At 62.7% G+C, this 54,723-nt stretch carries 60 protein-coding genes (1 of these 60 only partly in view); 42 read left to right on the top strand and 18 right to left on the bottom strand.

All coding sequences use genetic code 11. From position 1 onward, the window contains the following. Together FJ951_RS24510 and FJ951_RS24515 are read left to right on the top strand one after the other, a co-directional pair. A partial coding sequence (locus FJ951_RS24510; protein ID WP_140517793.1) for a porin occupies window positions 1–1,046 on the top strand: 1,046 nt, incomplete at its 5' end. Window positions 1,047–1,287: 241 nt separating this feature from the next. Further along, entirely contained in the window at window positions 1,288–2,355 is a 1,068-nt protein-coding gene (locus tag FJ951_RS24515; RefSeq protein WP_140517794.1) for a site-specific integrase, read from the top strand. Between the two features lie 134 nt (window positions 2,356–2,489). Here FJ951_RS24515 and FJ951_RS24520 read toward each other — a convergent pair whose 3' ends face one another. Together FJ951_RS24520 and FJ951_RS24525 are read right to left on the bottom strand one after the other, a co-directional pair. Next, window positions 2,490–3,386 (bottom strand): alpha/beta hydrolase, encoded by an 897-nt coding sequence (locus FJ951_RS24520; RefSeq protein WP_140517795.1) that lies wholly within the window; start codon window positions 3,384–3,386, stop codon window positions 2,490–2,492. A gap of 175 nt (window positions 3,387–3,561) precedes the next feature. Continuing rightward, window positions 3,562–5,607 (bottom strand): lytic transglycosylase domain-containing protein, encoded by a 2,046-nt coding sequence (locus tag FJ951_RS24525; RefSeq protein WP_140517796.1) that lies wholly within the window; start codon window positions 5,605–5,607, stop codon window positions 3,562–3,564. Window positions 5,608–5,910: 303 nt separating this feature from the next. On the opposite strand from FJ951_RS24525, the gene dapA reads away from it, so the two are divergent. The 3 genes from dapA (at window position 5,911) to FJ951_RS24540 (ending at window position 8,091) form a co-directional block, all read left to right on the top strand. Continuing rightward, window positions 5,911–6,792: a 4-hydroxy-tetrahydrodipicolinate synthase gene (dapA, locus tag FJ951_RS24530; protein ID WP_140517797.1), complete on the top strand. Its 882-nt coding sequence runs from the start codon at window positions 5,911–5,913 to the stop codon at window positions 6,790–6,792. Window positions 6,793–6,817: 25 nt separating this feature from the next. Next, on the top strand, window positions 6,818–7,297 hold the full coding sequence (gene smpB, locus FJ951_RS24535) for an SsrA-binding protein SmpB (protein WP_140517798.1): 480 nt from the start codon (window positions 6,818–6,820) through the stop codon (window positions 7,295–7,297). Between the two features lie 83 nt (window positions 7,298–7,380). Beyond that, the gene (locus FJ951_RS24540) at window positions 7,381–8,091 is read left to right on the top strand and encodes a GH25 family lysozyme (protein ID WP_140517799.1); all 711 of its coding nucleotides are present in this window, start codon (window positions 7,381–7,383) and stop codon (window positions 8,089–8,091) included. Between the two features lie 14 nt (window positions 8,092–8,105). On the opposite strand, the gene FJ951_RS24545 is transcribed toward FJ951_RS24540, so the two are convergent. Further along, complete coding sequence (locus FJ951_RS24545) at window positions 8,106–8,768, bottom strand: uracil-DNA glycosylase (RefSeq protein WP_246671776.1); 663 nt, start codon at window positions 8,766–8,768, stop codon at window positions 8,106–8,108. A gap of 11 nt (window positions 8,769–8,779) precedes the next feature. Further along, window positions 8,780–9,361, bottom strand: a complete 582-nt coding sequence (locus tag FJ951_RS24550; RefSeq protein ID WP_140494612.1) for an NYN domain-containing protein — start codon at window positions 9,359–9,361, stop codon at window positions 8,780–8,782. A gap of 331 nt (window positions 9,362–9,692) precedes the next feature. Here FJ951_RS24550 and rpoZ point away from each other — a divergent pair, with 331 nt between their 5' ends. The 4 genes from rpoZ (at window position 9,693) to FJ951_RS24570 (ending at window position 13,449) form a co-directional block, all read left to right on the top strand. Next, entirely contained in the window at window positions 9,693–10,094 is a 402-nt protein-coding gene (rpoZ, locus tag FJ951_RS24555) for a DNA-directed RNA polymerase subunit omega (protein WP_140494610.1), read from the top strand. Between the two features lie 128 nt (window positions 10,095–10,222). Then, window positions 10,223–12,451: a bifunctional (p)ppGpp synthetase/guanosine-3',5'-bis(diphosphate) 3'-pyrophosphohydrolase gene (locus FJ951_RS24560; RefSeq protein ID WP_140517800.1), complete on the top strand. Its 2,229-nt coding sequence runs from the start codon at window positions 10,223–10,225 to the stop codon at window positions 12,449–12,451. Between the two features lie 28 nt (window positions 12,452–12,479). After that, window positions 12,480–13,058 carry an orotate phosphoribosyltransferase gene (gene pyrE, locus FJ951_RS24565; protein WP_140517801.1) on the top strand — a complete coding sequence of 193 codons (579 nt, stop codon included), beginning with the start codon at window positions 12,480–12,482 and terminating at the stop codon, window positions 13,056–13,058. 10 nt (window positions 13,059–13,068) lie between these two features. After that, window positions 13,069–13,449: a VOC family protein gene (locus FJ951_RS24570; protein WP_140517802.1), complete on the top strand. Its 381-nt coding sequence runs from the start codon at window positions 13,069–13,071 to the stop codon at window positions 13,447–13,449. Window positions 13,450–13,455: 6 nt separating this feature from the next. On the opposite strand, the gene FJ951_RS24575 is transcribed toward FJ951_RS24570, so the two are convergent. Beyond that, window positions 13,456–13,977 (bottom strand): GNAT family N-acetyltransferase, encoded by a 522-nt coding sequence (locus tag FJ951_RS24575; protein WP_140517803.1) that lies wholly within the window; start codon window positions 13,975–13,977, stop codon window positions 13,456–13,458. 217 nt (window positions 13,978–14,194) lie between these two features. Between FJ951_RS24575 and FJ951_RS24580 the strand changes: the two genes are divergently transcribed. From FJ951_RS24580 to FJ951_RS24620, 9 genes are all read left to right on the top strand, one after another. After that, complete coding sequence (locus FJ951_RS24580; RefSeq protein WP_140517804.1) at window positions 14,195–14,794, top strand: DUF2062 domain-containing protein; 600 nt, start codon at window positions 14,195–14,197, stop codon at window positions 14,792–14,794. After that, on the top strand, window positions 14,791–15,204 hold the full coding sequence (gene acpS / locus FJ951_RS24585; protein ID WP_140494597.1) for a holo-ACP synthase: 414 nt from the start codon (window positions 14,791–14,793) through the stop codon (window positions 15,202–15,204). Before FJ951_RS24580 ends, acpS begins: the two co-directional genes overlap by 4 nt. 77 nt (window positions 15,205–15,281) lie before the next feature. Further along, a complete protein-coding gene (lepB, locus tag FJ951_RS24590) occupies window positions 15,282–16,031 on the top strand; it encodes a signal peptidase I (RefSeq protein ID WP_140517805.1) in 750 nt (249 codons plus the stop codon). A 4-nt stretch (window positions 16,032–16,035) separates the two neighbouring features. Then, window positions 16,036–16,761, top strand: coding sequence for a ribonuclease III (gene rnc, locus FJ951_RS24595; RefSeq protein ID WP_140494593.1), 726 nt, complete (start codon window positions 16,036–16,038; stop codon window positions 16,759–16,761). After that, window positions 16,758–17,690 (top strand): GTPase Era, encoded by a 933-nt coding sequence (era, locus tag FJ951_RS24600; protein WP_140517806.1) that lies wholly within the window; start codon window positions 16,758–16,760, stop codon window positions 17,688–17,690. The genes rnc and era overlap by 4 nt, the downstream gene beginning before the upstream one ends. A 5-nt stretch (window positions 17,691–17,695) precedes the next feature. Then, window positions 17,696–18,586, top strand: a complete 891-nt coding sequence (locus FJ951_RS24605) for an aminoglycoside phosphotransferase family protein (protein WP_140517807.1) — start codon at window positions 17,696–17,698, stop codon at window positions 18,584–18,586. A 581-nt stretch (window positions 18,587–19,167) separates the two neighbouring features. Next, window positions 19,168–20,304, top strand: a complete 1,137-nt coding sequence (locus FJ951_RS24610) for a porin (protein ID WP_140517808.1) — start codon at window positions 19,168–19,170, stop codon at window positions 20,302–20,304. A 132-nt stretch (window positions 20,305–20,436) separates the two neighbouring features. Beyond that, complete coding sequence (gene recO / locus FJ951_RS24615; protein WP_140494585.1) at window positions 20,437–21,207, top strand: DNA repair protein RecO; 771 nt, start codon at window positions 20,437–20,439, stop codon at window positions 21,205–21,207. Continuing rightward, entirely contained in the window at window positions 21,204–21,722 is a 519-nt protein-coding gene (locus tag FJ951_RS24620) for a PaaI family thioesterase (protein ID WP_140517809.1), read from the top strand. Before recO ends, FJ951_RS24620 begins: the two co-directional genes overlap by 4 nt. 45 nt (window positions 21,723–21,767) lie before the next feature. Here the strand turns inward: FJ951_RS24620 and FJ951_RS24625 are convergent, their stop codons facing one another. Next, window positions 21,768–22,232, bottom strand: a complete 465-nt coding sequence (locus FJ951_RS24625; protein WP_140517810.1) for an NUDIX domain-containing protein — start codon at window positions 22,230–22,232, stop codon at window positions 21,768–21,770. Between the two features lie 250 nt (window positions 22,233–22,482). Here FJ951_RS24625 and FJ951_RS24630 point away from each other — a divergent pair, with 250 nt between their 5' ends. The 8 genes from FJ951_RS24630 (at window position 22,483) to FJ951_RS24665 (ending at window position 30,463) form a co-directional block, all read left to right on the top strand. Beyond that, window positions 22,483–25,215, top strand: a complete 2,733-nt coding sequence (locus tag FJ951_RS24630) for a DUF2339 domain-containing protein (protein WP_140517811.1) — start codon at window positions 22,483–22,485, stop codon at window positions 25,213–25,215. A 61-nt stretch (window positions 25,216–25,276) separates the two neighbouring features. After that, window positions 25,277–25,519, top strand: a complete 243-nt coding sequence (locus tag FJ951_RS24635; RefSeq protein ID WP_140494579.1) for a type II toxin-antitoxin system VapB family antitoxin — start codon at window positions 25,277–25,279, stop codon at window positions 25,517–25,519. Beyond that, window positions 25,519–25,935: a type II toxin-antitoxin system VapC family toxin gene (locus FJ951_RS24640; RefSeq protein WP_140494577.1), complete on the top strand. Its 417-nt coding sequence runs from the start codon at window positions 25,519–25,521 to the stop codon at window positions 25,933–25,935. Before FJ951_RS24635 ends, FJ951_RS24640 begins: the two co-directional genes overlap by 1 nt. Window positions 25,936–26,092: 157 nt before the next feature. Continuing rightward, entirely contained in the window at window positions 26,093–26,605 is a 513-nt protein-coding gene (locus FJ951_RS24645) for an RNA polymerase sigma factor (RefSeq protein ID WP_140494575.1), read from the top strand. A 2-nt stretch (window positions 26,606–26,607) separates the two neighbouring features. Next, the gene (locus FJ951_RS24650) at window positions 26,608–27,399 is read left to right on the top strand and encodes an anti-sigma factor (RefSeq protein WP_140517812.1); all 792 of its coding nucleotides are present in this window, start codon (window positions 26,608–26,610) and stop codon (window positions 27,397–27,399) included. Window positions 27,400–27,604: 205 nt separating this feature from the next. Then, on the top strand, window positions 27,605–28,702 hold the full coding sequence (locus FJ951_RS24655) for a GNAT family N-acetyltransferase/peptidase C39 family protein (RefSeq protein WP_140494571.1): 1,098 nt from the start codon (window positions 27,605–27,607) through the stop codon (window positions 28,700–28,702). A gap of 5 nt (window positions 28,703–28,707) precedes the next feature. Continuing rightward, entirely contained in the window at window positions 28,708–30,171 is a 1,464-nt protein-coding gene (locus FJ951_RS24660; RefSeq protein WP_140494569.1) for a RimK family protein, read from the top strand. A gap of 19 nt (window positions 30,172–30,190) precedes the next feature. Next, window positions 30,191–30,463, top strand: a complete 273-nt coding sequence (locus FJ951_RS24665) for a DUF3303 family protein (protein WP_140517813.1) — start codon at window positions 30,191–30,193, stop codon at window positions 30,461–30,463. Window positions 30,464–30,481: 18 nt separating this feature from the next. Here FJ951_RS24665 and FJ951_RS24670 read toward each other — a convergent pair whose 3' ends face one another. Continuing rightward, entirely contained in the window at window positions 30,482–31,399 is a 918-nt protein-coding gene (locus tag FJ951_RS24670) for a LysR substrate-binding domain-containing protein (RefSeq protein ID WP_140517814.1), read from the bottom strand. 115 nt (window positions 31,400–31,514) lie between these two features. Here FJ951_RS24670 and FJ951_RS24675 point away from each other — a divergent pair, with 115 nt between their 5' ends. After that, a complete protein-coding gene (locus tag FJ951_RS24675; protein WP_140517815.1) occupies window positions 31,515–32,405 on the top strand; it encodes a fatty acid desaturase family protein in 891 nt (296 codons plus the stop codon). A 9-nt stretch (window positions 32,406–32,414) separates the two neighbouring features. Here the strand turns inward: FJ951_RS24675 and FJ951_RS24680 are convergent, their stop codons facing one another. The 3 genes from FJ951_RS24680 to FJ951_RS24690 all read right to left on the bottom strand — a co-directional run bounded on the left by FJ951_RS24680 (window position 32,415) and on the right by FJ951_RS24690 (window position 36,111). Then, window positions 32,415–34,553 carry an EAL domain-containing protein gene (locus FJ951_RS24680; protein WP_140517816.1) on the bottom strand — a complete coding sequence of 713 codons (2,139 nt, stop codon included), beginning with the start codon at window positions 34,551–34,553 and terminating at the stop codon, window positions 32,415–32,417. Between the two features lie 65 nt (window positions 34,554–34,618). Then, window positions 34,619–35,251, bottom strand: a complete 633-nt coding sequence (locus tag FJ951_RS24685) for an HD family hydrolase (protein WP_140517817.1) — start codon at window positions 35,249–35,251, stop codon at window positions 34,619–34,621. Next, on the bottom strand, window positions 35,251–36,111 hold the full coding sequence (locus FJ951_RS24690; RefSeq protein ID WP_140517818.1) for a folate-binding protein YgfZ: 861 nt from the start codon (window positions 36,109–36,111) through the stop codon (window positions 35,251–35,253). Before FJ951_RS24690 ends, FJ951_RS24685 begins: the two co-directional genes overlap by 1 nt. A gap of 82 nt (window positions 36,112–36,193) precedes the next feature. On the opposite strand from FJ951_RS24690, the gene FJ951_RS24695 reads away from it, so the two are divergent. After that, a complete protein-coding gene (locus tag FJ951_RS24695; protein ID WP_140517819.1) occupies window positions 36,194–37,525 on the top strand; it encodes a dihydroorotase in 1,332 nt (443 codons plus the stop codon). Between the two features lie 52 nt (window positions 37,526–37,577). After that, window positions 37,578–37,805 carry a hypothetical protein gene (locus FJ951_RS24700; protein ID WP_140494553.1) on the top strand — a complete coding sequence of 76 codons (228 nt, stop codon included), beginning with the start codon at window positions 37,578–37,580 and terminating at the stop codon, window positions 37,803–37,805. Between the two features lie 104 nt (window positions 37,806–37,909). Here the strand turns inward: FJ951_RS24700 and FJ951_RS24705 are convergent, their stop codons facing one another. The 4 genes from FJ951_RS24705 to FJ951_RS24720 all read right to left on the bottom strand — a co-directional run bounded on the left by FJ951_RS24705 (window position 37,910) and on the right by FJ951_RS24720 (window position 40,290). Then, entirely contained in the window at window positions 37,910–38,704 is a 795-nt protein-coding gene (locus FJ951_RS24705) for a hypothetical protein (protein WP_181168440.1), read from the bottom strand. A 69-nt stretch (window positions 38,705–38,773) separates the two neighbouring features. Then, entirely contained in the window at window positions 38,774–39,031 is a 258-nt protein-coding gene (locus tag FJ951_RS24710; RefSeq protein WP_008874920.1) for a hypothetical protein, read from the bottom strand. 387 nt (window positions 39,032–39,418) lie between these two features. Beyond that, on the bottom strand, window positions 39,419–39,793 hold the full coding sequence (locus tag FJ951_RS24715; protein ID WP_140494550.1) for a TIGR02301 family protein: 375 nt from the start codon (window positions 39,791–39,793) through the stop codon (window positions 39,419–39,421). Between the two features lie 62 nt (window positions 39,794–39,855). Continuing rightward, entirely contained in the window at window positions 39,856–40,290 is a 435-nt protein-coding gene (locus FJ951_RS24720; RefSeq protein ID WP_140494548.1) for an NUDIX domain-containing protein, read from the bottom strand. Window positions 40,291–40,413: 123 nt separating this feature from the next. Here FJ951_RS24720 and FJ951_RS24725 point away from each other — a divergent pair, with 123 nt between their 5' ends. Then, a complete protein-coding gene (locus FJ951_RS24725) occupies window positions 40,414–41,190 on the top strand; it encodes an SOS response-associated peptidase (protein WP_140517820.1) in 777 nt (258 codons plus the stop codon). Between the two features lie 65 nt (window positions 41,191–41,255). On the opposite strand, the gene FJ951_RS24730 is transcribed toward FJ951_RS24725, so the two are convergent. Beyond that, window positions 41,256–41,411, bottom strand: coding sequence for a hypothetical protein (locus FJ951_RS24730; RefSeq protein WP_140494544.1), 156 nt, complete (start codon window positions 41,409–41,411; stop codon window positions 41,256–41,258). Between the two features lie 416 nt (window positions 41,412–41,827). Here FJ951_RS24730 and cysS point away from each other — a divergent pair, with 416 nt between their 5' ends. The 8 genes from cysS to rarD all read left to right on the top strand — a co-directional run bounded on the left by cysS (window position 41,828) and on the right by rarD (window position 49,013). Beyond that, on the top strand, window positions 41,828–43,276 hold the full coding sequence (gene cysS, locus FJ951_RS24735) for a cysteine--tRNA ligase (protein ID WP_140517821.1): 1,449 nt from the start codon (window positions 41,828–41,830) through the stop codon (window positions 43,274–43,276). Between the two features lie 268 nt (window positions 43,277–43,544). Further along, entirely contained in the window at window positions 43,545–43,889 is a 345-nt protein-coding gene (locus FJ951_RS24745) for an endonuclease domain-containing protein (RefSeq protein ID WP_246671777.1), read from the top strand. Continuing rightward, window positions 43,886–44,272: a VOC family protein gene (locus FJ951_RS24750; RefSeq protein WP_140517822.1), complete on the top strand. Its 387-nt coding sequence runs from the start codon at window positions 43,886–43,888 to the stop codon at window positions 44,270–44,272. The genes FJ951_RS24745 and FJ951_RS24750 overlap by 4 nt, the downstream gene beginning before the upstream one ends. 6 nt (window positions 44,273–44,278) lie before the next feature. Next, window positions 44,279–44,770 (top strand): GFA family protein, encoded by a 492-nt coding sequence (locus FJ951_RS24755; RefSeq protein ID WP_140494536.1) that lies wholly within the window; start codon window positions 44,279–44,281, stop codon window positions 44,768–44,770. Further along, the gene (locus tag FJ951_RS24760; protein WP_140517823.1) at window positions 44,767–45,243 is read left to right on the top strand and encodes a GFA family protein; all 477 of its coding nucleotides are present in this window, start codon (window positions 44,767–44,769) and stop codon (window positions 45,241–45,243) included. The genes FJ951_RS24755 and FJ951_RS24760 overlap by 4 nt, the downstream gene beginning before the upstream one ends. Beyond that, window positions 45,240–46,199, top strand: coding sequence for a prolyl aminopeptidase (pip, locus tag FJ951_RS24765; protein ID WP_140517824.1), 960 nt, complete (start codon window positions 45,240–45,242; stop codon window positions 46,197–46,199). The genes FJ951_RS24760 and pip overlap by 4 nt, the downstream gene beginning before the upstream one ends. Before the next feature lie 187 nt (window positions 46,200–46,386). Beyond that, on the top strand, window positions 46,387–48,003 hold the full coding sequence (gene cimA, locus FJ951_RS24770; protein ID WP_140494530.1) for a citramalate synthase: 1,617 nt from the start codon (window positions 46,387–46,389) through the stop codon (window positions 48,001–48,003). Window positions 48,004–48,086: 83 nt separating this feature from the next. Continuing rightward, window positions 48,087–49,013 carry an EamA family transporter RarD gene (gene rarD, locus FJ951_RS24775; protein WP_140494526.1) on the top strand — a complete coding sequence of 309 codons (927 nt, stop codon included), beginning with the start codon at window positions 48,087–48,089 and terminating at the stop codon, window positions 49,011–49,013. Here rarD and FJ951_RS24780 read toward each other — a convergent pair. Both FJ951_RS24780 and FJ951_RS24785 read right to left on the bottom strand, forming a co-directional pair. Continuing rightward, window positions 48,991–49,989 carry a transporter gene (locus FJ951_RS24780; RefSeq protein WP_140494524.1) on the bottom strand — a complete coding sequence of 333 codons (999 nt, stop codon included), beginning with the start codon at window positions 49,987–49,989 and terminating at the stop codon, window positions 48,991–48,993. The two genes, rarD and FJ951_RS24780, sit on opposite strands and share 23 nt — an antisense overlap. A gap of 177 nt (window positions 49,990–50,166) precedes the next feature. After that, on the bottom strand, window positions 50,167–50,457 hold the full coding sequence (locus tag FJ951_RS24785; RefSeq protein WP_140517825.1) for a muconolactone Delta-isomerase family protein: 291 nt from the start codon (window positions 50,455–50,457) through the stop codon (window positions 50,167–50,169). A gap of 118 nt (window positions 50,458–50,575) precedes the next feature. Here FJ951_RS24785 and FJ951_RS24790 point away from each other — a divergent pair, with 118 nt between their 5' ends. Then, window positions 50,576–51,472: a LysR substrate-binding domain-containing protein gene (locus tag FJ951_RS24790; RefSeq protein WP_140517826.1), complete on the top strand. Its 897-nt coding sequence runs from the start codon at window positions 50,576–50,578 to the stop codon at window positions 51,470–51,472. Window positions 51,473–51,525: 53 nt separating this feature from the next. Here FJ951_RS24790 and FJ951_RS24795 read toward each other — a convergent pair whose 3' ends face one another. After that, entirely contained in the window at window positions 51,526–52,137 is a 612-nt protein-coding gene (locus FJ951_RS24795) for a TIGR00730 family Rossman fold protein (RefSeq protein WP_140517827.1), read from the bottom strand. A 128-nt stretch (window positions 52,138–52,265) separates the two neighbouring features. On the opposite strand from FJ951_RS24795, the gene FJ951_RS24800 reads away from it, so the two are divergent. The 3 genes from FJ951_RS24800 to FJ951_RS24810 form a co-directional block, all read left to right on the top strand. Then, window positions 52,266–53,633 (top strand): LysM peptidoglycan-binding domain-containing protein, encoded by a 1,368-nt coding sequence (locus tag FJ951_RS24800; RefSeq protein WP_140517828.1) that lies wholly within the window; start codon window positions 52,266–52,268, stop codon window positions 53,631–53,633. A gap of 121 nt (window positions 53,634–53,754) precedes the next feature. Next, window positions 53,755–54,102: a metalloregulator ArsR/SmtB family transcription factor gene (locus tag FJ951_RS24805; RefSeq protein WP_140494514.1), complete on the top strand. Its 348-nt coding sequence runs from the start codon at window positions 53,755–53,757 to the stop codon at window positions 54,100–54,102. 25 nt (window positions 54,103–54,127) lie between these two features. Next, window positions 54,128–54,723: the 5' end (the start) of an ABC transporter ATP-binding protein/permease gene (locus tag FJ951_RS24810; protein WP_140517829.1), read on the top strand. 1,288 nt of this gene lie beyond the right edge of the window; only the first 596 of its 1,884 coding nucleotides appear in the window; it begins with the start codon at window positions 54,128–54,130; the stop codon falls past the right edge of the window.

Consider the following 54,723-nt stretch of genomic DNA (forward strand, 5'->3'; position numbering starts at 1 on the left):
CCGCTGAATACGTCAAGATTTGCGACGTCTACGGCGCTGGCTACTTCTACATCCCCGGCACCGAGACCTGCCTGCGCATCGGCGGCTACATCCGTTATGACATCGGCGGCGGCGACGTCGGCACGTTCAACGGTTCGAAGACTGCGGACCACCAGGACGGCTCGGTAAATGATGCCTGGCACAAAAATGCCCGCTTCACGCTGAAGACCTGGACCGGCCAGGAAACCGAGCTCGGCACGTTGAAGACCTACACCGAGACCCGCTTCAACTTCGGCAACGACAACGCAATCGAGCCGTTCAACACCGCCCATAACAAGGACGTCTCGCTGAACTTCGCCTGGATCCAGCTCGGCGGTCTCCGCGTTGGTAAGGACGAATCGGCCTTCGATACGTTCGTCGGCTACGCCGGCAACGTGATCCAGGATACGCTGGTTCCTTACGGCGATTTCGACACCAACGTCGTCCAGTACTACTTCGACGCTGGCAACGGCTTCTCGGCCGTGGTCTCGCTCGAAGAAGGCGCGGGCGTTGTCGGCACGATCGACAGCTACGTTCCGCATGTCGTCGGCGGTCTGAAGTGGACGCAGGGCTGGGGCGCCATCAGCGGTGTCGTCGCTTATGACAGCAACTACGAAGAAGTTGCCGGCAAGGTTCGCTTGGACGTGAACGTCAACGACGCACTGTCGCTGTGGGTCATGGGCGGTTACGGCACCGATGACAACCTCAACGACGACGCCGGCAATTTTGTCGACGCCCATGGTCGCGGTTTCTACAAGCAGTGGGGCGGCAACTGGGCTGTCTGGGGCGGCGGTACCTACAAGTTCAACGAGAAGACCTCGTTCAACGCGCAGGTGTCGTATGACGATTGGAAGAACCTGGGCATCGCGGCGAACATCGCCTACGACGTCGTCCCGGGCTTCACGGTCACGGCCGAAGTCGACTACCTCAATGCAGGCAGGTTCGACGACGCCGACTTCTCCAACTGGACCGGCGCCGACAAGAAGAGCAGCATCGGCGGTATCCTCCGCTTCCAGCGCTCGTTCTAAGGGCTGGTTCCATACAGGTGAAATCCAGCCCGGGCGCATCAACGCCCGGGCTGTTTTTGTTTCGTGACTGGATCAAGGCAAACAGAAGGAACAGGGGGTAACGGTAGCTGAATAGAGTCCGTGGGATGGTTTCGTGGGATCCGCTGATGGCGGATGAAATCACAACTGCGTGATTCAAATCTCTTGAAAGGACGCTCCCAAGCGGATAGGGCTGAATCTATCCCACTCGGGGGTGTGGCAAATGATGACGACCGAAGCGATTCAAGAGGGCGAGCCCTCCGATCATTTTTCGATGTTTTCTTCTCAGAACTCAAAGTTTAACTACACCTACAATAGGATACGAGAAGTAAAATCGCATAGGGTTGGAGATCTTTTTTCGGCATATCGAGATATATTGTGGGATGATGGGCGACATAAATACAATGTCAGCTCGTTCATCGGCGAGATAGACGAGATTCTGCTCGGGGAGCGTTTCAGCGCCTTTGACCAGAGTACCCTGGACAACCTTATCGGCACCTTGCGCCAGCGCGGCAACAGCAACGCAACCATCAATCGGAAGATGGCTGCCCTCAGCAAACTGCTGCGCAAGGCCTACAAGATGGGAGATATCCACAGCCTGCCCGAGTTCCGCCGCCAGAAGGAGCGGTCGGGACGGATTCGTTTCCTTGAAAGGGACGAGGAGGCCAGGCTGTTTGCTGCCATCAGGAGCCGCAGCGAGAATGCCTACCGGCTTTCCGTCTTCCTGGTCGACACTGGCTGCCGCCTTGGCGAGGCGCTCGGGCTGATCTGGAACGACATCCAGGAGCATCGCGTCTCCTTCTGGATCACCAAGTCCGGCCGAAGCCGCACCATTCCGATGACCGAGCGTGTCAAGGAAGTGATCAAGCTGCCTCCCGGCGAAGGCCGTCGGCCGAAAGGCCCGTTCACCACATTCAGCCAGGCTCAATACCGTGCCATCTGGAACGATGCGAAGGCCGAAGTCGGTCTGGCCGCCGACGACCAGGTGGTGCCGCACATTCTGCGCCATACCTGCGCCTCGCGTCTTGTTCAGGGCGGTATCGACATCAGGCGCGTGCAGATGTGGCTCGGCCACCAGACCCTGTCGATGACGATGCGCTATGCGCATCTGGCCACCAATGACCTCGACGGCTGCGTCACCGTGCTGGAAGTACCCCGGTCTGGCGGCGCCGACAGCGTGAAGGCAGCGCCCGAACCGTCCCCGCGCGCTGCCGCGCGCGGTGCGGCAGACCAGCCGGCAGCCGTGAAGACCACGGCTAAGGCAATGAAGAAGGCCTCAAAGTCCCGATAAGTTCACGCTTTGAAGACGCTGTGGACAACCAATTCCGTGGATCCCCCGATCTGCGGGTTATTTCAGGCATGCTATTCCGGCTTCGGAACCTACCTTGGTCGCCCTGCTGTCGTTTGCCTCGCCGGCAACGGTTTTTAAAGGCGGGTCGGCAGCCGCTCGGCTCTGTCGAGGAAAGCGGCGATGTCGCCCGGCAAGGTTCCGGTTTCGAGAAAAGGGGCGTGACCCTGGCCTTCGACGGTGATCGTCTGCATTGCCGGATGGCGCTCCCGCATCTGCCGCTGTGTGTCCACCGACAGCAAACTCGAATTGGCGCCGCGTATGGCGAGCATGGGAAGGGCCGACAGCGCGTCGAATTGCCGCCACAGCGCCGGCAGCGGCTGCGTCAGGTCGAGATTTGCAACAGTGTCGACCAGCTTCGGGTCGAAATCCGGCAGCAGGCCCTGATCCGTTTCGCGGTAGAGCGCCAGCACCATGCGCTCCCAGTCCGCATCGGCGAGCGCTGAAAAATCCCGGCCATGAACGCGGCGTTGGGCTGCCACTGCTTCGGCGAAGGTCTTCGGCTTCGGTTTGCGTTCGAGATACGACTGGATATAGGCAAGGCCGGCCGGCTCGATCACCGGTCCGATATCGTTCAGCACGATCGCTTTCAATATGGCCGGCCGCAGCGCACCCAGGACGTGAATGACCAGGCCGCCGCGCGAGGTGCCGACGAAGGCGGCTTCCTCGATTCCCAATGCCGCCAGTCCGGCAAGAATGTCGCCGGCTTCGACGCCGACATTGTAGCGGCTGACATCGGGATCATAATCGGACTGCCCGCGGCCGCGACAGTCAAAGGCGACGACCTTGCGTGGGCTTCCCGCTTTGCCGGCCAAATAGAGCGCGAGTTCGTGGAAGTCGCGTGCATTGCGGGTGAGCCCGGGCAGACAGACGACTGGCCAATGTCGCGAATTTGCGTCGCCATAGATCCGGGCATGGAGCTTCAGCCCATTGGGTCCCGCGTAGAAGAAATCGGAGAAACCTTCGCTCGCCATTGGAATGCTGCCCCTTGCTCTCGCCGGATGGTCCGTCTGCTACAGGCGAGGGAAGGGATGGTCAAATGGAGCAGTTACTTCTCCTCTTGCGGGCCGAAGGTGGCGAGGCCCTTCACTCAGCCAAGGCGAGTGGATCCGCGCGAGGCCAACTCCTCTCGCAAGGAAACGAAAGCCGTCAACTTCGCCCGTTCACAAGATCTCCCACAATGTCATACTTGCCGGAAATGCGCATCTTGTACACCTCGTAGTTCTCCATCACGCGCTGCACATAACTCCTTGTTTCCGTGTAAGGAATCCGCTCGATCCAGTCAACGACGGCGTCGATGTCCTTGCCGCGCGGATCGCCGTATTTCGCCACCCATTGGGCAGCGCGGCTGGGGCCGGCATTGTAGCCGGCGAAGGTCAGCACATAGGAGCCGTTGAAGCGGTCGAGCTGCTGGCCGAGGAAGGCCGAGCCCAGCGTCGCATTGTAGCCGGCATCGGTGGTCAGGCGTGCCTGCGAGAATTGCAGCCCGGCCTTCTTCGCCAGTTGCTTGGCGGTTGCCGGCATCAGCTGCAGCAGCCCGCGCGCGCCGGCGCTCGATATGGCGCCGATGTTGAATTCGCTTTCCTGGCGGGCGATGGCATAGGCCAGCGCCTTGCCCGAACCGGAAATATCGGCGCTATCGGGGATGACCCCCAAAGGATGCGACAGCGCGCCGACATCGATGCCACGCGCGCCGGCGATCTTGCCGATCTTGAGCGACATGAAGTGGTTGCCCTGCTTTTCCGCCAGCACGGCCAGGAGCGCCAGTTCGCCCGGGCTGGTCAACTGTCCTGCAAGGTCACGATAGAGCGTTTCGGCATAACGGTCGTAGCCCGCCTCCTGCAGCCGCTTGATGGCGGCGACGGCTTCGCGACCGGCAAAACTCTGGCGGTCGGCGGCACTCGGTGTGGGATAGACGATGTTCAGCGTCGGGCGACCAATGCGCTCGGCGGCGAGCTGGCCGTAGAATGTCGTGCCATAGGCCGCCGCGCGCGCAAAATAGTCCTTTGCGTTACCTGGACCACCAACTTCGGCGGCGCGGCCGAGCCAGTAATAGGCGCGCGACAATGTCATCGGCCCCTGCGCAAGGTCGGCGATGCGCGCGAAATGTGTTGCGGCAAGCCTGGGATCGTTCAGACCGCGCAGCGCGTACCAGCCGGCATGGAATTCGGCTTCGGCGGCGTTCGCTGTGCTTTCGGCCGCATGCATGGCGACGATCCTGTAGGCGGCTTTCATGTCACCCTTGTCGACCAGCTCGCGCGACAGTACCCGGCGCTCCACCCACCAGGCATCCGGGTCGACCAGCGCTTCGCGATCCGTCGGCGCCTTCATCACGATGGCGGCGGCGTCGGCAATATTGTCTTGCTTGCGAAGATATTCGGCTTGCGCGAAGAAATAGCCGGCAGAACGCTGTGAAGCCGGCACCGCCTTGAGCAGCTTGGGGGTGTTCTTGTCGCCCTTGTCGGCCGCCGCCCAGGCGGTGGCCAGTTGCTCCGCTTGCGCCGGGCCGGCGACGCGCTGCGCCGCGCCGACCCGGTCGGCGTAGAACATGCGCTCCATGCGGAATCGGTGATCGGCGGCCGGGATCAGCCCGCCGAACTCCTTGATCAGCGCTGTCTCGTCCTTGGCCTCCAGGATCGCGGTGCGCCAGAACGGCACCAGCACCGAACGCGCCGCCTCTGCCTTGCCCAGGGCCACATAGGCGCGGGCAAGAAGCATCACGCCTTCGAATGTCTGCGGCTGGCTGCCGTCGAACGCCTGCACAACGATGTCGGGGGCGGGGTTCTCGCGATAGAGTGCGCGTTCGCTGTTCTTGCGCAGCGCGGTTGTCCCCGGCCAGTTGGGCAACATCTTCGCTGCGGCCGCAATGTCGCCGCTCGGCATCTTGTCGCCGCCATACAGCGCGATTGCCCAGGCAAGGATGTGCTGGTCGAGCGAACCGGCGGAAAGGGCATCGCGCGCGGCGCGGGCACCGGGAATGTCGCCCGCCGCCAGTGCGTCCAGACCGCTCTTCAACTGCACGATGCTGGCAGAGGGGGCCGTATCGCGTGGACCCGCATCTTGCGAGCTTTGCATGCCGGGCACCGGAATGGCCGATGTCAACTGCACGTCGACGCTGCCGCCGATCGCCATCTCCGGCATCAGCGCGACGACCGCGCCCAGGAGCGCGAAAAGATGAGGCCGCCTAGTCGGCATCGTTCAGCCTTTACACATCACCAGCAGGCGCGGAAGCTTCGCGACCTGGACCAGACCGTAAACTTAGGTCATGAAGGGCCAGTTAACAAAAGGTTATCGAGGCCGTTCGAATTGCGTTTGCTGGCAGCATGGCAATGCTTGCCGCGCAACCATGTCGAGACTATGGTGCGCCGCCTCGCTTTCGGTTAGAAGGCGCGACATTAAGACCAGAGACGAAAACACCCATGCCTATCGCCCAAAAGTGGCTACCGGTTTTGGGATAACGATATGCGTGAACAAGAAGTCCCAAGGAGTTGGACGAACATGCTGAGAGGCTCGCTGACCGCGCTCGTGACACCGTTCGAAAAGAGCGGGCGTTTCGACGAGAAAGCCTTTCGCGCCTTTGTCGACTGGCAACTTGCGGAGGGCACGACAGCCCTTGTTCCCGTTGGCACCACCGGCGAGTCGCCGACGCTGTCGCATGACGAGCATCGTCAGGTGGTCAAGGTCTGCATCGAGGCGGCCAGGGGTCGCGCTCCGGTCGTCGCCGGCGCTGGCTCCAACAACACCGCGGAAGCGATCGGCCTGGTCCAATATGCCGAACAGGCAGGCGCCGATGCTGCACTTGTCGTCACTCCCTACTACAACAAGCCGACGCAGCGCGGCCTCTATGAGCACTTCGCCGCCGTCGCAAGGGCAACCAAGCTGCCGATCATCATCTACAACATCCCGCCACGCTCGGTCATCGACATGATGCCGGAGACGATGGGCCGGCTGGCGCACGACTTCAAGAATATCGTCGGCGTCAAGGACGCGACCGGCAAGGTCGAACGGGTTTCCGAGCAGCGTATGACCTGCGGCAAGGATTTCATCCAGCTTTCCGGCGAAGATGCATCCGCGCTCGGCTTCAACGCGCATGGCGGTGTCGGCTGTATCTCGGTGACGGCCAACGTCGCGCCGCGGCTTTGTGCTGAATTCCAGGAGGCGACGCTGTCCGGCGACAGCGCCAAGGCGCTGGAATTGCAGGATCGCTTGCTGCCGCTGCACAAGGCGATCTTTATCGAACCCGGCGTATCCGGCGCCAAATATGCGCTTTCGAAGCTCGGCAAGGTCGAGAACGTGCTGCGTTCGCCGCTGGTCACGGTCGAACAGTCGACGGCCGAAAAGATCGACGCGGCGATGAAGCACGCCGGCTTGATAAATTAGGGATGAGGCGCCACCTCTCCGCATTATGAATCAAGTCAGAAAAGCCGATCCCAACAACAAGACCGTTGCGGAAAACCGCAAGGCGCGGTTTTCCTATGAGGTGCTCGACACGATCGAGGCCGGCCTGGTGCTGACCGGCACCGAGGTCAAGTCGCTGCGCCAGGGCCAGGCCAACATCCAGGACAGCTATGCCTCGGTCGAGGGCGGCGAGATTTGGCTGATCAACTCCTATCTACCGGAATATCTGCAGGCCAACCGCTTCAACCACGAGCCGCGCCGGCGCCGCAAACTGCTGCTCAACAAGCGCGAGATGGCCAAGCTGTCGCAGAGCGTCGACCGCGAAGGCATGACCCTGGTGCCGCTGAAGATCTATTTCAACGAACAGGGCCGGGCCAAGCTGCTGCTCGCCGTAGGTCGCGGCAAGAAGCTGCACGACAAGCGCGAGACGGAAAAGCAGCGCGACTGGTCGCGTGAGAAGGGCAGGCTCTTGAAAGAGCGCGGGTGACAGCCATCAGGCGGTAGCCAAGCGGATAAGTGTTTGGCTTTCAGGGTTCTAGCCAAGGAGCCAGAATACCGGAGGGGACAGTCTTGAAGAACCGGATCATCCTCTGGGGATCGGTCAGCCTGGTTTTTGCAATCCTCATGGTCGCTGGCGGCTTCTTCTATTTCCATGCGTTTTCTCCGGATCGCGGCAAATATCCTGTCAGGGGCATCGACGTTTCCCATCATCAGGGCCGGATCGACTGGGGGCGCGTTGCCGCCGACGACGTCGCCTTTGCGGTCATCAAGGCGACCGAAGGCGGCGATCATGTCGACGATGCCTTCGTCACCAATCTGCGCGAAGCTCGTGCTGCCGGGCTCGCTGTCGGCGCCTATCACTTTTTCACCTTCTGCCGGCCGGGCGCCGACCAGGCAAAGAATTTCATCGCCGTGGTGCCGCACGACCAGCCTTTGCTGCCGCCGGTTGTCGACATCGAGTTCGGCGGCAATTGCCCGCAGCGCCCTTCGCCCGAACAACTCGATGCCGAACTCCAGGCCTTCCTCGGTCCCGTTGAAGCCGCCTTTGGCAAGAAGGCCATCATCTATCTGGCCGACGATGCGGCAACGGCCTATGCAGGACAGATCGCCGCCCGTCCGCTCTGGCTTCGCTCACTGCTGCTCGAGCCGGGTCGCGACGATTGGGTCTACTGGCAGTACCACAACAGGGGCCGCGTCGAGGGCATCGTCGGTGACGTCGACCTGAACGTTCTGCAAGGCGGTCAGGAGACGCTGGCCGCGTTGTTCGCGCCGGCGTTGTAAGGCAATTCCAGACCCTACGAATCCAGGAACCCCGCAATTTCCCTGAAAACGCTGACGAACATCGCTTCGGTCAGCACGCCGGTGTTGGTGTTGTAGCGCGAGCAGTGATAGCTGGAAAACAGCGTGATGCCACCGGCCTCCTGCCGCCCGCCATGCTTGAAGGGATAGGCGGCGACGCGCTGGCCCAGTGCCCGCACGGTCGACTGGTGCGCGATCGAACCAAGTGTCAGCACGGCCCGCAAATTGGGAAACCGTGCGATCGTCGGCACAAGGAAAGTCCGGCAGGTGGCGATCTCGGCGCCCACAGGCTTGTTCTCGGGAGGCACGCAGCGGACGGCGTTGGTGATTGCCGTTCCAACGAGCTCCAACCCATCGTCAGGCCGTGCCTTGAACTCGCCGCGCGCCAAGCCGTGCGCGATCAACGTGCCGTAGAGCAGGTCGCCGGCATAGTCGCCCGTGAAAGGCCGGCCCGTGCGGTTCGCTCCGCGCAGGCCGGGCGCAAGCCCGACGATCAGCAGCCGGACCGAATCGTCGCCTTCGGGCGGCAGGAAGGTCGGAACCGGCGCGTTGAACCACGATGGCTCGCGTTGCCGCCACTCGGCAATGAAACCGTGCAGCCGCGGACAGAGCGGGCAATCGCGATCGGGTTCCGGGGAGGCGGCCAGATGTGCGGCCAACGCAGCCGCCCTCAGTACTCGTCCTCTTCCGTCTCGGCCGGTTCGGGTCGGCGCACCGGCCTTTCGGAGGGATCGCGGCCCACCTCGTTCTTCAACGTCATCAGGTCGATGAAATGGTCGGCCTGGCGACGCAGATCGTCGGAGATCATCGGCGGCTGCGAGGCCATGGTCGAGACGATCGACACCTTGCGCCCGCGCCGCTGCAGCGCCTCGACCAGCGTGCGGAAATCGCCGTCCCCGGAGAAGATGACATAGTGGTCGACGACATCGGCCAGTTCCAGCGCATCGACGGTCAATTCGATGTCCATGTTGCCCTTGATCTTGCGGCGGCCGGTCGAGTCGGTGAATTCCTTGGCCGGCTTGGTGACCACCTTGAAGCCGTTATAGTCGAGCCAGTCGATCAGCGGCCGGATCGAGGAATATTCCTGATCCTCGACCAGGGCGGTGTAATAGTAGGCGCGCAGCAGGTAACCGCGTTTCTGGAAGCTCGACAGGAGCTTGCGATAATCGATGTCGAAACCGAGCGCGCGCGACGTGGCGTAGAGATTGGCGCCGTCGATGAACAGGGCGATCTTTTCACGGGGGTCGAACATGGAAAAATTCCTTTTCGAAATAAGCGGCCGTCAAAACGAAATGCGACTATCAGTAGGGTTCGCAATAAACCGGCTGACCTTACGCTTTTCGAAATAACGCCAGTTTTGTGGCAATCCAAGGGTTCGTTGCCGCACTGCAAGCAATTGTGATCGCCGGCTTGGTACCGGGCGCACCGGAGCTCGACCGAAACGGTTTCGAAGGAATCCGACGAAGCAATGACAGATCCTGCGTTCTCCGGCCCCGGCATTCCATAATGCTTGTATTTCGGCGGCGTTCGGGTTATTGACCGCGCCTGTTTTCCATTAAATCCAGGCATGAAAGGGGCAATCCATGGCCCGCGTAACCGTTGAAGATTGCATCGACAAGGTCGACAACCGCTTCGAGCTGGTGCTTCTGGCCGGCCACCGTGCTCGTCAGATCAGCCAAGGCGCGCAGATCACCGTCCCGCGCGACAATGACAAGAACCCGGTCATCGCACTGCGCGAGATCGCCGACGAGACATTGTCGCCCGACGACCTCAAGGAAGACCTGATCCATTCGCTGCAGAAGCATGTCGAGGTCGACGAGCCCGAAGCCGATGGCGAGGCGATCGCCGATCAGACCGGCGCAGCCGTCACGGCCGCCGATACCGATGATGCCGAGGACAACATCGCCTTCGATCGCATGACCGAGGAAGACCTGCTGGCCGGCATCGAAGGCCTGGTGCCGCCGGAAAAGAGCGACGACTACTAAGACTGCTTTGCGGAGGCGCCTGGAACAATCTTCCGGCACTTCCGTCCCGGCAGTTTCGTGGCTATCTATGACATGCGCCGTGCAGCAGTGCGGCGCATGATTCATTTCATCGCCGAGAGATTCCGCCCATGATGCGTCAGTATGAGCTTGTCGAGCGCGTCCAGCGCTACAAGCCTGACGTCAACGAGGCGTTGCTCAACAAGGCCTATGTCTATGCCATGCAGAAGCATGGCCACCAGAAGCGCGCTTCCGGCGACCCCTATTTCTCGCATCCGCTCGAAGTCGCCGCCATCCTCACCGAAATGCACATGGACGAGGCGACGATCGCCGTCGCCCTGCTGCATGACACGATCGAGGACACCACGGCGACCAGGGCCGAGATCGACGAACTGTTCGGGCCCGAAATGGGCAAGCTGGTCGAGGGCCTGACCAAGCTGAAGAAGCTCGACCTCGTCTCCAAGAAGGCCGAGCAGGCCGAGAACCTGCGCAAGCTTCTGCTGGCGATCTCGGAAGACGTGCGCGTGCTTCTGGTCAAGCTCGCGGACCGCTTGCACAATATGCGCACCCTCGACCATGTGCCGGAAGCCAAGCGCCTGCGCATCGCCGAGGAGACGATGGATATCTATGCGCCGCTGGCCGGGCGCATGGGCATGCAGGGCATGCGCGAGGAACTGGAGGAGATCGCCTTCCGCTACATCAATCCGGAAGCCTATCGCGCCGTCACCGCCAGGCTCGCCGAGATTTTCGAGCGCAACAAGGGTGTGCTGTCGGAGATCGAGAAAGCGCTGTCGGCTCTGTTCGAGAAACACGCGATCAATGCAGGCGTCAAAAGCCGGCAGAAGAAGCCGTGGTCGGTGTTCCGCAAGATGGAGGCCAAGGCGCTCTCCTTCGAGCAATTGTCCGACATTTTCGGCTTTCGCGTCGTCGTCGACAATGTCGAGGACTGCTATCGCGCGCTCGGCGCCATCCACACCGCCTGGTCGATGGTGCCCGGCCGTTTCAAGGACTACATCTCAACACCGAAGCAGAACGACTACCGCTCGATCCACACCACAATCGTCGGGCCGTCGCGTCAGCGCGTCGAGCTTCAGATCCGCACCCGCGAGATGAACAAGATCGCCGAATATGGCGTCGCCGCCCATTCGATCTACAAGGATACCGGCGGCAAGGCGAACGGCACGGCCCATTCGATCTCGAAGGAAACCAATGCCTATGCCTGGCTGAGGCGCACGATCGAACAACTCGCCGAGGGCGACAATCCCGAGGATTTTCTCGAGAACACCAAGCTGGAACTGTTCCAGGATCAGGTGTTCTGCTTCACCCCCAAGGGCATGCTGATCGCGCTGCCGAAAGGTGCCACGCCGATCGACTTCGCCTATGCGGTTCACACCGATGTCGGCGACACCTGCGTCGGCGCCAAGGTCAACGGCCGCATCATGCCGCTGATGACGGAGCTGAAGAATGGCGACGAGGTGGAGATCATCCGCTCCAAGGCGCAGGTGCCGCCGGCCGCGTGGGAATCCGTCGTCGTCACCGGCAAGGCGCGCGCCGCCATTCGCCGCGCCACCAAGAACGCCATCCGCAAGCAGTATTCGGGTCTCGGCGCGCGCATTCTCGAACGGGCTTTCGAGCGGGCCGGCAAGAATTTCACCAAGGAAAACCTGAAGCCCGTCCTGCACCGGCTGGCGCGCAAGGACATCGAGGACGTGCTGGCGTCCGTCGGCCGCGGCGAATTGGCGTCCACCGACGTCATGAAAGCCGTCTTCCCCGATTACAAGGACGAGCGCGTCACGCCGGCGGCGCCCAAGCAGCGCGAGGAAGGCTGGTCGAAGATTCGCAACGCCGCCGGCATGCTGTTCCAGATCCCGGGCCGTGCCGCGCGCAAGGACAAGGACCAGCCGCGCGACGGCGCGGTGCCGATCCGTGGCGTGCGCGGCGACCTGCCGGTGCGTTTCGCGCCGGAAGGGGCGGTGCCTGGCGACCGCATCGTCGGAATCGTACAGCCGGGCACCGGCATCACCATCTATCCGATCCAGTCGCCGGCGCTGCAGGCTTTCGACGACCAGCCCGAGCGCTGGATTGACGTGCGCTGGGACATCGACGAGCGCACCAAGGAACGCTTTCCCGCTCGTGTTTCCGTCACCGCCATCAATGCACCGGGATCGCTCGCCGACATCGCTCAGGTCGTTGCCTCGAACGATGCCAACATCCATACGCTGTCAATGGTGCGCACCGCGCCCGATTTCACCGAAATGCTGATCGATCTCGAAGTCTGGGATCTGAAGCATCTCAACCGGCTGCTGTCGCAGCTCAAGGACAATTCGAGCGTTAGCGATGCACGGCGTGTCAATGGCTAACGTGACTGATCTACATGGGGATAGACGGATGAATACGGACGAAGTGCTGGATATTTTTCGCCAGGCTGGTGCTGTCCTGGAGGGGCATTTCATTCTGACGTCGGGTCTGCGCAGTCCGGTGTTCCTGCAGAAGGCGCGCGTGTTCATGCATGCCGATAAGACCGAGCGGCTGTGCAAGGCGCTGGCCGAAAAGATCCGCGCCGCCGTGCCGGGCAAAATCGACTATGTCGTCGGCCCGGCCATCGGCGGGCTGATCCCGGCCTACGAGACTTCGCGCCATCTTGGCGTGCCGGCGATCTGGGTCGAGCGGGAAGGGGGCGAGTTCCGGCTGCGCCGCTTCGAGATCGCGCGCGGCGCGCGTGTCGTCATTGTCGAGGACATCGTCACCACTGGATTGTCTATCCGCGAGACCATCGACTGCCTGCGCGAACTTGGCGCCGAGGTCACGGCGGCGGCCTGCATCATCGACCGCTCCGCCGGCAAGACCGATGTCGGCGTGCCGCTGATCGCCCTCGCCGAGTACGAGGTGCCGGCCTATCCGGCCGATCGGCTGCCGCCGGAACTTGCCGCCATACCGGCGATCAAGCCGGGCAGCCGCAATATCTGAGAGGGGCGGGATGATCGTCAGTATCGATCATTTCGTGCTGACAGTGGCGTCGATCGAGGCCACCTGCGCCTTTTATCAGCGCGTTCTGGGCTTTCGGCGCATCGATATGCCGGGCCTGCCGACAGCGCTGGCTTTCGGCAACCAAAAGATCAATGTCCACGAGGTCGGCCGCACCTTCGAGCCGAAGGCGAAGTCGCCGACGCCCGGATCCGGTGATTTCTGCCTGATCACCGATCGGCCGCTCGGCGAACTCCTCGCCAGTCTCGAAGCCGATCGTGTGGCGGTGGAACTTGGACCAGTAGAGCGGATCGGCGCACGCGGCCGCATGATGTCTGTCTATTTCCGCGATCCCGACGACAATCTGATCGAGGTCAGTGAATATCTGGAATAGCCGCCGTTAAATCCGCGCGAGATCGAGCAGCATTGCGCAGCGCCGGCTCACCGGCATGCCGTGCGCGGCTTCCTGTCTCAGCCACCCGGCGAGCCGCGCATCGATCTGCGCATCCTCCAGGACGCGGAATCCGAACTTTCGGTAGAACGGCACGTTCCAAGCAACATCGCGAAATGTCGTCAGCGTGATCGTTGCAAGGCCGCGCCGCCTGGACTCCTCGATGACGGTCTCCAGCAGGGCTCGGCCGATGCCCGAGCCTTGCCACTCAAAACGAACGTCGAATTCCAGGATATGCAATGCATCGTCCTCAACGCTGGCGCTCAAGAAGGCGATGGCGCGGTCGCGCTTGTCCGTGGCGACCCAGCATGTGCCCTCCGTGATCAGCGCGCGGTGCCGCTCGACGCTCATATTGCCGTCTTCGGCGATCCAGGCGAGGTCCGGTATGGAACGAAACGCCAGCCCGGCGGATTGCTCGATATCGGGCAACTCTTTCGCCTCGTCGTCGCGCGCTGGTCGAATGGTGGCCATGCCGGCCGTCCTTCTTTTCCTCAGTTTCGCCTCAATGGCGATCTTGTTACCCCCTGCGGCAGACCATCGCGGCAGTGTTTCGTTGTTCCGAAGGCAGCCTGTCGCTATATCAAAGTCGTTGTTGCCTTTCTGCGCCCCGGAAGCGCAAGATAAGTTGCTGTGACCTGGCTTGGGGTGGCAGGACGGCGGGTATTGGTAGATCAGGAATTGGAATAGAGTGCTTTTTCGACGCCGCGAGCCTGATGGCCTCTTGGAGCGGGTGCGTACCTATCTATGGCCGCGCCGGTCGTTTTCGCGCTCGCTGCAGTACTTCTCCAAGCGCATCCTGCGGCTGAAGGCCACGCCGCATGCGGTGGCGGCCGGCGTCGCCGCTGGCGTCTTTGCTTCGTTCTTTCCGGTGGGTTTCCATTTCGCCATTGCCGCGGTGCTGTGCTGGCTCATAGCCGGCAATCTGGTGGCGGCCGCACTTGGCGCCGTATTCTTCGGCAATCCACTGACGTTCCCGCTGCTGTGGGGCGCCTCCTGGGAGACCGGCAAGCTGATCCTGCACAACCGCCTGCCGGCGCACGGCCCGCCCGCGCATCTGGGCGAGATGCTGCACAACCTTTCCTTCGCGCAATTGTGGGCCCCGGTGCTGAAGCCGATGCTGATCGGTGCGATACCGCTTGGACTGGCGTTTGGGCTTCTGTTCTACGCCATCACGCGCTGGGGCATGAACGCCTTTCGCGAGCAGCGGCGCAAACGGCTGGCAGAGCGCGCGGCCCGCCATGAGCAATCGTCTCACCCAAGCGCAAGCATCGGTTCCACCGCGCGATGATCATCGGCATCGGCAGCGACCTGATCGATATCAGACGCATTGAAAAGTCCTTGGAGCGCCATGGCCAGCGCTTCATCCAGAGAATCTACACCGAGGTCGAGCAGGCCCGCTCCGAAAATCGTCGGGCGCGGGCGGCCTCCTACGCCAAGCGCTTCGCCGCCAAGGAGGCCTGCGCCAAGGCACTGGGCACCGGTCTGGCGCAGGGCGTGTTTTGGCGCGACATGGGTGTCGTCAATCTTCCGAGCGGCGCACCCACCATGGCACTGACCGGTGGCGCCGAGGCGCGGCTGAACGCGATTCTGCCAAAGGGCCATCGGGCGATGATCCATCTCACCATCACGGATGATTTTCCGCTTGCTCAAGCCTTTGTGATCATCGAAGCGTTGCCCGTCGAACAAGCGCCACATTGATTGCATCTGACCACCGGCATGACGTTGCCCAGCGCGCGCCGAGACTCTATACCATCCAACGCACAATCGAGGACGACATGAGCGTGGCTGAAAAACCCCAGAAGAAATCCGGCGGGCTTGGCGAAACCGTCAGCGTCATCGTCCAGGCGCTTTTGCTTGCCTTGGTCATTCGCACGCTTTTGTTCCAACCCTTTTCGATCCCGTCGGGTTCGATGCGGCCGACGCTGCTCGAGGGCGACTATCTCTTCGTCACCAAATGGTCTTACGGCTATTCCCGTTATTCGCTGCCCTTCGGCCCGGACATCTTCTCGGGCCGCATCTGGGGCTCCGAGCCGAAGCGCGGCGACGTGGTGGTGTTCAAGTTCCCGCCGGACCCGTCCGTTGACTACATCAAACGTGTGGTGGGCCTGCCCGGCGACAAGATTCAGGTGAAGGACGGGCAGCTGTTCATCAACGGCGTCGGAGTCCCGCGCGTGAAGACCGGTCAGATCGACAATCCCGACATCACCGAAAAGGACTATCCGATCGACGTCTATCGCGAGACGCTGCCCAACGGCGTCAGCTACGACACGCTGGATCTGTCGCCGAACTCGATCGGCGACAACACGCGCGAGTTCGATGTTCCGCCCGGTCACTATTTCATGATGGGCGACAACAGGGACAACTCCGCCGACAGCCGATTCTCCGTCGGCTACGTTCCGGCCGAAAACCTGGTTGGCCGGGCCAACCTTGTTTTCTTCTCGATCGCCGGCAAGGCGAGCCCGCTCGAAATTTGGAAATGGCCGTCGCTTATGCGTGCTTCGCGCCTCTTCCACTTCGTTAATTAGGGTCATGGCGGCGACAAGACGGCTGACCGCCGACGCGCTCGCCGAAGCGCTGGTGGAACGCACGGGCCATGCCTTTGCCGACCGCCGGCGCCTGCAGCGTGCCTTGACCCATGCCAGCGCCCGCGGCGCCAATGCCGGCACCGACTATGAGCGCTTTGAGTTCCTAGGCGACCGGGTTCTCGGCCTGGTGGTGGCCGATATGCTGCTGGCCGCGTTTCCCGATGCGGCGGAAGGCGAATTGTCGCTGCGTTTCAACGCGCTGGTCAATGCCGAGGCGCTGTCGGAGATCGCCGAACATATTGGTCTGCCGGAGCTGATCCGCGCCGGATCCGACGTTCAAGGGCTCGAGGGACGCAAGCGCGTCAATCTGCGCGCCGACGCACTGGAATCGCTGATCGCCGTGCTCTACCTCGACGGAGGGCTGGAAGCGGCGCGCGCTTTCATCCACAAATATTGGCAGCCGCGCTCGCAGGCGTCGGGCGCCGGCCGACGCGACGCCAAGACCGAGTTGCAGGAATGGGCGCATCAGGCGGCAAGCGCCGTGCCCGTCTACCGCATCGATAGCCGCGAGGGGCCGGATCACGATCCGCTGTTCACCGTCAGTGTCATGGTTGGTGGGTTCCAGCCGGCTGTCGGCAGCGGCCGCTCCAAACGCGAGGCCGAGCAGGCCGCCGCCGCCGCCCTTCTGATTCGTGAAGGTGTCTGGATCGATCAGGGAGACGCGGCATGACAGCCACGGAAGACACGGTTCCGGCCGCGCCTGCGGCCGTTACGCATTCCGGCTTCGTAGCGCTGATCGGTGCGCCCAATGCCGGCAAGTCGACGCTGGTCAACCAGCTTGTCGGCGCCAAGGTGTCAATCGTCACCCACAAGGTGCAGACGACGCGTGCCATCGTCAGAGGCATCGCCACGCACGACAACGCGCAGATCGTCTTCGTCGATACGCCGGGCATCTTCAAGCCAAAGCGGCGTCTCGACACGGCAATGGTGACGACAGCCTGGGGCGGCGCCAAGGATGCCGATATCGTGCTGCTCCTGATCGATGCCGAGCGTGGCATTAGAGGTGATGCCGACGCCATTCTCGAACGCCTGAAGGATGTGCGCCAGCCGATGGCGCTGATCCTCAACAAGGTCGACCGCGTCAAGCCGGAGGCGTTGTTGGCGCTGGCGGCAGCAGCGAACGAAAGAGTGCCGTTCAAGCGCACCTTCATGGTTTCGGCGCTGACCGGCTCCGGCTGCAAGGACCTTCTCGATTACCTTGCCGAGGCGCTCCCGGTGGGGCCCTGGTATTATCCGGAAGACCAGATCTCCGATCTGCCGATGCGCCAGCTCGCCGCCGAGATCACTCGCGAGAAGCTCTATCTCAGGCTGCATCAGGAACTGCCCTATTCCTCGCACATCGAAACCGAGAAATGGGAAGAGAAGAAGGACGGCTCGGTGCGCATCGAGCAGGTCATCTATGTCGAACGCGACAGCCAGAAGAAGATCGTGCTCGGCCACAAGGGCGAGACCATCCGCGCCATCGGCCAGGCGGCGCGTATGGAAATCGCCCGCATCCTCGAGCAAAAGGTGCATCTGTTCCTGTTCGTCAAGGTGCGCGAGAACTGGGGCGACGATCCCGAACGCTACCGTGAGATGGGGCTCGAGTTTCCGCACTAGGATGGATGGATAGCAAGTCGAATACCGACGCAGCTTTGGTCAGCCGGTTGATCGCGGCGCAGTTTCCTCGCTGGAGGGATCTTGCGGTTCGGCCGATTGAACCTGGCGGATGGGACAACAGAAGCTTTCGTCTCGGCGACGAGATGACCGTTCGGTTGCCCAGTGCCGCCGCCTATTCCCTGCAAGTGGAGAAGGAACATCGCTGGCTGCCGAGGCTGGCGCCGCTGTTGCCGCTGCCCATCCCTATACCGCTGGCGATGGGAGCCCCGGCCGAAGGCTATCCGTGGCATTGGTCCGTCTACAGGTGGATCGAAGGTGAGACTGCAAAGCGCGAGCGTATCGCCAACCTGTCGGAATTCGCGGCGAACCTGGCCGGCTTTCTGGTTGCGCTGAAGCGGATCGACCCGGCTGGCGGACCGGGGCCGGGCCAACACAATTTCTTTCGCGGCGGGCCGCTGAACGTCTATGACGGGGAGACGAGACAAGCGATCGCGGCGCTCGACACCCGTATCGATGCCGGCGCGGCAAGCGCTGTCTGGGAAACGGCTCTTGCCGCCCCTTGGCAAGGCCCGCCCGTCTGGTTCCACGGCGATGTCAGCTGGGGCAATCTTCTGGTTGAACACGGCAGGCTAAGCGCGGTGATCGACTTCGGCACCTCCGGCATCGGCGAGCCCTCATGCGATCTGGCGATTGCCTGGACATTGTTCGAGGGAAAGAGCAGGGGGGCCTTCCGCGCTGGCCTCGGCGTCGACGACGCGACCTGGGCGCGCGGCCGCGGCTGGGCACTGTGGAAGGCGCTGATCACCGCCGCCGGCGAGATAGACGTCAACTCGGCCGAGATCGAACAATCCTGGCGCGTGATCGACGCGGTGCTGGCCGACCACAAGCGCCGGTAATAATGACCCAAACCGTTGGCTGGTGGCTATCGACCAGGGACGCCGAGGTTCCGTTGGGTAGACTTCTCAGTTGGCCAGCGCGGATTCTTGCAGACGAGTCCGCCGACGTCGGATTGATCTTCCCATCATGGCCTGTGGTCCGTTCCGGCGTGCCCGTGACCCGCTGAAAAGATTCCTTCGAGGGGATCGGCTTCGGTTTCACGTGGCTGGGGAATGGCTAGGTAGAAACGACCATGGAAGTGGGTTTATTTACGCGAAGTTTCTCAAACAATTGGTGTTCGTAGAATATCATCATAAAATTGGAACATACAGGGAATTATTACGGAAATATGACAATGTTCCACTTGTGCGGTGCCGTAATTTGAAGTGAATTCTCCAGTGATATTTCTGCAACACGGATTTAATCTATGTCATCAATCCCGAATGTTTGTGGAATTGTCATTGAAGGCGGAAGATTGATGGGTATGTTCGCCGCGAAAAGGGGACGCGGTGCGGGCCTTTTTCGTTGTGGTGAGGCGGGAAAATATATCCGCCAACCAAAATCCGAAGCCATTTTTAACTTTGACTGGAGAGGTCAGAAAATGAACATCAAGAGCCTTCTTCTCGGCTCAGCCGCGGCACTGATCGCGGTCTCCGGCGCTCGCGCCGCCGACGCTGTCGTCGTCGCCGAGCCGGAACCCGCTGAATACGTCAGGATCTGCGACGTCTACGGCGCCGGCTACTTCTATATCCCCGGCACCGAGACCTGCCTGCGCATCGGCGGCTATCTCCGCTATGACATAGGCGTCGGGGACAGCGGCACGCTGGATGGCGTCAACAACGTTGCCGATCACATGGACGGCGATAGCCACGACACCTACTACAAGAACATGCGCTTCGCGCTGAAGACCTGGACCGGCCAGGAAACCGAGCTCGGTACGTTGAAGACCTACACCGAGACTCGCTTTCAATTTGGCAACAGCAGCGGCGACTATGAGACTGGCGGCACTGGCTGGCAGGCCGGCAACAAGGCGACGACCCTCAACTTCGCCTGGATTCAGCTCGGCGGCCTGCGCGTCGGTAAGGATGAAACGGCATACGATTCGTTTATCGGCTATGCCGGCAACGTCATCCAGGACACGATCATCCCGTACGGTATCAAGGATACCAACGTCGTGCAGTACTATTTCGACGCTGGCAGCGGCTTCTCGGCCGTGGTCTCGCTCGAAGAAGGTACCGGCGTCAACACGATCGACAGCTATGTTCCGCATGTCGTCGGCGGCTTGAAGTACAAGGGCGACTGGGGTGCGGTCACCGGCGTCGTCGCCTATGACAGCAACTACGAGGAAGTGGCCGGCAAGGTTCGCTTGGACGTCAATGTCGGCAAGGAATTGACGCTGTTCGTCATGGGCGGCTACGGCACCAACGACAACATCAACGACTTCGGCACGGGCCGCACCCAATACAAGCCGTGGGGCGGAAACTGGGCGATCTGGGGTGGCGGCACCTACAAGTTCAACGACAAGACCTCGTTCAACGCCCAGATCTCCTATGACGACTGGAAGAACCTCGGCGTCGCTGCCAACGTCGCATACACGATTGTGCCCGGTTACACGATCACGGCTGAAGTCGATTACCTCAATGCAGGAAAATTCGACGACGCCGACTTCAACAACTGGACCAAGGCCGACAAGAAGAGCAGCGTCGGCGGCATCCTCCGCTTCCAGCGCTCGTTCTAACGGATCGACTGACCCCACCAGACCCGCCCGCAGCTATGCTGCGGGCGGCTTTTTATGCACCCTTGCGAGAGCCAGCCCAGGCACCAAGCCCGTACCTTGATTTCGCCACCCGATCGGTGAAATGCTCCAGGCATGGAATGGCGCGACGAGGGAATCATTCTCGGCACCCGCAAGCATGGCGAAACCAGCGCCATCCTCGAGGTGATGACGCGTGCGCATGGCCGCCATCTCGGCCTCGTGCGTGGCGGGCGCTCGCGCAAGCAGCAGCCTGTTCTCCAGCCCGGCAACCGTGTCGACCTGCTTTGGCGGGCGCGCCTTGATGAGCACCTCGGCACGTTCCAGGCCGAAGCGATCGAGATGAATGCGGCCAGGTTGATGGAGAGTGCGGTCGCCGTGTATGGCCTGCAGACCATGGCCGCGCATCTGCGCCTGTTGCCCGAGCGCGACGCCCATGGCGGCCTCTACGAGGCGCTGTCGGTGATGATCGTGCATCTCGATGACGTCGATGCGGCCGGCGAACTGGTGGCCCGTTTCGAGCTCCTGATCCTCGACGAACTGGGTTTCGGTCTCGATCTCAGCCAGTGCGCCGCGACCGGCACGCGGCAGGATCTTGCCTATGTCTCGCCGAAATCGGGCCGAGCGGTGTCGCGGGAAGCCGGCGCGCCTTGGCGCGACAAGATGCTGGCGCTGCCGGCCTTCCTGCGTGGCTCCGGCCTGCGCGCCGATCCGGCGGCGATCCAGGATGCCTTCCGGCTCACCGGCTTCTTCTTCACCCGTCACGTCTACGAGCCGCGCGGCATCGAGCAGCCGGACGCGCGCTCCGGCTTCCTCGCCGCGCTGCGCAAGCACCACACGACAAAAGGCCTGTCGGGAGAAACCGCCGCGAGAGAAATCATCACATGAGCGAAGTGGAACTTTATCCAGGCCGGGTCTCGCCGCTCGGCCTCGGCACCATTCCGCATGCCGACATGCTTGCCTACACCGGCCTGGAACTTTTGCAGCGCATCATCGATGGCAAATATCCGGCGCCGCCGATTTCCTTCCAGCTCAGCTTCGCGCTGACCGAAGTCTCGGAAGGCCGTGCCGTGTTTCGGGGTGTGCCGAACGAGCGCCACCTGAACCCGTTGGGGGGCGTGCATGGCGGCTGGGCGGCGACACTGCTCGATTCGGCGCTTGCCTGCGCCGTGCAGACGCTGCTCGCAAAAGGCGAGGCCTATACGACGGCGGAATTCAAGGTGAACCTGACGCGGCCGATCACGCCCAGGACCGGAGAGGTGGTCTGTGAGGGCAAGGTTATTCACAAGGGTCGCACGCTGGCGGTATCCGAGGCGACGTTGAAGGATGCCGGCGGCAAGTTGCTGGCTTTCGGCACCGAGACATGCTCGATCTTCCCGGCCGCCAATCTGGCGGCACGATAAGGATCGTCCAACACGCACTGGACGACCGGTGAGAACAGCAGGCGCCTATCCGGCTTTTTGCCGTTCCACGAAATCGTCCAGGATCGCGCGCTGGCCTTTGAGTATCTTGAGACCGGCCTCCAACTCTGAAAACCAACCGGCCCGGTCAACTTCGGGAAATGCCTTCATGGATCCCGACCTTGGCGGCCACTCCATGGTGAACATGTTGCTTCTGATGGCATCGGTGTCGACATCGGCCTCGACGCTCCACGCACTCACGATCTTGCCGCCAGGCTGCCGATAACTGCCGACAGGCTGGAAGTCGCCGTTGATGACGACGCCGAGTTCTTCTTCCGCCTCACGTCGGGCGGCTTTCAACTCGTCCTCGCCTTCGTCGACGAGCCCTTTGGGGATCGACCATGCCCCCTCATCTTTTCTTGCCCAGAATGGTCCACCCGGATGGACGAGCAAGAACTGGAGGGCCCCGGCGTTTCGCCGGTAGATCAGCAGTCCTGCGCTTCGTTGCGGCATGCGTATTCTCATGACATCGCTTGGAGAACCCTTTGCGGCCAAGGTATCATAGGCCACCGGCTGCGGGTTTGGCAGGCAATGTTCCGGGAACCGGCCATTCGCAACCGATGCCGAGGGCCAATAGGCGCAAGCCGCTGGCTTTCGACGCCGAAACATGCTCGATCTTTCCAGCCGCCGATCCGACGCCGTTGGTCGTTTGCAGGCCACATTTGATTGTCAGTAGCAACTGGTCTGGTTTGGGGGAGCCGCCATGTTTGAAAGCCTGATCGGCCTTGTCGCCATCATCGCGCTGTTCGTCATCATTTCGCGCCAGCAGAGCCGCATCGGACTGATCGAGCGTGAGCTAGGCGCACTGCGGAGCCTCGTCCTTTCCGGCGCCGTGCCGCCTCTCGCCAAGCAGTCCGAACCGGCGGCGACCGAGGGCCAGCCGGCCGAAGCCGTTGTTGCTGCGGCCGTGGTCGTTTCGCCAACGGCCAGCGAGGCAGCCACCGGGCAGGCGCTGCCGGCTCTGGAAACCGACGCCGCGACGGACGAGGTCAAGCCGGGACCATGGACACCAGGCGAGGCGGCGCCCAAGGTAGCCGAGCCTGTCGCAGCGGTGAAAGCGCCCGGCAAACCCGATATCGAAACGGCGCTCGGCACCCGCTGGGCGGTCTGGGTCGGCGGTTTGGCACTGGCGCTGGGCGGCCTGTTTCTCATCCGCTACACGATCGAAGCCGGAATTTTCGGCCCCGGTGTGCGGCTAACCATGGCCGGGCTGCTCGGCCTTGTGCTGATTGCAGCCGGCGAATTCATTCGCCGCACCGGCTTCAGGGTGCCCGTGCAAGGCGCCGCAGGCGCCTACATCCCGGCGATCCTGACTGCGGCGGGCGCCTTCATCCTGTTCGGCGCCGTCTATGCCGCACATGGCATCTACGGATTTATCGGGCCGGCGCTCGCCTTCACGCTGCTCGGCGCCATCGGCATAGCGACGATTGCCGCCGCCCTTGTCCACGGCCAGGCGCTGGCTGGTATCGGCCTCGTCGGCGCCATGGTGACGCCGATGCTGATTGCCTCTCAGGCGCCCAATCCCTGGGCCCTGTTCGGCTATCTGGCGATCGTGCTTGCCGCCAGTGGCGTCATTGCCCGCATGCGCGATTGGAAGTTGCTGATGACGGCGGCCTTTGTCGGTACCGGCATCTGGACGATCCTCTACATGACCGATGCGCCGGGCGCGAATTTATCCGTGATCCTGTTCGTGAACACCGTGACGCTCGCCGTGCTCGCCTTCGTCTGGCTCGGCCGCCGCAGCGACGAAAGCGGATCAGGCAGGGCTTTCGACTGGCCCTCCGTCGCGCCGGGCTTGTTTGTTGCCCTCTCGGCGCTGGACCTTTCGGTCGATGCGGCCTTCGTCGCTGCCGGCGATGCCTTGCCGGGAGCCGTCGTGCTCGCCGCGATGGTGGCCGTCGCGCTCTACCGCCCCCCGGCGCTGCCACTGCTCTATGCGGCGGGACTGGTGACGGTGCTGATCTATCTCGGCATCATCCCGCCGACTTCGATCGCTTCCGATTTTTCCGGCGACGTCTTGGGTATCGACGCCGTGCCCCTGGCGACATCGAACGCACTGACCTTGCGCATCGGTGTTGCGCTTGGCCTTGTCTTCATCGGCGCCGGTTTCTGGGCCGCCCGCAAATTTGCCGCCGCGCCCCACTTCCGCGCTGCGTCATGGGCGGCGTGGGGCGTCATCGTGCCGTTGGTCGTCCTGCTGGCACTCTGGTTCACGTTCGGCAATCTCGACCGCGATCTTGCCTACGCCGCCGTGGCGGCGCTGCTGGTCGTGGTTTTCGCTGCCGTGGGCGAGTGGATCGCGCGCGGCGAGCAACCGCCGTTGCAGGGCAGGGCGGCCGTATCCTTCGCGCTCGGCGGAGCCGCGCTCGCAGGCCTGCTGATGCTGCATATGGCCTTCAGTTCCGGCTGGACAACCATCCTGCTTGGTGCGGCCGCAATCGTGCCGGCGCTGGCCACGCGCTGGCGTTCCTATCCGGTGCTCGGCTGGATTTCGGTCGGCGCGGTCGCGGCGGTGCTTGGACGTGTCATCTTCGATCCGACCGTCGTCGGTGCCGGGTTCCTGTCGACGACCCCGGTTTTCAACTGGCTGCTGCCGGGCTATGGCGTGCCGGCGCTCGCCTTCGCTTTCGCCGCCTGGCAACTGGCCCGCACCACCGACGGCCGGCCGCGCCTGGCCATGGAAGCTTCGGCGGCGCTGTTTGCACTGCTGACGCTTGCCGTGCTGGTGCGCCACGCCATGCATGGCGGTGTTCTCAACAGCGATGCGCCCACACTTGCCGAACAGGCCATCTACACGCTGATCGCGATCGGCACCGGCGCCATACTCGTGGCCATCGACAGGCGCTCGCCAAGTTCCGTGCTACGCTACGGGTCCATGGCGGCGGGCGTGATTTCGGTCGCCTTCATCGTCGTGCAGCATTTCCTGGTGCTGAACCCGCTTTTCACCGACGAGTCGACCGGGCAGATCCCGGCCTTCAACCTGTTGTTCCTCGCTTATCTCCTGCCGGCGGTCGCAGCCGGCGGGCTTGCGCTCTATGCCCGCAACAAGCGGCCGAAATGGTATGCCGCCATGCTGGCGCTGGTGGCGGCACTGCTTGCCTTCGCCTATGCCACGTTGTCGGTGCGGCGCCTGTTCAAGGGTGAGTTCATCGGCTTGTGGAGCGGCCTTGGCCAGTTGGAAACCTACACCTATTCGGCACTCTGGCTGATCATCGGCGTGGCGCTGCTGACCGCCGGCGTCTGGCTGAAATCGCAGGTGCTGCGCATCGCCTCGGCCGCATTGATCGCGGTCGCCGTACTGAAGGTGTTCCTCTTCGACATGTCGGAGCTGGAGGGTGTGCTTCGCGCGCTGTCCTTCATCGGCCTTGGCGCCGTGCTGATCGGCATCGGCCTGTTTTACCAGCGGCTTTTGACCAGGGCGGCGAAAGAGACTTGAGGGTTAGCATTGTTTGAATATTCAAAATGGAATATATGAATATTCCACGGGAGATATTCAAATGCCGCTCTATATCCGCGACGATGAGGTAGATGCTCTGGCGACGAAATTGCAGCGCGAGACGAATGCGCCGAGCAAAACGGAAGCCGTGCGAACCGCGCTTTTGCACGAACTTGAACGAAGCCGCGCCCGCAAACCGCTGCGGGAGAGGATTGCCGTTCTTCAAGCGCAAGCAGCGGCGTTGGGGCCGTCCGACACCACCTTCGACATCAAGGCATTCATGGACGAGATGTGGGAAGACTGATGTTTGTCGACGCATCGGTTGTCGTTGCAATTCTCGCCAAGGAATCGGGTTGGGAGGAATTGCTGAAGCGGATCGCCGACGTCGACGGTCAGCTGTACATTTCAGCGCTTGTTCGGCTCGAAGCTACGCTTGCCCTCGGGCGAGTGAATGCCGGTGCCAAAAAGCCGACTCCCGAAATGCTGTCTGCGGCGCGCGATCTGGTCGATGCGTTCATTGTTGAGATCGACGCTCGCAATGTAGCCATCAACGAGGATATCGGGGGGCGCGCCATTGATGCCAGCATCCGGTACGGCAAAGCGGTCGGTCATCCGGCCGACCTTAATTTTGGTGATTGCTTTTCCTACGCCTGCGCCAAGGCTCTTGATGTTCCGTTGCTCTTTAAAGGCAATGACTTTCTCAAGACCGATTTGGCGTAGTTGGCCTCCTGTTGATTGCGGGAATAAACCCGCCGCTTCCATCGTTACATCATTGCTTGGGTGACCGGGGCGGTGGACCGCTTCGCACTGGCTGCTTGCGTCGCGCCGCGAAGGCGCGTTCAATCTGATGAATAGGGCAATTCCGAAACCAGCGGTCATGGACGAAAAGAAGGCAGCAATCCTCGGCGAAATACCGCGCCTGCGCCGCTACGCACGCTCGTTGTTGCGCGACCGCGACGCCGCCGACGATCTCGTCCAGGACTGTCTCGAACGGGCCCTCATGCGGCTCGACAACTGGCAGACGGGAGAAAGCCCCAGGAGGTGGCTGTTTACGATCATGCATCATTTGTTCATTGACCAGATGCGCAAAGTGAACCGGCGCGGCGAAGCCGCGATGCTGTCGCTGGAAGCGGGCGAGGCGGTTGCACAGCCGGCCGAGCAGGTGGAAAGCATCGCCTCGCGCGAGATCGTCGACGCATTGCAGGCGATCAGCCCCGACCGCCGTGCCGCACTCGTCATGGTCGCGATCGAAGGCTTTTCCTATGCCGAGGCCGCCAACATCCTGGGAGTGCCGGCGGGAACGCTGATGTCGCGCATCGCGCGCGGGCGCGAGGAGTTGCGCGGACTGCTGGACGACACGGCACGCCGCCGTTCGATAAGGATCGTCTAGAAATGATCCGCCGCGATTTCTCCGAACGCGACATCCACATGGCACTCGACGGCGAGTTGCCGGCCGATGAGCGCGCCGCCTATGACGCATGGCTCGACGCCACTCCCGAGATGAAGGCGAAAAGCGCCCGTTTCATCGCCGACAGGACGGCATTGCGAGATGCCTTCGCTGGCGTGATCGACGAGCCGGTGCCGGTGCGGTTGCGCAAGGTGGTGCTTGGCGAGACGCCAGCCAGGACGCCAATGCCACGCTCGCGCTGGTGGCTTGCCGCCGCCGCTGCCGGTCTACTGGCCGCGGGCGGGCTTGGCGGCTACTTTGCCGGCAGCGACGGTATTGGCCGGGAAGATCAGGCCGAGGATCAGTTGGCCGAGCAGGCGATCGCCGCGCATGTCATCTATGCCGCCGAGAAGCGGCATGCGGTGGAAGTGCCGGCAAGCGACAAGGATCATCTGCTGACCTGGCTGTCCAACCGGGTCGGATTGAAGCTGGTTGCGCCGGACTTGACCGGCAGCGGGTTCCAACTGGTCGGCGGCAGGTTGCTGCCGGCTGGCGAGAGCAAGGCGGCAATGCTGCTCTATGAAGACGACAAGGGCGAGCGCATATCGCTCTTTGTAACGGCCGAATCGGTGGAGAACGCCAGGGGGACCTACGCTTCGGCGCAAGCCGGCCCGCAGGCCGTCTACTGGCTGGACAAGGGCTATGGCTGCGCTGTCGTCGGCTCAGTGCCGCGCGAGCAATTGGCCATCGTGGCCAAGAGCGCCTACAGCCAGCTTCTGGCCGGCCTGGCGAGTTGAACAGCATCGTTTTTTGGCGCCGCCGCCTACTCGAAAACGGTGACCTGGTTCAAAGCCTTTGTCCTCCCGGGCTGGCGCCAATCTGTCACAATTCGGCCCTAATCGAGGTGCGATAGCGCTGGATGGGCGCTGCCGTTTTGGGCTGGTGTCTGGACGTTTCGAATAGGGCCTTCATCACAACCCAATCGAGGTTTTCCAAGCCCGCATGCCTGCCGAGATTCGCACGGCCCGCGCGACTGACGTCGATGATCTCGCCGCCATCGAGAAAGCTGTTTTCTCCAGCGACCGCATTTCCCGTCGCTCCTTCCGACAGTTCATCGAGCGCGAGACCGCCGAGACGCTGGTCGCCGAAAGAGATGGCCGCGTCGCCGGTTATGCGATTGTGCTGTTTCGCAAGGGCAGCGGCGTGGCGCGCCTTTATTCGATCGCCACCAGTCCCTTTTTTGGCGCCCTCGGCATCGGCCGCCGGTTGCTAGTGGCGGCGGAGGAGGCGGCCTTCGAACACGATCGCATGATGCTGCGCCTAGAAGTGCGGGAGGATAATGCCCGCGCCATCAGCATCTACGAGCGGGCCGGCTACCGCAAGATCGGCCGCGAACCCGATTACTACGAGGACGGCGCCACGGCGCTGCGCTACGAGAAGACCTTGCGCGGCGAACTTCCGGCCGCCACCAGCGTGCCGTTCTACCAGCAGACCTGCGAATTCACTTGCGGTCCCTGCTGCCTGATGATGGCCATGGGCAATTTCGATCACGACTTCGTACCGGACCCGGTCAGGGAAATTCGTCTTTGGCGCGAAGCGACGACCGTCTTCATGATGTCGGGCCCGGGTGGCTGCGAGCCGTTCGGCCTCGCGGTCGCCGGCTATGAGAGCGGCCTTGCGGCCGAGATTTACGTGTCGTTCTACGGCGCGTTGTTCCTCCAGTCGGTGCGCAGCGCGGACAAGCGCCGGGTGATGGAACTGGCCCAGGTCGACTTTCGCCGACGCGCGGAACTTTACGGCATCCCGGTGAATTACCGTTCATTCACCATCGACGACATTCGCGCCGCGATCGCGAAAGGAAAATTGGTGCTGGTGCTGATCAGCGGCTTCCTGATGTTCGGCAAGAAGGTGCCGCACTGGGTGTTGGCCATCGGCGACGACGGTGACCATATCCTGATCCACGATCCCTGGGTTGAGGACGAGAGGCAGGAGACCATCCTTGATGCCGCCAACATTCCCGTGCCTTACGGCATCTTTATGAACATGGCGCAGTTCGGCCGCGACGGACTGCGCGCCGCCATCACTCTGGGGAAGCGCTGATAACAATGACCTGGGTTATCTTAACTGGCCGGCAGAGCGATCTCGACCAGGTGGCGACACCGCACAAGATTATCACCAACCGCGACTATCTCGCGCATCCGGCGCTGTTTCGCGGCCAGCGTCCCAAGGTCATCAACCTGTCGAACAATTACGGCTACCAGAGCCGCGGCTATTATGCCTCGCTGCTGGCGGGTTCGCGCGGCCACAAGGTCATCCCGACCGTAGAAACCATGATCGATCTGTCGGAGCGCAAGCTTTACGAACATGCGCTGCCCGAACTGGAGCTGGCGCTCAACAAGTGCCGCAAGGATCTTGGCGGCGCTTTTCCGGCGAAGGTCTGCATCTTCTTCGGCATTGGCCCGTCCAAGGTGTGGGACCGATTCGCCAAGCTCCTGTTCGACTGGTTCCGCGCGCCGGCGCTCGAGGTCCACATCAAGGACAGCGCCGAGTGGGCCTCGATCCGCAAGATCGGCTTTCATCCCCTGGCGCGCATGACCGAGGAGGAGGAGAGCTTCTTCCTGCAATGCCTGGACACCTATACCAATCGCGAATGGCGCGACACCAAGGGCCGCACGCCGGCGCGCTACACTTTCGCCACGCTGGTCGATCCGCATGAGGAATTGCCGCCCTCGGAAATCTCCTCGCTGCGCTACTGGGCCAGGATCGCCGAAAAGATGGGCGTCGAAATCGAGCCGATCACCAAGAGGGACCTCGCCAAGCTCGCCAATTACGACGCGCTGTTCATCCGCGAGACCACCTCGATCTCCAACCATACCTATCGTTTCGCGCGCCGCGCCCAGCAGGAAGGCATGCCGGTCATCGACGACCCGCTGTCGATGATCCGCTGCACCAACAAGGTCTATCTCAACGAGCTGATGGCCTACAACAAGGTGCCGGTTCCGCCGACCGTGATGATAGCCGGCACTTCCGACCTTGAACTGGCGGCGCAGACGCTGGGTTTTCCGCTGGTGCTGAAAATCCCGGATTCCTCCTTCTCGCGCGGCGTCAAGAAATGCGCCAATTTCGAGGAATTGAAGACACTCGCCACCGAATGGCTGGAGGATTCCGATCTTCTGATCGCGCAGAAATTCATCCCGACCGAATATGACTGGCGTGTTGGCGTGCTCGGCGGCCAACCGCTGTTTGCCGTACATTACCTAATGGCCAAGAAGCACTGGCAGATCGTCAACCACAAGGCCAGCGGCAAGCCCGACCAGGGCGGCATCAAGACCTTCACGCTGAAGGAGACGCCGCCCCATGTCGTCGAGACGGCAGTCAAGGCGGCGCGCTGCATCGGCGACGGCCTCTACGGCGTCGACCTCAAGGAGACCAAGGACGGCGTCTTCGTCATCGAGGTCAACGACAATCCCAACCTCGATCATGGCTGGGAGGACTCCGGCGAGAAGGACGAGGTCTGGGTACGGCTGACGCAATGGTTCCTGGAACGTTTGGAGCGGCCGGGCCGATAATTATCCGATTGGGGCAGAGATGCTGTTTTTGGTGACCGAGGATTTTCGCGGCTGCGACCGCAAGGAGATCTACCGCCGCTTCCGCGATTACGGTCGCCTGAAGCCCGAGGAGCTTCTGGTGCACCATAGCTGGATCGCGGCGGACATGAGCCGCTGTTTCCTGCTGGTGGAGACCGACGACGTCACGCTGCTGCAGCGCTGGGTGATCGAGTGGGCGGATCTGGTGGAGTTCGAGATCGTGCCCGTGGCGGCGAACAAGGACATGGTCGAGGCATTGAGCGGGCACCTCTGACCATCGCCGCTTGCTGGCTCAGCGGAGCGCCGGCGAGTTCACCACGCGCTGGCATTCATCGACCAGCCAGTCACGGAACGCCGCCACGACGTCCCTTCTTGCGCTCCGCTGCGGAATTGTCAGGCAATAGGGCTGGCGCAGCGCAATCGCCTTGGCGACAGGCCGGACCAGCCGGCCGTCCTCCACGGCCTCGGCGCAATAGATCCCTTGCGCCAGCGCCACGCCCAGTCCCGAAATGGCGAGGTCGAGCGCCGCGCGCGAGGAGTTTGCCGACAGGCCGCGCTGAATGCCGCGCCCAGGCGCTATGCCGGCCGCCTCGAACCAACTGCGCCATGAGGGAAAGGATGCGCCGGTCGGTCCCCAGTCGGTGTGGATCAGGGGCAGCCCGGCGAGCGGACCGCCATCCGCCTCCAGCACGCTGGCGAGCTTTGGCGCGCAGACGGGATAGACCGCGTCCTGGACAATGTCCTCGATCGGGTGCTCACGATAGTGCGGACCGTAGGAGAGCCTGAGGTCGATCAGGTCGCGGTCGAACGACACCGGGTCGTCATCGCCCCTGAGAGATATGTCGACGGCACCGTGGATGGCGATGAAGCCGGCAAGGCGCTCGGAAAGCCAGCCCATGGCCATGGACGGAGGGACCGAGACGACGAGCCGCGGGCGGAACGCATCGCCTGCAAGCTGGCGCGAGACGCTGCCGATTTCCTGGAAGGCCATGGTCAATCGAGGCAGCATCTCGACGCCAGCCTCGCTCAGGACGACACGCCGGTTGGCGCGGTGGAAGAGCTTGCGGCCAACTTGCTCCTCGACGATGCGGATGAGCTGGCTGACTGCGGCGGCCGAGACCGAAAGCTCTTCCGCCGCCGCGGCGAAGCTGCCGGTGCGCGCAGCCGCCTCGAAGGCCTGAAGACCTCGCAACGATGGCATTGCAACCATGGCGGTGACCAAAAAGATAAGTTCAGCTTATCTATATTGCAGAAATCCTCGTTGTTAGAAAGGTTTCTTGCTGGGGTATGCTGACCGAATGAATTCAATCGGCCGGAATGCCCCTATGGATCATCGTGACGTGATCGCCTCGCTGACGAATGAGGAGCGCAGCCGGCTAACCGGCAAGTCGGATGGGCCCGGCCTTGTTCAGCTCGCTTTCCACCTCGGCGCGATCCTGCTCCTCGGATCGTTGATCGCCGCCAAGGTGCCGTTCTGGCCGCTGCTGATGCTGCCGCAAGGCATACTGATCGTGTTCCTGTTCACGCTGCTGCATGAGACGGTGCATCGCACGGCTTTCGAAAGGCAATGGCTGAACGACGCAGTCGCGCGTGTCTGCAGCCTGGCGATCGCGCTGCCGGCCGACTGGTTCCGCTATTTCCATTTCGCCCATCACCGTTTCACACAGGATCCCGAACGCGATCCGGAGCTGGCTTTCCCGAAGCCGGAAACCTGGCGGCAGTACCTGGTCCACGTTGCCGGACTTCCAGTGTGGTTGGGGCATTTGAAGACGCTCTACGCCAATGCCGTGGGACGTTGCCAGGACAGCTACGTGCCCCCCAAGGGGCGTCCGAAGGTACGCGCCGAGGCGCGCGCGATGATTGCCTTCTACGCCGTCGTGCTGATGCTCGCGCTGTGGTTCAAGGCGACGGTGCTGCTCCATGTCTGGATCTTTCCCGCGCTGCTCGGCCAGCCGTTCCTGCGGCTCTATCTGCTGGCCGAGCATGGCCGCTGCCCCTTCGTCGCAAACATGCTGGAGAATACCAGGACGACGCTGACCAACTGGGCTGTGCGCAAGCTTGCCTGGAACATGCCCTTCCATGCCGAGCATCACGCCTATCCGGGCGTGCCCTTCCACCGGTTGCCGGAGTTTCATGCGCTGATCGAGCGGCATCTGAAGGTTGTCGAGCCGGGTTATATCGGCTTCCATGAAAAATACATCGAGACGCTGCGCTGATTTATGGCGTCAGCCGGTCTGGCTGCGCACCGCGCTCGATTTCAACAGGTGCTGAATCTCCGCCGCCTTTGACGGCACGCCGATCAGATAGCCTTGCGCCTCCACGCAGCCGTTTCGGCGCAGCATGTCGAGCTGTGCTTCGGTTTCTACGCCTTCGGCGGTGACGGTGATGCCCAGTTCGGCGCCCAGTCCGATGATGGTGCGCACGATCGCTGCGGTGTCGAGATTGCCGATATCGGAGATGAAGGAACGATCGATCTTGATCTTGTCGACGGGAAAGCGCCTGAGATAGCCGAGTGAGGAATAGCCGGTGCCAAAGTCGTCGAGCGCGATGCGGATGCCGAGTTCACGCAACTGTCGCAGCGTCTTCAGGACGGCTTTGCTCTCGTCCATCAGCACGGTTTCGGTGATCTCCAGTTCCAGTCGTCTGGCCGGCACGCCCGAAAAGGCCAGGGCGGAGATGACGCTGCGGGCAAAGCCGCCGCTTTTGAGCTGCACGGCGGAGACATTGACCGCAATGCGCAGGCCAGGTGGCCAGGCTGCCGCCGTCGCACAGGCCTTTCGCAGCGCCCATTCGCCAAGCGGCACGATCAGCCCGGTTTCCTCGGCGACCGGAATGAATTCGTCCGGCGCCACAGTGCCGCGCGACGGCGAATGCCAGCGCATCAGGGCCTCGGCGCCGACAATCTCGCCCGAAGCTATGGCCATGATCGGTTGGAAATCGAGATCGAATTCCCGGCTCGGCAGCGCCGTATCGAGATCGGCTTCGAGCGCCCGGCGCGCGCGCACCGTGGCATCCATGCCGGGCTCGAAGAAACGGTACAGGTTGCGCCCTTCGCTTTTTGCCCGGTAGAGCGCCATGTCGGCGTTTGTCAGCAATGTATCGGCGTCCCTGCCATCGCCGGGAGAAAGCGCGATGCCAACGCTGACGCCAACATGCATGTCCCGGCTCTTGTCATGAAATGGTTTGGCGATGGCCTCGACAATGCGTTTCGCCAGTTTTTCCGCGCTCGCCAGGCCCTCGACGTTGAATTGGACGATCACGAACTCGTCGCCGCCAAAACGGGCGACGATATCTGCGTCGTTGTCCACGCAGCGCAGCAGTCTTGCGGCCACGCCTTTCAGCAGCCGGTCGCCAGCCGGATGTCCCAGCGTATCGTTGACGACCTTGAAGCGGTCGAGGTCGAGCGAGAAGATTGCCAGCGGTCCCGCGGCCGCATCCTCCAGTGCCCGGTCGAGCCGGTCGCGAAACACCGAGCGATTGGGCAACCCGGTCAGCACGTCGTGATGCGCAAGATGGGTCATGCGCTCCTCGGCAAGCCTGCTCTCGGTCACGTCGTCGAAAGTGGCGACCCAGCCGCCGCCGCTCATCGGCCGGCGGGCAACCATCAGCGTTCGTCCGTCGGCGAGCCGGCGAGGGGTCGACCGCGTCTGGCCGGCCAGCACGCGAGCCTCGGTCCTCGAAACTTCGTCCTCGACATCTATGGGCGCATAGACGCCAAGGCGCACCAGCCGTTCGAGGAGTTCGCGGTGAGTCATGCCGAGCGGCAGATCCGCCTCGGTCACACCATAAAGCTCCAGGATGCGCTGATTGCGTACGATCAGCCTGCCGCCGGCGTCATACATCAGCAGGCCCTGCGACATGTTCGCGAGCGCCGCGTCGAAGCGGCGATGCTGTTCCTTGAGATCCTGTTCGGCGCGCCGCTGCTCGGTGATGTCTTCGTAGATCGAAACCCAGCCGCCCGATGCCAATGGCCGGTGCGAGATGCTGATGATGCGCCCATCAGAGAGCGCCTCCTCATAGGTCGAGGGTTTCGCTCCATCGATATAGGGCTTGCGGATGGCGTAAAGTTCTTCGGCGCTTTGCGAGGCGATGCCGACATCGACGCTGTGCCGCAGGATGTCGATGAAACGGATCCCCGGCTGCGCCACGTTGGCGTCGAGGCAGAAGATGTTGATATAGTTGCCGTTGCAGATGATCATGCGCTCGTCGGCGTCGAACATGCAAAGACCATGCGACATGTTCTCGACGGCGGCCGAAAAGCGTTCGTTTTGTTCGCGCAGTTCGTCTTCCATATCACGACGATCCACGCCTTCGGCCCCCTGTTCAGGGACGGTCGAACCATCCTTGTCGTCAACGACGGGCATGAGGCGTGCCTGCGGCTCGTGATCGAACACCGCACTGTCGGCTGTTCCGGTTAATTTAGCGTTTTCTACCCTACCGCCGTAGCAACCTTGCGCCGCGACTTCTCGATCGCGGAAAAACGCTTCAGGAAGGCATTCTGTGCCCAGGTTACCGAGCGCGGCGTGAAATCGAAGCGCTCGGCACTGAAGCCGCGTGGACGACCGAAGAACTCGGTCGCCTCCGCGGTCGAAAAGCCGGCGAGCAGCGTTGCCTCGAAATAGGCGGCGATCTGGTCCGCGCGCTTGATCTCCTTGCGCAGGCCGGCGCCTGGTTCCGGCGGCAGGGAGAAGCGCAGATGGATGGCGCGCTGCAAGCGCAGTTCACAGTCCTTGTAGCTGCCGCCCATCACCGATTTGAACGGCGAGATCATGTCGCCGATGACATATTCGGGCGCATCGTGCAGCAATGCCATAAGCCGGGCGTCCGCCGGCGCATCGGGCATCAGGTCGCAAAACAGCGCTTCCACCAGCAGCGAATGCTGGGCGACCGAGAAGGCGTGCTCGCCGCGGGTTTGGCCGTTCCAGCGCGCGACGCGGGCGAGCCCGTGGGCGATGTCCGAAATCTCGATATCGAGGGGTGAGGGGTCGAGCAAGTCGAGCCGGCGGCCGGACAGCATGCGCTGCCAGGCGCGTGGCGGCGCACCGATGCGGTCGGCCGCCATCAGGCCTCCTCCGTGCCGGCGGCTTCCTGGGGAAAGCTGAAGTTGGCGAAAGGTGGAATGGCCACCGTAACCGGCACGTCTCCGGCCAGGATCGGCTGGCCGGCGTCGAGCGCTGTCTTGACCCTGTCGATACGGGCGATGCCGAGGCCGATCGTGCCGGCATTCGAGCCGAGAGTGCCCACCGATCGCCCGTCGACGGTCAATTCGGCGCCGGCCTCAGGCAAGGCCCGTTCGGCCCTGACGATCAGCACCCGCCGCCTTGCCGTGCCACGATGCTGCATGCGCGAGACGACCTCCTGGCCGACATAGCAGCCCTTCCTGAAGCCGACGCCACCGGTCTCGTCGAGCAGCACGTCATGCGGGAAGGCGTCGCCGAGCTGGTAGTCGGTGCCGCTCTCGGCAATGCCATGCGCGATGCGCAAGGCCTGCCATGCGGCACCGTCGTCAGTCTCTTGAGCGCTGCCATAGGAGCGGGTGACGCTTTCATCGCGAAAGCGCCGGTCGGCCAGCACGGTTGAATCCTTTTGTGAGGGAGCTGACTCATTTCCCCAGGCAATGGAGACAAGCGTCTGTTCGGATTTGGCAATCTCGACCTTGGCGCGCAACTTGTACAGCATCAGCCGGCGTACGAAATCGTCAGCGATCTCGGCGCGGCATTCGAGGCGGAACGCGTTTTCGCCGGCCCGTGAGATCAGGAAGTCAAACAGGATCTTGCCTTGCGGTGTCAAAAGCGCGCCCGGTTTTGCCTCGCCGGCGCCGAGCGCGTCGAGATCGGTGGTCAGGATGTTCTGCAGGAAGTGTTCGGCATCCGGACCGGAGACGGAGATCAGCGCGCGGTCTTTCAGCAGGGCAAAGGGCATGGGGCGGATAAAAGCCTGATCTTGCAAAACAGATGGCCATTACGTAAGCCGCTGACACTTCCCCTGCAAGAGATCGATCAGCATGGCCAACACCTACGACCTCATCCTGACAGGCGGCATGGTGGTCAACCATGACGGCGAGGGGCAACGCGATGTCGGCGTGAAGAATGGGCGCATCGCCGCCATCGGCGATCTGCGCCAGGCCTCGGCCGGCGAGACGATCGACTGCCGGGGCCTGCATATCCTTCCGGGCGTCGTCGACAGCCAGGTGCATTTCCGCGAGCCGGGACTGGAGCACAAGGAGGATCTGGAGACTGGATCTCGGGCGGCGGTGCTCGGTGGCGTCACCGCCGTGTTCGAAATGCCCAACACCAATCCATTAACCACCAGCGAAGAAACGCTTGCCGACAAGGTCCGACGCGGCACCGGCCGTATGCACTGCGACTTCGCCTTCTGGGTCGGCGGCACCCGCGACAACGCCAACGATGTCGCCGAGCTCGAGCGCCTGCCGGGCGCGGCCGGGATAAAGGTTTTCATGGGCTCGTCCACCGGCGACCTGCTGGTCGAGGACGATGAAGGCGTCGCCTCGATCCTCAGGAACACCCGCCGCCGCGCCGCTTTCCATTCGGAAGACGAGTTCCGGCTGCGCGAACGCCTTGGCGAGCGCATCGAGGGCGATCCTTCATCGCATCCGGTCTGGCGCGACGAGATCGCCGCCTTGCGCTGCACCGAGCGGCTGGTGCGCGTCGCGCGGGCCGCCCGTGCCCGCATCCACGTCCTGCACATCTCCACGGCCGAGGAGATATTGTTCCTCGAACAGCACAAGGATGTCGCCACCTGCGAGGCGACACCGCACCATTTGACACTGTCGGCGGACGACTACAAACGGCTCGGCACGCTGATCCAGATGAACCCGCCCGTCCGTGCCCCGCGCCATCGCGACGGCGTCTGGCACGGAATCGCGCAAGGCATTGTCGACGTACTCGGTTCCGACCATGCCCCGCACACATTGGCCGAAAAAGCAAAACCATATCCGGCATCGCCCTCGGGCATGACCGGCGTGCAGACGCTGGTGCCTATCATGCTCGACCATGTCAATGCCGGTCGGCTGACTTTGCAGCGCTTCGTCGATCTTTCAAGCCACGGCCCGCAGCGCATCTTCGGCATGGCCAGGAAAGGCCGTATCGCCGCCGGCTATGATGCCGATTTCACAATCGTCGACCTGAAGCGGCGCGAGACCATCACCAATGCACAAGCCGGCTCGAAGGCCGGCTGGACGCCTTATGACGGCAAGGAAGTCACCGGCTGGCCGGTCGGCACTGTCATTCGAGGCCAGCGCATCATGTGGGAGGGCGAGATCGTGACGCCGGGCCAGGGCAGGGCAGTGGAGTTCTCCGAGGCGTTGCCCGCATAGCCATTTCACATCGTTGGATTTCTTAGGCACGATCCACTAAGTTGAGTGGGTTATGCGCACAGATATCACGCCAATGATTGTTCCCGCTGAGTTTCCGGAGCTCCAGGCACTCGTCTGGAGCCGCGATGCAACGCGCCCAATTCCTGCCGAGGAAGCTTTCGCCATCTACGAGCGCAACTGGCGGTTTGTCGATCAAGAGCGCCTTACAACATCTGAAAGGCTGCTTATCCAGAACCTGGCGGAAAAATTCGGCCAGGGCATTCTTTTGACCACTGGCTGAAGTTTCGTTTCCTTCCTGATTTCTCCGCAACTGGAATATTAACGGGCCCGATGCAGCCATTCGACGAGGCGATCCGCACGAATAGGCACTCGCGTGTCCGAGTTTCAGTCGCCGGCGACGAAAAACGTCCATTGCCCAGCGGGCGTGATGCCGACGCGGTAGAAGATGTAGGCGCCGAACTGCTTCATGTCGTCGAAGTCACTCGCGGTGACGATCTTGAACAGCTCGACCCGTTGCCTGGCGTCGAGCTTGTCCAGGGGTAGAGCGAAGAAATACGGCCAGACATAGAGCTCTTGTGGCGTGCCGGCATCGACATGGACATAGCCGGCATTGAGCACCTCCTCCAGTATGGCAAGAATCTCCTGGCCATCCTGGTCGCCGGAGAGCCCCTTGAGGAAGGTAATGGCGTCGCCATCTATGTCGGTCAGTGACAATTGGGTCATGCCGTCGCCCTTGCCGATCAAAGGCCTCAGTCTTTCGACGTCGCCGCTCTCGCAGGCTTCGATGATCAGGTCATGCATGCGCCGCACCGGTTCAGGCAGCTTGCCGAGGTCGTAGACGACCTCCGGCGTGGGCGCGTCGGGATCGACGCGCGGCCTGTTGGTGGCACCGTCGCCGTTCGGCGGGGTGACCGGCTCGGCCTTGTCCGGAGTGGTTGGCTGGCTGGTCGAAGATGGCGTTCCGACCGGATCGGGTATCGGCACGGTGCTTCCCGGCGGCGACACGTCGTCGTCCACCATCGGTTGGGCCGGCGAGGGGAATTCTTCGCGCTTGATCTCGCTCAGCGCATAAGCGGGACTGCTTGTCAGACACGCAACCAAGGGGATCGCGGCACTGCACGCGGCGAAACAGATGCAAAGGACCAAGCCGCGCGGCTCGCCTGACATCGAAAAATTCACTGCCCGTTTCTCCCTGCTTCCGGGCATGATGCCCGAGCGGCATTTGCCGTCAAAGAACCGGACGTCGGTTCAGTGCCGCAGCCGTTCGGGTTCGAAGGCGCCAGCAATCACCTTTTCACGCATGCGGTCGAGCAGGGCAAGGGCCGATGTCTCGCCGTTGGCGCGCAGCATTTCGCCGAACGCGGTTTCAAGCGCCGCTTCGGCGATGATCTCGGGTTCTATGCCTGCCGAAAGACCTTCGGCCCAGGCCTCGCTGTGGCTCTCCACCGCGGTCAGGCGCTTTTCTTCCCTGACCAGCGCGTCGATGTCGTTGACACCATGTTCCATAAGCGATGTCCACCCTTGCAAGCAGCGATCCGTCGATGGATCAGGCTTGATCTGTTCCGTTTACACGCAGCCGCAAATAAGTCTTTGTAAATACGACATTTTTTTGATCGTTCTTTACAGGAGGCCGGTTGCGCTTGCGAAGCTGCATTCAATCCTGGTCAAACTTAGCCGATTAGGCGTGCCTGCGGGGTGAAAACCTTCAGTTTGAGTTAATTCCACATCCGCGCGCTAACGTTTCATTAACGCTGTTGCATAAGCGCAACAAAAGGATTGCACCATGACAGTTCTCGACACAAGCTGGATATGCCCGCAGTCGCCGCCAATGGACCGGATATCTGTTGATGAAGGCCGGATGCGCTCTTGCGAGGGCACTTTGGGCGATATGCGCTAGTTGCCGTAGCGCGAGGCGATGTCGCGCGACAGGGTCTCGCCTTCCTTCATGTAGCGGCCGATGGCTTCGGTCGCCGACGCGGTGCATTGCGTGTAGGTGCCGCCGAATGAGCGGTAACCGCGATTGAAGCTGGCGATGAAGCGGGCGCGCCGTTGCGGATCCGGGTTCTCCGATTCGAGCAGCTTCTGCATCTCGCCGCGCCACTGGTCGCCCTTTTCGCCGCACAGATTGCGCAGGAAATGCAGCGACCCCAGAACCTCCGCCAGCCGCATCAGCCCCGGTTCGAAGGGTGCCTCGGCGCTGAACGCCGGTCGTGCCGCCACAGGGCTGACGGCAAGGCATGTCGCGAGAAGGAGAGGAAGGCAACGCATAAGTCAATCTGGCCAAACAATTTGCCGCCTGCAAGGCGATTGTGCCGGGCGAATTCCGGATTTCAGGGTCGCTCAGGGGTTTGCGACGGCCGTCCAAGCAGTTCCTCGGCGACCGCGAGCACCGAACCGGCAAGCGGCAGATCAGCCATTTCGGCCAGCGTGTAGAAGGCGGCGGTCTCGGCGTCGTCGCTGGCCACGGCCTCGCCGCCGGCATGGGCCGCACCGAATACCGTCAGCAGGTAATCGACCGGATGCCCGTCGAGCGTGCCGTCGATGAGGATTTCGCGCAGCCGTCGGTAGTTTTCGGCCTGCAATTGCGTCTCCTCCAGCAATTCGCGCCGTGCCGCCTGTTCCAGCGTCTCACCGGCTTCGACCTTGCCGCCCGGGAATGCATAGAACCCTTGCGAGGGTTGTCGCGCCCGCTTGACCAGAAGCACGGCGTCGCCGCGCACAACGGCGACCGAGACCGCGGGAATGACTTTTCGCACTTCGTCCATGGATATCCGATCGCCCTGATTTACGGCAGCCTGTTGTGGACCGGCCGACGCCGGACAGCTTTAACGGTTGCAGTGCTGCTGTTCCATCGCCACTTTCGAAACCGGACATCAGGACCAATAGACATGTGCGGACGTTTTGCCTTGACCGCGACACCGGACCAGACAGCCGCTTTCCTCGGGCTGGCGGAGGTGGAGCAGTTTCCTACGCGCTACAATATAGCGCCGACGCAGCCGGTGCTGATGGCGATCTCAGGCCCGCCGCGGGCGCCGGGTTCCAACCTGCCGGACCGCCGGCCGATGCTGGTGCGCTGGGGCCTGATCCCCGCCTGGGTAAAGGATGTCGGCGAATTTCCGCTGCTGTTCAACGCACGCTCCGAAGGCGTGATCGAAAAGGCCTCGTTCAAAGCCGCCATGCGCCATCGCCGGGCGCTGGTGCCGGCATCAGGTTTTTACGAATGGCGCCAGGCGCGGCCCGGAGAGGCGGGCGGCAGGAAGGGGCAGCCTTACTGGATCAGGCCGCGGCATGGCGGGTTGGTCGCCTTTGCCGGGCTGGTTGAAACCTATGCGGAACCGGGCGGCTCGGAGTTGGACACCGGCGCCGTTCTGACGGTCGAGGCCAATGCCGACATCGCGCATATCCATGACCGCATGCCCGTGGTGATCGCACCTGAAGACTTCACCCGCTGGCTCGATTGCCGCGGACTTGAGCCGCGCGACGTCGCCGACCTGTTGCGGCCGGCGCAACGCGACTTCTTCGAAGCGATTCCGGTCTCCGACCTCGTCAACAAGGTCGCCAACACCGGGCCGGAGATTCAGGAGAAGAGGGAGATCGGGCCCGAGCCCGAGAAGGTCAAGCGCCGGAAACCCGGCGCGGACGACAGTCAGATGACGCTGTTTTAGCAGGAACTCTGTTCGAGGTGCGGTTTGGCGCCTCGTTCCGACCCTTGGGCCGATCGCGCACTGCTTCAGGCAGCGCGGGGCGATACGATTTTCTGCACCGGCTTTTTCTTCTTCGCGGTGTGGAGCAGGGCGGCGACGATCGCGGCCGGGCCGATTGCGCGATAATGGTTTGCCAGCGCTGGTTGCTTGGCGCGGTTGGCTTCCTGCTTGCTTCGAGGCATGTGTCTCTTCCCAGATAACGTTTCCGTGTCTGCGTTTGGCGGCCGAATCCGACCAAATCGTGACGCAGGTTGATCTAGCCGGCGTATGTTTCATGACTGTGCCGACATGTTTAATAAAATGTTTCAGTGGCTGATTCCGTGTGATCGGGCGACGCATTTGCCAGTTCTGGCGTCGTTTTTCTCGGGATAAGCGACTTGACGGCAACACTGGCCAAGGCGATAAAGCCGCCTATGAAAACGTCTTTCGCCATTTGTGGCATTTGCATTATTGGCTAGCTTCGCGCTGGTCCGGACGTTTTCGCCTCATCTTCCCCTAGATTGGACAAACGCCCCGGCCAGCAGGCTGGAGTCCGTTTTGCGCCTCGGCGCGGAGCTGGCTTCATCCAGGCAAAAGTTCTGAACCGGAAAGGCATGGAATGTCTGACGCACCGAAGGGCCTGCGCCTCTACAACACGCTGACGCGCGCGAAGCAGGATTTCGTCCCGATCGACGCGCTGAACGTGCGCATGTATGTCTGCGGTCCGACCGTCTACGACTTCGCCCATATCGGCAATGCCAGGCCCGTAATCGTCTTCGACGTGCTGTTCCGGCTGCTGCGCCATCTCTATGGCGAGACGCACGTCACCTATGTGCGCAACATCACGGATGTCGACGACAAGATCAATGCACGCGCACTGCGCGATTTCGGCAGCGAGATATCAGCCGGCAGACTGTCGCTTAACGAGGCGATAAGGCGGGTGACGGAGAAGACCGCGGGCCAATTCCACAAGGACGTCGCGACGCTCGGCTGCCTGGAGCCAACAGTCGAGCCGCGCGCCACCGAGTTCGTCGAGCCCCGTGCCGACGGCAAGGCAGACATGATCACCTTGATTCAAAGCCTGATCAAACGCGGCCATGCCTATGTTGCCGCAGGCGAAGTGCTGTTCGACACCGCTTCGATGCCCGACTACGGCCAGTTGTCGAAGCGAAATCTCGACGAGCAGCAGGCCGGTGCTCGCGTTGCAGTCGACGCGCACAAGAAGAATCCTGGCGACTTCGTGCTGTGGAAGTTGTCGTCCCCGGAGGAGCCGGGCTGGCAGAGCCCATGGGGCAGGGGCCGGCCGGGCTGGCACATCGAATGCTCGGCCATGTCCGCCGCCTATCTGGGCGAGGTCTTCGATATTCATGGCGGCGGTCTCGACCTGATCTTCCCGCACCACGAGAACGAGATCGCCCAGTCACGCTGCGCGCACGGCACCGATGTGATGGCCAACATCTGGATGCACAACGGCTTCCTGCAGGTCGAAGGGCAGAAGATGTCGAAGAGCCTCGGCAATTTTTACTCGATCAACGAGCTGCTGGAGACCGAAACGTTCGGCGGCCGCAAATGGCCCGGCGAGGTGCTCAGGCTGGCTATGCTGATGACCCATTATCGCGAACCGATCGACTTTTCCGTGCGCAAGCTCGAGGAAGCGGAGAACACGCTGCGCAAGTGGAAACGCGCGGCCGATCTGGCGCCGGCGGTCGGGCAATTGCCGGACGAGGTCGTGCAGGCGTTGTCGGATGATCTCGCCACCTACGCCGCCTTCCAGGTTTTGACCCAGTTGGCCGGCGAGGCGGTCGACTTCAGCGGCGATGGCGAAAACGCCGCAGCGGCCTCGCTGAAGGGTGCGCTTGCCTTCCTGGGTTTCGATGTCGGGGCGGCCAAGGTCGACGAAGCCGCGCTCGCCAAGGCGATCGCCAGGCGCCTGGAATTGATCGCCGCCAAGAACTGGGCCGAAGCCGACCGCATCCGCGACGAGTTGTTGGCGCAAGGCGTACAACTGAAGGACGGCAAGGACCCGGTCACCGGCGAACGTGTGACGACGTGGGAGGTGAAGCGGTGAGGGCGACTGTTCTTGTGGCGGGAATGGAGAGGTTGGCGCGAAGCACCCCCCTCTGTCCTGCCGGACATCTCCCCCTCAAGGGGGGAGATTGGATATCACCGAGGCTTTCGCCAATCGCTGACGTTGGAGGTTGGGCACCGTCAGCGAAACTGCCGATCTCCCCCCTTGAGGGGGAGATGTCCGGCAGGACAGAGGGGGGCGCCTCGCCGTGATCCATTATCGTGTGTCTCCTGTCAATCGAGGCAATGCGCGCAAGATGCGCAAGGCTATGACCGACGCCGAACTGAAGCTTTGGAATGAGATACGCGCACACCGACTCATGGGGCTGGCGTTTCGACGTCAAATGCCAATAGCGGGCTACATCGTCGATTTTGCTTGCCCTAACAGGAAGCTGATCGTTGAGCTGGATGGTTCTCAGCACGCCTCTCATGAGGTCTCGGCGTCTGACACCGCGCGAACAGCCAAGCTCACAGCGCTCGGCTGGACCGCCCTGCGCTTCTGGAATGATGACGTGATCCGGGATATCGACAATGTCTGTCAGCACATCGTGATTGCGGCCGGCCTGGCTGGCGCGGAAATGCCGGAACCAGCAACGGAGGAGTTCGTTCCATGATCGACCATCTCGGCATCGACGTTGCTGACTTTGACGCTTCGAAGGCTTTCTATGACAAGGCGATGGCGCCGCTTGGGGCCTCGCTGCTCCATATGGTGCCGTTGGAATACACCGGCGGCGCCAAGGTCGGTGGCTACGGCCGCGATCGGCCGGTGTTCTGGCTCCAGGAAGGCAAGGAGGGCCAAAAGGCCCGCCAGCACGTTGCCTTCACCGCGCGCAGCCGCGCCGAGGTTGATGCTTTCCATGCTGCCGCTCTCGCCGCCGGCGGCAAGGACAATGGCGGGCCGGGCCTGCGCCCGCACTATCATGCGGACTACTATGGCGCCTTCGTCTTCGATCCCGACGGCAACAATGTCGAGGCCGTCTGCCATCATGCGGAGTGACCTGCCATGAGCCTCGACAACCGGCCGATCTACACCGGCGGCTGCCAGTGCGGCGCCGTGCGCTTTCGCGTCGAGGGCGCACTCGGCGATGCCTCGGTCTGCCATTGCCGCATGTGCCAGAAGGCGAGCGGCAATTTCTACCTTCCGCTGGTCTCGGTGCGCGGCGCCAAGGTGGATTGGACGCGCGGCGAGCCCAAGCGCTTCCGCTCGTCGAACGCTGCCTGGCGTGGGTTCTGCGCCGAATGCGGAACGCCGCTGACTTTCGAGGCGCCGGACGGCATGGCGCTGGCGATTGCCGCCTTCGACGCTCCGGCTGATATCGCGCCGACCATCCAATGGGGCACCGAGGCAAAGCTGCCTTACGTCGATTCCATTCCAGAATTGCCGGGCGAGGATACGATGGCGGACATGGGTTCGGCCCCCTATCTGGCAGAGCTTGTCTCCTACCAGCATCCCGACCACGACACCGAGCAATGGCCGCCGGAGAAAACATCATGAGCGAGACCATTCGAACCGGCGGCTGCCAGTGCGGCGCCGTGCGCTTCCGCATCAAGGGCAAGCTTGGACGCCCGTCCATCTGCCACTGCCGCATGTGCCAGAAACAGTTCGGTTCCTTTTTCGGCGCCCTGGTGACGGCGCCGAAGGACGGCGTCGAATGGATCCGTGAGGAGCCGAGCTATTTCCAGTCCTCGGTCAACATCGATCGCGGTTTCTGCGCTCGCTGCGGCACGCCGCTGACCTATCGCCAGCCCGGCGGCCTGGAGATCGCCATCGGCGCCTTCGACGATCGCTCCGACCTGGCGCCGCAGATCCAGGTCAATTACGCCGCGCGGCTGCCTTGGGTGGAGACGATCTTCGAACAGCCCGTCCACCAGGATCCAGACTATTACGCTAGGCAGGAGGAGATCATCTCCTTCCAGCATCCCGACCATGAAACGACGGACTGGCCGTCCAAAGGTTTGCAATTATGAGCTCTGAACTGCGCACGCTTTATCCCGAGATCGAAGCTTTCGAGAGTGGTATGCTCGACGTCGGCGACGGCCACCAGGTCTATTGGGAACGCTCCGGCACCAAAGGCGCCAAGCCGGCGGTATTCCTGCATGGCGGGCCGGGCGGCACCATCTCGCCAAAGCATCGGCGGCTGTTCGATCCCGATCTCTACGACGTCATCCTGTTCGACCAGCGCGGTTGCGGCAAGTCGACGCCGAATGCCTCGCTGGAGGCCAACACCACGTGGCACCTGGTCGCCGATATCGAGCGCCTGCGCGAAATGGCCGGCTTCGACAAATGGCTGGTCTTCGGCGGTTCCTGGGGTTCGACGCTGGCGCTCGCCTACGCCGAGACGCACCCGCAACGCGTCAGTGAGCTCGTCGTGCGGGGCATCTATACGCTGACCCGCCCCGAACTCGAATGGTACTATCAGTTCGGCGTCTCCGAGATGTTTCCCGACAAGTGGGAGCGCTTCCTGGCGCCGATCCCCGAGGCCGAGCGCGGCGACATGATGGCCGCCTATCGCAAGCGGCTGGTGGGGTCCGACAGAAACGCGCAGATCGAGGCGGCCCGCGCCTGGAGCCTGTGGGAAGGCGAGACGATCACGCTTTTGCCCGAGCCGGAGACCAGCGGACCGTTTGGTGAGGACGATTACGCCGTCGCCTTCGCCCGCATAGAGAACCACTACTTCGTCCATGCCGGTTGGCTGGAGGAGGGACAGTTGCTGCGCGATGCCTGGAAGTTGAAGGACATTCCCGGCACCATCGTCCACGGCCGCTACGACATGCCGTGCCCGGCACGCTACGCCTGGGCGCTGCACAAGGCCTGGCCGAAGGCGGATTTTCACCTGATCGAGGGTGCCGGCCATGCCTATTCCGAGCCGGGTATCTTGGACCGGCTGATCCGGGCTACGGATGGGTTTGTGGGGAAAAACTGATGTCGGCGCTCACCCCCCTCTGGCCTGCCGGCCATCTACCCCTCAAGGGGGGAGATTGGCCATCACCCGGGGTTTCGCAAGTTTTCAGCGCCGCAGGTGATGGCGGGACATTCGAACTGCCGATCTCCCCCCTTGAGGGGGAGATGTCCGGTAGGACAGAGGGGGGCGTTCAAGCGCCCACAGGACGATGAAAAAGCAACGCCTCTACCTCTTCGACACAACACTTCGCGATGGCCAGCAGACGCCCGGTATCGACTTCTCGGTCGAGGACAAGATCGCCATCGCCAAGCTGCTCGACGAATTCGGCCTCGACTATGTCGAGGGCGGTTACCCCGGCGCCAACCCGACCGACACGGCCTTCTTTAGGGAGAAGCGCACCGCGCAGGCAAAGTTCGTCGCCTTCGGCATGACCAAGCGGGCGGGGGTGTCGGCTTCCAACGATCCTGGGCTTGCCGCACTCGTCCAGTCGCGGTCGGACGCCATCTGCTTTGTCGCCAAGAGCTGGGACTATCATGTCCGTGTGGCGCTCGGCTGCACCAATGAGGAGAATCTGGAGTCCATCAAGGCCTCGGTGGAAGCCGCCATTGCCGCGGGGAAGGAGGCGATGGTCGATTGCGAGCATTTCTTCGACGGGTTCAAGGCCAATTCGGATTATGCGCTGGCGTGCGCCAAGACCGCTTATGATGCCGGCGCGCGCTGGGTGGTGCTGTGCGACACCAATGGCGGCACGCAGCCCTCGGAACTACGCGCAACAGTCGAAAGGGTCGTCGCCGCGGGCATTCCCGGCGACCATCTCGGCATCCATGCCCATGATGACACCGGCCAGGCGGTGGCGAATTCGCTGGCCGCGGTCGAAGCGGGCGTGCGCCAGATCCAGGGCACGCTGAACGGCATTGGCGAACGCTGCGGCAACGCCAATCTGATCTCCATCGTGCCGACGCTGGCGTTGAAGCCGGCCTTCGCCGACCGTTTCGAGACGGGGATTTCCGCCGAGGCGCTTACCGGCATTTCGCGCTTGTCGCGCGCCTTCGACGAACTCTTGAACCGCGCTCCGGAGGCGCAGGCGCCCTATGTCGGCGCTTCCGCCTTCGCCACCAAGGCCGGCATCCACGCTTCGGCGCTCGCCAAGGAACCTGCGACCTACGAGCATGTGCCGCCGGAAGCGGTTGGCAACCGCCGCCGCGTCATGGTTTCCGACCAGGGCGGCAAGGCCAATTTCCTGGCCGAGCTGAAGCGGCGCGGCATCGATGTGCCGAAGGACGATCACCGGCTCGACGCATTGATATCGGTGGTCAAGGAGCGTGAGGCCTCCGGCTATGCCTATGAGGGCGCCGACGCCTCCTTCGAGCTTCTGGCACGCAAGATGCTGCACGGTTTGCCCGAGTTCTTCCATGTCACCTCGTTCCGCTGCATGATCGAACGCCGCTTCGATGCCAATGGCCAGTTGAAGACGGTGTCGGAAGCGGTGGTCAAGGTGCTGGTCGAGGGCGAGGAGAAGATGTCGGTGGCCGAGGGGCACGGCCCCGTCAATGCGCTCGACATCGCACTGCGCAAGGATCTCGGCAAATACCAGGGCGAAATCGCCGATCTGGAACTCGCCGACTTCAAGGTGCGTATCCTCAATGGCGGCACCGAGGCGATCACTCGCGTTCTGATCGAATCGCATGATGCGACCGGTGCCCGCTGGTGGACGGTCGGCGTTTCCGAAAACATCATCGACGCCTCGTTCCAGGCGCTGATGGATTCCATCATCTACAAGCTGATGAAGAACCGGGACATGGCGGGTCTGGTGGCGGCGGAGTAAGTTTGAACCATCAGCGAAAGTCCATTGATCCATCAGAACTTTGCGATGGTCTTGCCAAGGTTACTGGGCCATAGCGTTGGGCCATGGCCGCTGAAGCAATTACCCAGGACGCAGTTTCAAAAGCCCGCCGCGGCTTCCTGCTGGCGCTGGGTGCCTATTTCTTGTGGGGTTTGCTGCCTTTCTACATGAAAGCGGTTGCGCACCTGCCGCTTGCCGAGGTGATTGCCCACCGCATCGTCTGGTCGGTGCCGATCGCCGCCGCGGTTCTGGTCTGGGCCGGCCGCACGGCGGATTTCAAGGCGGCAATCCGTTCGCCCCGCACGATCGCCATGGCGGCGCTGACGGCGGCGCTGATCTCGGTCAATTGGGGCGTCTACGTCTGGGCTATCGCCGTCGACCGCACCGTAGAAACCGCCCTTGGCTATTACATCAATCCCCTGGTCAGCGTCGTGGTCGGCGCCCTGCTGCTCGGCGAGCGGCTCGATCGGCTGCAGATCGCGGCCGTGGTGCTTGCGGCGATCGCGGTCGCCGTGCTGACGATCGAGGCTGGCAAGTTGCCATGGGTATCGCTGGCGCTGGCCTTTTCCTTCGCCGCCTACGGTTTTTTCCGCAAGACGCTGCCGATCGGCCCCAGCCAGGGTTTTCTGCTCGAAGTGCTTCTGTTGTCGGTGCCGGCCTTGGGTTATATCGCCTGGCTGATCGCCACCGGACAGGACCATTTCGTTTCCGGCAACGGCGTCGATGCGGCGTTGCTGGCCGGTTGCGGGCCGGTGACCGCGGTGCCGCTGCTGCTGTTCGCATTCGGCGCCAGGCTTTTGCGTCTCTCCACCATAGGTATCATGCAATATATTGCGCCGACCATTGTGTTCCTGATCGCCGTGCTGATCTTCAAAGAGCCGTTCGACACCACCCAGGCTGTCGCCTTTGCCCTGATCTGGGCGGCGCTGGCCATGTATTCCTGGTCGATGCTGGCGACGGCGCGCCGGGCTACATCTGCCCGAGCCGCCTGACGAAGAGATAGGTCGCTCCGGCGATCAGCATCGAAACCGCAGTCACCACCCAGAAGCCTATCGGCGTGTTGACCAGCGGCAAGCCGCCGACATTCATGCCGAACAGGCCCGAGATGATCGTCATTGGCAACAGCACCGCGGTCATCACCGACAGCACGTAGAGCAGCCGGTTCGACTGCGTCGTCAGCTTGGCCATCAACTCGTCCTGCAACAGCCTGGCGCGCGCCTGCAACTGCTCGCCATCATAGTGCAGCGTCTGCGCGCGGTGCGAAAGCCGTGCTGCCATGTCGTTGATCGAATCGGGCAGGTCGTTGCGGTGCGAATGGTCGAGATGGCGAAACAGATTGGTCAGGGTCGCCATCTGCCGGTGAATCACCACCAGGTGCCGGCGCGCATCGACGAGCGCCTGCCGCTCATTGTGCCATGCGTCGCAGACGATGCGGTCCTCGATGCCGTCGAGACTGTCGCCAAGTGCAGCGAGTTCCACCGCCATGCCGTCGAACGACTGGCCCACGACCGCCTCGATCAGCTCGGCCGGCGAGCGAAACTTGCGCGAGCCGTTCTCGATCGCCTTGCGGATATTGTCGACCGACTGCAAGGGCTGCTTGCGGGCGCCGACCAGCATGGTGTCGTTGAGGGCGAAACGGAAATGGCCGAGCCCGCCGGCTTCCGCCGAATAGTCGTGACGCAGGTCCGGCAGGTCGCCGTAAAGCCAGTCATCCTCGAGGTCGATGTGGCAGCCATGGCTGGCGGACAGGAAGGCCTCGCGCACTGGCGCCGGCAGGGCCTGTTCGGCGGCGATCTCGTGGCGTGCGCGCATGTCGGAAAGCTGGTAGCTGCGCCACGTCCATTGCGCGCCGGCGGCATCCTTGGTGCGCAGGCCGTCGGCGGTGAAATGATAGATGAAGAACAGCCCATGCTCGTCTGGCAGGTAGGGCGACAGGTCGGCGCCTTCCGGGGCGAGAGCAGTATCCATGGTGTAGTGCCGGATGCATATTTCGAGCATCGCACCGCTTGGCGGCGCGTGATTGCAACATCTAGCATGGGCGGCGGGGTTTCGTGTGACGGTTCCTTGACAGCCGATCACACTCTCTTGAGCGGCCGCGGCAGTGCGGCGGCGCCTTTCGCCGCCACCGCATTGCGATTGCCGCAGTTAGCGCTTCGGGCCGAAGCCTGGGTAGGGATTCAGCGGCACGATTGCGGCAATGTCCATCATGCCGGCCTTGACCAGCGGCAAGCTGCCGAGATGGCTGCGCACGTCGGCATCGCTGGCAGTCTCGAACATCATGCCGCTGCCGGGAATGTCGCCACGGTTCCAGACCTGGCGAACCGCGCCCTGGGCATAGAGCGTGCGCCGCTGCTCGGCCTCGCCGGGCAGCAGCGGCGCGAAATCGGCATCGGTGAACTTTTCGGTGTTGCGGGTGAGAAGGGCAAAGAACTGCATGTTGGTCTCCTGTTTGTCAGCGGTTGATCACAGCAGGTATGGCGCTGGGTGGTCAGACTGTCCAAGACTGATTAGGCTAAAGTTGAGACCTTTGGGGACTTGATGCCGTGGAGCAAAAATGTTCGACTTGCGCCAGATCCGATATTTCGTCGCCGTCGCGGAAACCGGCAATGTCGCTCGCGCCGCCGAACTGCTGCATATTTCGCAGTCACCGCTGAGCCGGCAGATCATGCAGCTTGAACAGCAGCTTGGCGTGACCCTGTTCGAACGGGTAAAACAGCGCGTCCATCTCAATGCCGAGGGCCGCGCCTTTCTCGCCGAGGCTCGCGCGCTGCTGTCAAACGCGCGCCGGCTGGAGGAACTTGGTCGAAACCTTGCCAGAGGGTCTGTCGGGCGTCTTGCCATCGGCTATGTCGAAGGCGCCGTGCATGCCGGGCTTGTCGCCGCGATGCTGCGCCAATTCCGCCGCGACCGGCCGGATTTTCATCTCCAGTTGAGAAGCCTGCGCTCGGCGGCGCAGATCGAGGAACTGCGGCAGCGCTCGTTGGATCTGGGCCTGGTCTATTCGCCGCCCGCCGCAGACGATCCCGATATCGCCAGCACGCCGCTGCGCCACGAGCCGCTGGTGCTGGCGATGCGCGAAGACGATCCGCTCGCCGAAGTGGCCGATATCCAGCCGCACCATCTCGACGGCCGCGTCTGGATCACCGTCGTGCGCCAGCCCGACGACACCAATCGCGGCCAGTTCCTGGCCGCCTGCGCCAAGGCGGGTTTCCTGCCCGATATCGCCTATGAGACGGCGGACCCGTTGACCTCGCTCGGCCTTGTCAGCGCCGGCCTCGGCCTTGCCACCGTCCAGTCGAGCCTGCGCATCGCCGCGCCGCCCGGGATCCTGTTTCGGGACCTGCCATGGTTTGAGCGCAAGGTCTCGATCCATCTCGCCTGGCGGCGCCAGGATCGGCGGGCGGTAATCGATGATCTGCGGCTGGCCGGCAGTAGGGCAGTAGGGCAGTAGGGCAGTAGGGCAGTAGGGCAGTACGGCAGTAGGTTCTGTCTTCAGCTACAGCCTTACATCTTGTCTATCACCGACTGCACGCCCTCCGTCGGCGCATCGACCGAGGAGCCTGCCACCATGATGGCGGCGACGATTGCCTCGGGGTCATTGACGACCAGCGGCTTGACCCGCTGTGCGGTGTGAATGAAGCCTTCGGTTGCCATATGGTCGATAAGCGCCAGCATCGGATCCCAGAATCCGCCGACATTGCCGAAGACGATCGGCTTGCGGTGATGGCCAAGTTGCGCCCAGGTCATGACCTCGACGATCTCCTCGACTGTGCCGATGCCGCCCGGCAGCGCCACAAAGGCGTCGGATTTCTCGAACATCTTATGTTTGCGCTCGTGCATGTTTTCGGTGATCACGAGCTCGTCGAGCCGGTCTAGCGCGGTTTCGGTTGCTTCCCTGTTGATCAGGAAGCGGGGAATGATGCCGGTGACCTTGCCGCCGGCCTTGAGCGCGCCTTCAGCGACGGCGCCCATGATGCCTTTGGTGCCGCCGCCATAGATCAGCCTGAGGCCGGAGCGCGCAAGCGATCGCCCGAGCAGGTGACCAGCCTTGACATAGGTTTCATCACGGCCCGGAGACGAGCCGCAATACACGCAGACGGATCGAATCGTATTCATGCCGATGATTGGTGATTGGGTCTGAAAGCGCGGTCAAGCCCTAAGGGCCGAGAAGTCCGGGCTTTTTCTTGTCGGTGATGGTAAAACAGGCTAGACCGGCGTTAGGTGGCTAAGGGGCAGGGAAGTAGATGGCGATCAATCCGTTGAAGGCGTTTCTGTTCGCGGCGGGTGGGACCGTTGCGGTCGCGGGAACCGCCTATGTGTCGGGCGCGCTCGACCCATATTTCAATCGCACGCCGCCGGCGGACGTCGCGGCGCAGGCTCCGCCTGTGGCGCCGAAGCCGGCCAATCCGGGCACGGAAGCGCGGCTGCCGCAGGCTGCGGCACCGTCCGCTCCCACCTCTGAGGCAACCGCGCCTGCCGTCGCGGGTCCGATCGCCCCGACCTTCGACGTGGTGCGCGTTGAAGGCGATGGTTCGATCGTCGTCGCCGGCAATGCGGCGCCCAATTCAAAGGTCGAGATCCTCAACGGTTCGACCGTGATCGGCTCGACGGTCGCTGGTCCCGATGGCGCCTTCGTCATCGTGCTCGATGATCCGCTGAAGCCCGGTGACTATACGATTGCCTTGCGCTCCACCGCCGGCGATGTGGTGACCGCTTCGGCCCAGACGGCCGTCGTCTCCATTCCCGCCAATGCGAGCGGTCAGGTGCTGGCCATGGTCGAGGAACCGGGCAAGCCGGCCGAACTGCTGACCGTGCCCCAGCCGCAGACAACACCGGAAGCGCCTGCAGCCGCGGCTCCGGCGCCAGGCGCGTCCGCCGCCATCGAAGCAACGCCTGCTCCTGCGGCGCCGACAACGCCGCCCGCGCCATCCGTGGCCGAACCCAAGATCGTCGTCGAAGCGGTCGAGATTGACGGCAGCAAGATTTTTGTCGCCGGCCTCGCCGACCCGGGCCGCAAGGTGCGCGCCTATGCCAACGACATCCTGCTTGGCGAAGCGCAGACATCGCCGAATGGCCATTTCCTGGTTGAGGCGAGGCGCGACGTACCGGTCGGCAGTTACACCATCCGTGTCGATGGCCTCGATGCCGACGGGGTGAAGGTGGTGGCCCGCGCCGCCGTACCGTTCGAGCGCGAACCGGGCGAGGCGGTCGCCGCCGTGGCGCCTGCTGGATCCAAGGCGGCCGATGCAAAGTCTGCCGAACCGTCGGCTGCCGCTGAAGCGCCCGCCAACCCGGCGGAACCGGCTCCGGCCGATGCAGTGGCCACGCCGCCTTCCGATGTGGCCGAGACTGTTTCACCTAAGCTCGAACATGCCAACGGCGCCGTGATCATCCGCCGTCACGACACGCTGTGGCGGATTTCGCGGCGCGTTTACGGCTATGGCATGCGCTACTCGACCATCTATCTCGCCAACCAGGACCAGATCCGCAATCCCGACCGCATCTGGCCGGGACAGGTGTTCAAGGTCCCGCCACGGTCGAAGGAAGGCGAGGCCGCCGACCTCAAGGCGATGGGTGACCAGATGACGACGCATTCGGCGAAGACGGAGTAGGCAAGCGTCAGCGGGGCGGCTGCAAGCCGTTCCGAAGCCGATCCTTCGCAGCCCTCCGCCTGCAATCTCCCCATCCGGCCAGCTTGCCTCGTCACTGTTCATCGTCTATCGCCGATGAACGATGACCGAATCCCTGCCTGAACCGGACCGCGCGACGAGCGCGCCAACCTCTTGCACCACCGACAGCCACTCCATCGCGGCCCGCTTCGCCGCGCTCTCGCACCCTGCGCGCATCGAGATCCTGAAACGCCTGTCTGCCAGCGGTTTCTGCTGCTGTCGGGACGTTGTCGACCATCTCGATCTCGCCCAGTCGACCGTCTCGCAGCATCTGAAGATCCTGGTCGAGGCGGGGCTGGTGCGCTTCGCGCCTGACCGCCAGCGCTCGCGCTACGAGGTGGACCAAGCCGCGCTTGCCGGCGTGTCGGCTTCGCTGAGCGCGCTCGTCGTTTCCTGCTCGACCAGCCGCTGACCCTCTCACCCAAAAGGCAAGAAAAGTGGCCGAAAAAACCGTCTCCGCCGATTCCCCGACCTTCAAGACGCTGCTTAACCTCTGGCCCTATATGTGGCCGGCGGATCGTGCCGATCTGCGGGCGCGCGTCACCTGGGCGACAATTCTGCTGGTGGTTGCCAAGCTGACATTGGTCGCGGGACCCTATTTCTTCAAATGGGCGACCGACGCCTTGGCCGGTGACGGCAGATCGACGCCGCCGCTGCCCGCCTTCCTGCTCGCCCCGGTCATGTTGGTTGTCGCCTACAATGTGGTGCGGCTCGTGCAACTCGGCTTCAACCAGTTGCGCGACGCGCTGTTTGCCCGCGTCGGCCAGTACGCGGTGCGCCAGCTTGCCTTCCGCACCTTCGTCCACATGCACCAGTTGTCCCTGCGCTTCCATCTCGAACGGCGCACCGGCGGCTTGTCGCGCATCATCGAGCGCGGCACCAAGGGCATCGAGACGATCGTGCGCTTCATCATGCTCAACACGGCGCCGACCATCCTCGAATTCGCGCTGACCACGGGCATCTTCGCCTACACCTATGGCTGGAAATACGTAGCCGTGGTGGCGGTCACCGTCTGGCTCTATGTCTGGTTCAC

It is taken from the genome of Mesorhizobium sp. B2-2-3 (assembly GCF_006442405.1).
Classification (GTDB): Bacteria; Pseudomonadota; Alphaproteobacteria; order Rhizobiales; family Rhizobiaceae; genus Mesorhizobium.

Excerpts from the sequence above, each read along its gene's own strand:
- cysS (WP_140517821.1), top strand. The coding sequence starts at position 41,828 with ATGTCTGACGCACCGAAGGGCCTGCGCCTCTACAACACGCTGACGCGC.
- FJ951_RS24675 (WP_140517815.1), top strand. The coding sequence starts at position 31,515 with ATGGATCATCGTGACGTGATCGCCTCGCTGACGAATGAGGAGCGCAGC.
- FJ951_RS24685 (WP_140517817.1), bottom strand. The coding sequence starts at position 35,251 with ATGGCGGCCGACCGCATCGGTGCGCCGCCACGCGCCTGGCAGCGCATG.
- FJ951_RS24755 (WP_140494536.1), top strand. The coding sequence starts at position 44,279 with ATGAGCCTCGACAACCGGCCGATCTACACCGGCGGCTGCCAGTGCGGC.
- FJ951_RS24620 (WP_140517809.1), top strand. The coding sequence starts at position 21,204 with ATGAGCGAAGTGGAACTTTATCCAGGCCGGGTCTCGCCGCTCGGCCTC.
- FJ951_RS24520 (WP_140517795.1), bottom strand. The coding sequence starts at position 3,386 with ATGGCGAGCGAAGGTTTCTCCGATTTCTTCTACGCGGGACCCAATGGG.
- FJ951_RS24650 (WP_140517812.1), top strand. The coding sequence starts at position 26,608 with ATGATCCGCCGCGATTTCTCCGAACGCGACATCCACATGGCACTCGAC.
- FJ951_RS24665 (WP_140517813.1), top strand. The coding sequence starts at position 30,191 with ATGCTGTTTTTGGTGACCGAGGATTTTCGCGGCTGCGACCGCAAGGAG.
- cimA (WP_140494530.1), top strand. The coding sequence starts at position 46,387 with ATGAAAAAGCAACGCCTCTACCTCTTCGACACAACACTTCGCGATGGC.
- FJ951_RS24655 (WP_140494571.1), top strand. The coding sequence starts at position 27,605 with ATGCCTGCCGAGATTCGCACGGCCCGCGCGACTGACGTCGATGATCTC.
- FJ951_RS24625 (WP_140517810.1), bottom strand. The coding sequence starts at position 22,232 with ATGCCGCAACGAAGCGCAGGACTGCTGATCTACCGGCGAAACGCCGGG.
- recO (WP_140494585.1), top strand. The coding sequence starts at position 20,437 with ATGGAATGGCGCGACGAGGGAATCATTCTCGGCACCCGCAAGCATGGC.
- FJ951_RS24570 (WP_140517802.1), top strand. The coding sequence starts at position 13,069 with ATGATCGTCAGTATCGATCATTTCGTGCTGACAGTGGCGTCGATCGAG.
- rnc (WP_140494593.1), top strand. The coding sequence starts at position 16,036 with ATGGCGGCGACAAGACGGCTGACCGCCGACGCGCTCGCCGAAGCGCTG.
- FJ951_RS24515 (WP_140517794.1), top strand. The coding sequence starts at position 1,288 with ATGATGACGACCGAAGCGATTCAAGAGGGCGAGCCCTCCGATCATTTT.
- FJ951_RS24550 (WP_140494612.1), bottom strand. The coding sequence starts at position 9,361 with ATGTTCGACCCCCGTGAAAAGATCGCCCTGTTCATCGACGGCGCCAAT.
- FJ951_RS24610 (WP_140517808.1), top strand. The coding sequence starts at position 19,168 with ATGAACATCAAGAGCCTTCTTCTCGGCTCAGCCGCGGCACTGATCGCG.
- FJ951_RS24730 (WP_140494544.1), bottom strand. The coding sequence starts at position 41,411 with ATGCCTCGAAGCAAGCAGGAAGCCAACCGCGCCAAGCAACCAGCGCTG.
- FJ951_RS24700 (WP_140494553.1), top strand. The coding sequence starts at position 37,578 with ATGCGCACAGATATCACGCCAATGATTGTTCCCGCTGAGTTTCCGGAG.
- smpB (WP_140517798.1), top strand. The coding sequence starts at position 6,818 with ATGAATCAAGTCAGAAAAGCCGATCCCAACAACAAGACCGTTGCGGAA.
- FJ951_RS24630 (WP_140517811.1), top strand. The coding sequence starts at position 22,483 with ATGTTTGAAAGCCTGATCGGCCTTGTCGCCATCATCGCGCTGTTCGTC.
- acpS (WP_140494597.1), top strand. The coding sequence starts at position 14,791 with ATGATCATCGGCATCGGCAGCGACCTGATCGATATCAGACGCATTGAA.
- FJ951_RS24800 (WP_140517828.1), top strand. The coding sequence starts at position 52,266 with ATGGCGATCAATCCGTTGAAGGCGTTTCTGTTCGCGGCGGGTGGGACC.
- FJ951_RS24805 (WP_140494514.1), top strand. The coding sequence starts at position 53,755 with ATGACCGAATCCCTGCCTGAACCGGACCGCGCGACGAGCGCGCCAACC.
- FJ951_RS24785 (WP_140517825.1), bottom strand. The coding sequence starts at position 50,457 with ATGCAGTTCTTTGCCCTTCTCACCCGCAACACCGAAAAGTTCACCGAT.
- rpoZ (WP_140494610.1), top strand. The coding sequence starts at position 9,693 with ATGGCCCGCGTAACCGTTGAAGATTGCATCGACAAGGTCGACAACCGC.
- FJ951_RS24725 (WP_140517820.1), top strand. The coding sequence starts at position 40,414 with ATGTGCGGACGTTTTGCCTTGACCGCGACACCGGACCAGACAGCCGCT.
- FJ951_RS24660 (WP_140494569.1), top strand. The coding sequence starts at position 28,708 with ATGACCTGGGTTATCTTAACTGGCCGGCAGAGCGATCTCGACCAGGTG.
- pip (WP_140517824.1), top strand. The coding sequence starts at position 45,240 with ATGAGCTCTGAACTGCGCACGCTTTATCCCGAGATCGAAGCTTTCGAG.
- FJ951_RS24750 (WP_140517822.1), top strand. The coding sequence starts at position 43,886 with ATGATCGACCATCTCGGCATCGACGTTGCTGACTTTGACGCTTCGAAG.
- dapA (WP_140517797.1), top strand. The coding sequence starts at position 5,911 with ATGCTGAGAGGCTCGCTGACCGCGCTCGTGACACCGTTCGAAAAGAGC.
- FJ951_RS24745 (WP_246671777.1), top strand. The coding sequence starts at position 43,545 with ATGACCGACGCCGAACTGAAGCTTTGGAATGAGATACGCGCACACCGA.
- FJ951_RS24645 (WP_140494575.1), top strand. The coding sequence starts at position 26,093 with ATGGACGAAAAGAAGGCAGCAATCCTCGGCGAAATACCGCGCCTGCGC.
- FJ951_RS24790 (WP_140517826.1), top strand. The coding sequence starts at position 50,576 with ATGTTCGACTTGCGCCAGATCCGATATTTCGTCGCCGTCGCGGAAACC.
- FJ951_RS24575 (WP_140517803.1), bottom strand. The coding sequence starts at position 13,977 with ATGGCCACCATTCGACCAGCGCGCGACGACGAGGCGAAAGAGTTGCCC.
- FJ951_RS24690 (WP_140517818.1), bottom strand. The coding sequence starts at position 36,111 with ATGCCCTTTGCCCTGCTGAAAGACCGCGCGCTGATCTCCGTCTCCGGT.
- FJ951_RS24560 (WP_140517800.1), top strand. The coding sequence starts at position 10,223 with ATGATGCGTCAGTATGAGCTTGTCGAGCGCGTCCAGCGCTACAAGCCT.
- FJ951_RS24760 (WP_140517823.1), top strand. The coding sequence starts at position 44,767 with ATGAGCGAGACCATTCGAACCGGCGGCTGCCAGTGCGGCGCCGTGCGC.
- FJ951_RS24780 (WP_140494524.1), bottom strand. The coding sequence starts at position 49,989 with ATGGATACTGCTCTCGCCCCGGAAGGCGCCGACCTGTCGCCCTACCTG.
- era (WP_140517806.1), top strand. The coding sequence starts at position 16,758 with ATGACAGCCACGGAAGACACGGTTCCGGCCGCGCCTGCGGCCGTTACG.
- FJ951_RS24715 (WP_140494550.1), bottom strand. The coding sequence starts at position 39,793 with ATGCGTTGCCTTCCTCTCCTTCTCGCGACATGCCTTGCCGTCAGCCCT.
- FJ951_RS24635 (WP_140494579.1), top strand. The coding sequence starts at position 25,277 with ATGCCGCTCTATATCCGCGACGATGAGGTAGATGCTCTGGCGACGAAA.
- FJ951_RS24670 (WP_140517814.1), bottom strand. The coding sequence starts at position 31,399 with ATGGTTGCAATGCCATCGTTGCGAGGTCTTCAGGCCTTCGAGGCGGCT.
- FJ951_RS24710 (WP_008874920.1), bottom strand. The coding sequence starts at position 39,031 with ATGGAACATGGTGTCAACGACATCGACGCGCTGGTCAGGGAAGAAAAG.
- lepB (WP_140517805.1), top strand. The coding sequence starts at position 15,282 with ATGAGCGTGGCTGAAAAACCCCAGAAGAAATCCGGCGGGCTTGGCGAA.
- FJ951_RS24605 (WP_140517807.1), top strand. The coding sequence starts at position 17,696 with ATGGATAGCAAGTCGAATACCGACGCAGCTTTGGTCAGCCGGTTGATC.
- pyrE (WP_140517801.1), top strand. The coding sequence starts at position 12,480 with ATGAATACGGACGAAGTGCTGGATATTTTTCGCCAGGCTGGTGCTGTC.
- FJ951_RS24695 (WP_140517819.1), top strand. The coding sequence starts at position 36,194 with ATGGCCAACACCTACGACCTCATCCTGACAGGCGGCATGGTGGTCAAC.
- FJ951_RS24525 (WP_140517796.1), bottom strand. The coding sequence starts at position 5,607 with ATGCCGACTAGGCGGCCTCATCTTTTCGCGCTCCTGGGCGCGGTCGTC.
- FJ951_RS24795 (WP_140517827.1), bottom strand. The coding sequence starts at position 52,137 with ATGAATACGATTCGATCCGTCTGCGTGTATTGCGGCTCGTCTCCGGGC.
- FJ951_RS24720 (WP_140494548.1), bottom strand. The coding sequence starts at position 40,290 with ATGGACGAAGTGCGAAAAGTCATTCCCGCGGTCTCGGTCGCCGTTGTG.
- FJ951_RS24680 (WP_140517816.1), bottom strand. The coding sequence starts at position 34,553 with ATGCCCGTCGTTGACGACAAGGATGGTTCGACCGTCCCTGAACAGGGG.
- FJ951_RS24640 (WP_140494577.1), top strand. The coding sequence starts at position 25,519 with ATGTTTGTCGACGCATCGGTTGTCGTTGCAATTCTCGCCAAGGAATCG.
- rarD (WP_140494526.1), top strand. The coding sequence starts at position 48,087 with ATGGCCGCTGAAGCAATTACCCAGGACGCAGTTTCAAAAGCCCGCCGC.